Raw genomic sequence first — 56,286 nt, forward strand, 5'->3', positions numbered from 1 at the left:
GCTGGTCGGCCGCGTCGCCGCGGCCACCGAGGCGGTCATCAGCGGACCGCAGGCGTTCTCCATCGGCGCGGGTGCCCTGCTCGTCGGCTTCCTGGACTACCGGGTGCTGTTCGCGCTGGTCGGGGTGGCCACCATCGCCGCCGGCGGCTACCTGTGGCGGGGCCGGCACCTCAGCGCGCCGGCCGGTGCCCGCCCACCCACGCCGCCGACCCGCCCGAGGTTGCCCGCGCCCCGACGCCCGGCCGACGACGCCGACGAGCCGGTGGTCACCGGCATCCACCGGCCACCCCAGAACTGACGGATACCGGACACGACGAGCGGCCGCCCCGGGTGGGACGGCCGCTCGTCGCGGATGACACCGGCGGTCAGGCGGTGAGAGTCGCCAGGTGCTGCTTGACCTGGGTGATCGAGGGATTGGTGAGGGCGCTGCCGTCGGCGAAGCGCAACGTCGGCACCGTCTGGTTGCCGCCGTTGACACTCATCACGAACTCCGCGGCCTTCGGGTCCTGCTCGATGTCGACCACCTCGTACCCGATGCCCTCCCGGTCGAGCTGCGACTTCAGCCGGTGGCAGTAGCCGCACCAGGGGGTGGAATACATCGTCAGCATGGTCGGATCCTCCAACTCCTCCGGCCGCCGGCTTGCGGATCAAGCCGAGGCTGTTCGCTGCAACGTTCGGAGGAGCTGAGATGATTCCTGGTTGTGGTGGTTCACTCAGCGTCGGAACAGGTGCTCGCCGGGCTGGACCCGGAGCAGCGCGCCGCGGTGACCGCACCCGCCGGCCCGGTCTGCATCCTGGCCGGCGCCGGCACCGGCAAGACCCGCGCGATCACCACCCGGATCGCCCACCGGGCGCTTTCCGGTGAGATCTCCCCGCGGCACGTGCTCGCGGTCACCTTCACCGCCCGGGCCGCCGCCGAGATGCGGCACCGGATCTCGCTGCTCGGCGTGCGGGGCGTGCAGGCGCGCACCTTCCACGCGGCCGCGCTGCGCCAGGTCCGCTACTTCGCCCCCCGGCTGCTGGCCGGCCGGGCCATGCCCGAGCTGCTGGACAGCAAGGTGCGGCTGGTCACCCTCGCCGCCGCCCGGGTCGGCCTGCGCACCGACCGGGCCGCCGCCCGGGATCTGGCCGGTGAGATCGAGTGGGCCAAGTCGTCGCTGGTCGAGCCGGGGGACTACGTGGTGGCGGCGGCCCGGGCACTGCGGGACACGCCGCACGAGCCGGCGAAGGTGGCCGACGTGTTCACCGCGTACGAGCAGCTCAAGCGCTCCAACGGCGTGATCGACTTTGAGGACATGCTGCGTGCCGCGGTGTGGGGCATCGAGGAACACCCGGACGTCGCCGAGCAGGTCCGTGGCCAGTACCGGCACTTCGTGGTCGACGAGTACCAGGACGTCAACCCGCTCCAGCAGCGGCTGCTGGACGCCTGGCTGGCCGGCCGCAACGACCTCACCGTGGTCGGCGACGCCAGCCAGACGATCTACTCGTTCACCGGGGCGACCTCGTCGTACCTGGTCGACTTCCCGCGCCGGCACCGCAACGCCACCGTGGTCCGGCTGGTCCGCGACTACCGCTCCACCCCGCAGGTGGTCGGGCTGGCCAACGCGGTGATCTCCCAGGCCCGGGGCACCGAGGCGCGGCTGCGGCTGGAGCTGAGCGGTCAACGCCCCCCGGGACCGGTACCGGACCTGCGGATCTTCACCGACGAGCCGGCCGAGGCGAACGCGGTGGCCGCCCGCTGCCGGTCGCTCATCGACGCGGGCACACCGGCGAAGGAGATCGCCGTGCTGTTCCGCACCAACGCGCAGTCCGAGGCGTACGAGAAGGCGCTCACCGAGACCGCCGTGCCGTACGTGGTGCAGGGCGCGGAGCGCTTCTTCGAGCGGACCGAGGTGCGTCAGGCGATGATCGCCCTGCGCTCCGCCACCCGCTCGATCCCCGGGGAGACGCCGCTACCGGCCGCCGTCGTCGAGGCGCTCACCGCGGTCGGGTGGGCACCCGACGCGCCCCCGGCCGGCGGCGCCGCCCGCGAGCGCTGGGAGGCACTCGCCGCGCTGGTCCAGCTCGCCGAGGAGTACGCGGCCACCCCCGAGGTCGTGCCGATCGGGGAGGCCGCCTCGGTGGAGCGCCCGGTCACCCTGACCGACTTCACCGAGGAGCTGGCCAACCGTGCCGCCCAGCAGCACGTGCCGACCGTGGACGGGGTGACGCTGGCCTCCCTGCACTCGGCCAAGGGGCTGGAGTGGGACGCGGTCTTCCTGGTCGGCCTCGCCGAGGGCACCCTGCCCACCACGTACGCCAAGACCGTCGAGCAGGTCGAGGAGGAACGACGGCTGCTCTACGTCGGGATCACCCGGGCCCGGCAGTGGCTCTGGCTGTCGTACGCCTCGGCGCGCTCGCCGGGCGGGCGGGCCCGGCGGCCGTCGCGGTTCCTGCCCCAGCTGGACCGCTCGGGCGGGACCGAACGGGCGGCCGGCGGCACCGGTCCGGCCCGCCGCCCGGAGCGTCGACGGACCCAGATCGTGTCCTGCCGGATCTGCGGCGCCACCCTGCTCGCCGGTCCCGACCGCAAGCTGGGCCGCTGCCCCACCTGCCCGTCCGACATCGACGATGAGCTGCACGAACGACTGCGGGAGTGGCGGCAGCGGGTGGCCGGCGCGCAGAAGGTCCCGGCGTACGTGGTCTTCACCGACGCCACGTTGACCGCGCTGGCCGAGCGGCGTCCCGGCCGGCCGGAGGAGCTGATCGCCATCGCCGGCATCGGCCCCCGCAAGTTGGGCCTGTACGGGGAGTCGGTGTTGGCGCTCGTGGGGGGCGCGGGGGTGGACGACGTCTGCCCGGAGAAAACTTTCGAAATCCAGTCGTAAATTCGTTTGCCCTCGCCCCGGCGCGAGGAATAGCCTCAGGACACACCACGCGAGCGGCGCCATTCCGGCTGCTCACGGGGGTTGGTCCAGTCGATTTTCGAGGAACGTGAGGGAGGTGGCACCCGTGAAGATCTTCACCTATGAGCGTCTGGCGGCGATGCCGTCTGTCCACGCTCCGTTGTCGGCTGTCCGGGTGGCCCTTGCGGCCGCACGACCGTCGGTTCCGCAGGTGCACCAGGTTCAGGCCGAGCTGACCCTGGCCGTCGCGCCCACCGGAGTTGATGGGACCAGTGGCATCACGGGCATGGGCATCGATGGCGCCAAGAAGCGCACGAATGTCCGCGGCGTTCCACCTCGAGGTAGACCGGTCTGACTCTCAGACACCGGCTCACCTCGAGGCCGCGGAACCCGCTACCGGGATCCGCGGCCTCAGTTTTTTGCCCCGCCGAAGTTACGTCGGAATGCGATCCACGAGATCGAAGTGAGAGAGAGGTGACCGGGAGATGAGTCTGGCGTTGGCCCCCCTCGATGTGAGCGTCGAGATGGAGGCGAACCTGCCCTGCCGGAAGTTCGACCCCGACCTGTGGTTCTCTGACTCGCCCGCCCAGCTCGAGCTGGCCAAGTCGCTCTGCGGGGACTGCCCGCTGCGCGTCGAGTGCCTGGCCGGGGCGGTGGAGCGAGCGGAGCCGTGGGGCGTCTGGGGCGGCGAGATCTTCGAGCGTGGCGCGGTCGTCCCGCGCAAGCGGCCCCGTGGCCGTCCGCGCAAGGAGGACGTCGCCCGTGACGCCGAGCTCCGGGTCGAGGCCGAGGCGCGCCTGGCGGCCAGTGGGCTGTCCGAGGTGCGTGGCGCGGTCCGGCTGGCAGCCTGACATGTTCCCGATCCGTACCAGCTACGCCGGTGTCACGCCGGCAGCGAGTGAGAAGACGATGTTCAACGTCCCGACTGGAGCCTTCGAGATGCAACTACTCCACGAAGCGTTGTCCCGGGCTCGAATGCGCCGGCCTCAGGCCGGTCGTACCACCACGAGCACTGAGGCAACCCGATCCGCCCGTACCGTCGCCATGAACAGCCGTAACCAGTCGGCGCGCGACCTGGGCGTTCTCTAGTACCAACCCCACTCAGAAGGGCGGGTGCCGACCGGCACCCGCCCTTCGCGACGTTCTCAGCCCGGTGTGCTCACGCCACGGGAGCGAAGCCGGGGAGCCAGCGTTCCAGGATGCTCCGGTACGGGGCCTTCGCCTCCAACTGGCAGAGCACCCCGATCGATCCGAGTGTCACCCGGTGGATGAGCAGGTACGACGGCGGCAGGTTGAGCTGCCGGCTCAGCTGGTAGGTGGGGGACCGGGGGCTGGCCAGTCGCGCCGCCTCGCCGCGCAGCCACGCCCGGGTGAAGCGAAACCCGTCGGTGGCGATGGGCTCCAGCATCGGCCGGATGAAGTCGAGCACACCCTCGGCGTCGATATCGTCGGCGGCGCCGATGAAGCCCTCGGACCGCAGCCCCTCCACCACCCCGGCGGCGTCGTTGCGCAGGGCCAACGCGGCGATACGACCGATCGGCTCCGGCGTGCCCTCCGGCATCCGCGCCACCGCGCCGAAGTCGATCACCCCGAGCCGGCCGTCGGCCAGCAGCCGGAAATTGCCCGGATGCGGGTCGGCGTGCAGCAGCCCGGCCCGCTGCGGCGCCGAGAGGTGCAGGGTGGCCATCAGCCGGCCGGCCTCGTCCCGCTGCTCCTCGGTGCCCTCCCGGATGATGTCCGCCAGCGGCGTGCCCGTCACCCACTCGGTCACCAGCACCCGGGGCGCCGCGTTGATCACCGCCGGGATGTAGATCTCCGGGTCGTCGGCGTACGCGGCGGCGAAGGTGCGCTGCGACTCGGCCTCCAGCTCGTAGTCCAACTCCTCGGTGATCCGTTCACGCAGCTCCACCAGGAGCGGCTTGACGTCCAGGCCGGGCTGGATGGCCCGGAACATCCCGCCCAGCCGGGAGAGCTGCTTGAGGTCGGCGAGCAGCGCGTCACCGGCGCCCGGATACTGGATCTTCACGGCCACGTCGCGGGCGTTCGGCGCACCCGAGGCGTCGTACCCCGGTTCCCGCCACCGGGCCCGGTGCACCTGGCCGATGCTGGCGGCGGCGGCCGGGGTGTCGTCGAACTCGACGAACCGGTCCCGCCAGTTCGGGCCGAGCTGCTCGGCCAGCACCTTGTGCACGCTGGCGGCCGGCAGCGGCGGCGCCGCCTCCTGGAGCTTGGTCAACGCCTGCCGGTAGGGGGCGGCGATCTCCTCCGGAAGGGCCGCCTCGAAGACCGACAGCGCCTGGCCGAACTTCATCGCACCGCCCTTGAGCTGGCCCAGGACGCTGAACAGCTGCTCGGCGGTGCGTTGCTGGATCTCCGCGGAGATCACGTCGGAGGCGAGCCCGGTGACACGCTTTCCCATGCCGAGGACGGTCCGGCCGGCGAAGCCGAGCGGCAGAGCGGCGAGCTTGGCGGTCCGGGACACGGCCCGGCGCGGGATGTCGGTCACCCGGTCATTGTTACCGACCGGAGGGCCCCGCTGCTGCCGTGCGGCCGGGCTGGTGCGTACGCCCGGCTCTCCGAGCACCCGCACGCCGGATGGGGTGGCCAGCCCCGGCGGCGGAACCGGCCGGCGCCGACGATCTCCAGCGCGGCACCGAGCGTCTCCGGACTGCCGCCGTCGAGCTGCGTCAGCGCCTCGACGAGCGCGTACCCGATCGCCGCGAGCAGCGTGCCGGTCGTACCGGCCGGGGTCGGCGCGGTGGCCGCGAGTTGGGCGGCGAGCCGTGGCCAGGCCGGGTCGCGGTCGGCCCGGTGCAGCTCGACGCAGTGCAGGCACGGCCCGGCGGGTGGCCGGACCAGCGGCCCGACGACCGGTACGCCCTCGCGCAGGGTGATCAGAAGGTGCGGCTGGCGGCGCTGGGCGAGACCGGCCGCGAGCAGCGCCGGAGGACGGTCGGTGCCCAACTGGATCACCAGGTCGACGCGGACGGCACGGCCCGGGTGGGTGCCGGTGCCCGGTGCGACCCGGTCGATCGCGGCCCGTACCGCCGGGGCCAGCGGATGGCCCAACTCGGCGGCCGTGATGCCGGTGCCGACCAGGTCGACGGCGCGTACCGGACCGGTGAGGTGGGGGATCACCTGCCCGACGCCGGACTGGGCCAGCGCCACGGCCAGCGGTGCACCGAGTGCGCCGGTGCCGGTGAGCAGCACCCGGGCGGTTCGTCGGCGACGCAGCACCTGCGCGGGGGTGCCGGGCAGCCGGGCCGCGGCCAGGGCCAGCGCGCCTGCCTCCGAGGCGAGCCGCGCCCGGAGCGGGCCGGCCAGCTCGCGGGGGAGCAGGCTGTGCGCGGGCACCAGCAGGCCCGCCGTGCGCAGGGCGGCGAGCAGGGTACGAGCATCGTCGGTGGTGACCCGCGCGGCGGGCGCGTACGCCAGCACCTGCCGTTCGCTACGGGTGCCGTCGAGCAGGTCGAGCAGGTAAGCGGCGCGAGGGTTGGCCAGCTCCAGCAGCACGGCAGGGCCGGGGCCGACGCCGAGTTGAAGGGTGTGGCGGTCGCGCCACAGCCGATTGAGGCCGGGCAGCAGGGTGGGCCGGGGCAGCACGGGACGACTCATAGTGACGAATCGTGACCGCTTCCCTGCTCTCGGTCGATCGTTGTCCACAGGTGGCCGGGCCGCTGTCCAGCGCTGTCCACAGGATTCGCCGAGTTATCCACAACCGGCGAGTAGGGGTGTCGGTCACCCGACAGTGGGTCGGCGCGGCGCGGCGCGGCGGGACGGCAACGGGGGCGGGGTGGCCGTCGGCCACCCCGCCCCCGTCCACCCGTACGGGTCAGACCTTGGCCTTGCCCAGGATGCGGTTCACTGTTGTACCGCATACCGGACACTTGCCCTTTGCCATGTTCATACCGGTCTTCGAGACCTCGACGTGCCCCTCGAAGTCCCGCTTCTCCTTGCACTTCACGCAGTAACCGTTGTAGGTCGTCTGGGCCTGGTCGGCCACGGTGCCCTCCTCGTCTCGTCCGCCGGTCAATACGGTCCCGGCGGGGTGCCCGGCGGCGGGCCACACGGGGCGCCGCTGGGTCTCACTCCACGGCCACCTTCGTGACCGCTGGTCCGCGGACCCTACCCAGGTCTGGGCAGTTCCATGTCAGCTGTGCATCGACACTGTGAGCAAGTCGACGTCGAGAGTGTGCATGGCGAAATAGGTCGGATAAGTCAGTTTGGCGGGGACACGCCGACCAAACCTCTCAGCCACCCGTGCGGGTGGCCTGTGCGGCGTCCGAAGCGGTGATCACTACGGTGGAGGCGGCGTACCCCGAGCTTGGTCTGCACGAAGGGTGACGAGAGGGCGCGGCGACGGCTCGGTCAAGAAATTTTCGGGACGCTGGGCGACCAATCGCCATTTTCTGGGCGCGTGTCGTGCGGTTGACTCTTGCGGACCCCTGGTCAGTACGCATTAGCTTTCTGACGTGACACGTAGCCGAGGCTGCGCGGGCCAGTGATGGCGGGGACGCGCAAGCCGGTCGTCGAGGTGCGGCGCAGTCAGCGCCGACGACGCACGGTGTCCGCGTACCGTGACGGCGAACGTGTCGTCGTCCTCATCCCGGACCAGTTCTCCCGCGCCGAGGAGAGCGAATGGGTCGACCGGATGCTGGCCCGGCTCGCCGCCCGGGAGGGCCGGCTGGCCCGCTCCGACGCCGAGCTGCTGGCCCGGGCCACCCGGCTCATCGACCTCTACCTCAGCGGGTACGGCGCTCGCGCGGTGCCGGCCAGCGTGCGGTGGGTCACCAACCAGAACGGCCGATGGGGCTCCTGCACGCCCGCCGACCGCAGCATCCGGATCTCCCACCGCGTGCAGGACATGCCCGACTGGGTGATCGACTACGTGTTGCTGCACGAGTTGGCGCACCTCATCGTGCCCAGTCACAACGCGCGGTTCTGGGCGCTGGTGGGTCGCTACCCCAAGGCGGAACGCGCCCGCGGGTACCTCGAAGGCGTGGCCGCCGCCTCCGGCGCCCCCGTCCCCACCTGACCCGCGCTGATCCCCCGTATCCCGGCGGCGCGGACACCCCGGTTCCGCCGAAACTGAGTGGATCATCCCGCCGGGCCGGCCCGGGCCGGGCTGGGCTGGGCCGGGCTGGGCCGGGTCGGGCTGGGTCGGGCTGGGGCTGGCTGGGCTCGGCCGGGGCGGGTTCCGGGCGAGGTGGGGCGCTAGGGTCGGGGACATGTCGCGGCGGGTGGTGGTGGCGTTGCTTGGGCCGGTCCAGTGGTCGCCGCCCGGCGTCGATCGGGCGGACTGGCGGTCGGCGCTCGCCGAGGACGTCGTCGACCTGATCGCCACCCTCAACGAGGTGGAGGTCGCCGTCGCGGTGACCCCGGCCGACCGCGCGCTGGCGGACGCCCTGGTCTGGCCCGGCACCACGGTGTACGAGGTGTCCGAGCCGACGCCGAACGCGGTGTTCGCCGTGCTGGACGGCTACGACCAGGCGGCGGTACTCGCTGGTGACGTGCCCGATCTGCCTGCGCTGACCGTCGGCAAGCTGCTGCGCCCGCTCACCACCCGACCGGTCGCGGTGGCTCCGGTGGAGGGTGGCGGACCGGGTCTGCTCGGGGTGGCCGTACGGCTGCCCGTGCCGGGATGGCTACCCCCGCTGGATCTGGACACCGCGACGCCGGCCGACGCGCGCTCCGGTGCACCCCGGCCCATGGACGTGGTGGTCACCGCCGGGTGGCGACGGATGCGCGGCCCGGCCGACCTGGCCACCCTGGACCCGGCCTTCGAGGGCTGGGAGGCCACTCGGGCCCTGCTCTCCGGCTCGGGCCGGCCCGCCTGACCCGCTGTCGGCGCGGCGCGCCCACCGCCGGCGGATCCGCTGTCGGCGCGGCGCGCCCACTATCGGCGGATCCGCTGTCGGCGCGGCGCGCCCACCATCGGGTGACGCGCTATCGGCGAGGCGACCGCCGGACGGGGTCCGCCACCGGCCCGCCCATCGTCCGGCGGACCCGCTACCAGCGGGGGCGACCGTCAGACGGCCCGCTACCGGTGCGCCACGGGCCGGCGGACCCGACGCCGGGCTGCCGGGTGCCCGCCATCGAGCGGTGAGGCTGGGGAGGCGGGTGCACCGATGAGCGTGATGCCTGTGGGTCATATTGATGACTCACAGGCATCACGCTCACACCCGTCATTGCCCGCCTTCGGGCATCCGGGCCGGCCACCGAACGGCCAAGCGTCAGGGCCAAGCGTCAGGGCCAAGCGTCAGGGCCAAGCGTCAGGGCCGGGCGTCAGGGCCGGGCGTCAGGGCCGGGCGTCAGGGCCGGGCGTCAGGGCTTGGCGTCGCCGTCGTCGTCGGTCTCGTCGGACTGGCCGGGAGCCTTCTCCTCCGCGCCACCGGGGGCGGTGAAGTCGAAGCTGTCCAGCTCACTCAGGTCCATGTCGTTCATCGCGAAGGCGACCGGGTCGGCGAAGTCGTCGTCCGACGGGAGCAGGTCGGGGTGCCCCCAGACGGCGTCGCGGCCCTCGATGCCCCGGTGCGTGGTGAGCGCGGCCCAGAGTGCCGCGGCCTCGCGCAGCCGGCGCGGGCGCAGCTCCAGACCGACCAGCGCGGCGAAGGTCTGCTCGGCGGGACCACCGGCGGCCCGGCGGCGGCGGAACGCCTCGCCCAGCCGGACGACGTTGGGGAGCCGTTCGCTGGCGGCGCTGTCCACGACGTGGCACACCCAGCCCTCGACCAGGGCCAACGCGGTCTCCAGGCGGGCCAGGGAGGCCTTCTGCGCCGGGGTGTCCTCCGGGGTGAAGATGCCTTCCAGGGCGATCGCCTGCATCGACTCCGGGTCGGTCGGGTCGACCCGGCCCATCGCCTCCTCGATCGCCTCCCGGTTGACCCGGATGCCCGAGGCGTACATCTCGACGGCGCTGAGCACGTGCCCGCGCAGCCACGGGACGTGCTGGAACAGCCGCTGGTGGGCGGCCTCACGCAGGGCCACGTAGAGGCGTACCTCATCCTCGGGGAGTTCCAGGCCCTCGCCGTACGCCCGGATGTTGGCTGGGATCAGCGCGGCCGTGCCGGCCGGGCCGAGCGGCAGCCCGATGTCGCCGGCGGAGAGCACCTCCGCGGCGAGCGAGCCGAGGGCCTGACCCAGTTGGCCGCCGAAGAGCGCCCCGCCGAGGGTGGCAACCATCGACTGCATCGGGCCGAGCTGGGCGCGCGCCTCCGGTGGCACCAGGTCACCCATCGCGCCGACCATCCGGCTGGCCACCGGGTCGCAGAGCTTGCGCCACACGTCGAGCGTCTTGAAGATCCACTCGTTGCGGTTCCAGGCGACCGGGGTCTGAATGCCCGACGGCCACGCCGAGGCCGGCTCCAGCCACAGGTCGGCAAGGCGTAGCGCCTCCTCCACCGCGTGACGCTCGTACGGTGACACCGCCGGGTCGCCGGCGGCCGCGAGCTGGCTGGCGGCCACCTGACGGGCCAGGTCCCAGTTGACCGGACCACTGCCCGGCGCGGACAGCAGGTGCTGCAACTGCGACATGAACTGCTGCATCTGCGCGGGATCGTTGGGGTCTGGTGGTTGCCCACCCGGGAGCGCGAAACCGAACGGAATATCAGGCACGACGTCTACGGTACGCGCGCCGCGCCCCAGGTCGCCGCTGCTGGCGTTGCGCTGAGGGCGAAGTCGTGTGGCGCATCCGGCGGGCGGCCGTCGACCGGTCGGTACGCTCTGCCGCATGAGACGTCGTGGCCTGACGGTCCTGCTCGGTGCCCTGTTCACCGCCCTGCTGAGCATCGGGGTGCTCCGGGTGCCGATCCCGTACGTGGTGCTCGGCCCGGGCCCGACGGTGAACACCCTCGGCACGGCCGACGGCAAGGAAGTCATCAAGGTCGCCGGGCGGGAGACGTCCACCTCCGCGGGCCAGCTCCGGTTGACGACCGTGGGGGTGCAACCGACGGTACGGCTCCGGTCGGCCATCGCCGGTTGGTTCTCCGACGACGAGGCGGTGGTGCCGCGCGAGCTGGTCTACCCGCCGGGTGAGTCGACGGAGCAGGTCGAGCAGCGCAACGCCGAGGACTTCAAGGTGTCGCAGACCAGCGCCGAGACGGCCGCGCTACGCGAGCTGGGTTTCCCGGTGCAGGTGGTGGTGAAGACCGTCGCCGCGGACGGCCCGTCCGCCGGGGCGCTCAAGGTCGGCGACGTGGTCACCTCGGTCGACGGTCGACCGGTGCCGGTGGCCGCTAAGGTCACCGAGCTGGTCCGGGCCAAGCCGGCCGGTACGGCGTTGACCATCGGCTACACCCGCGACGGCGTGCCGGCGACGGCGACGGTGACCAGCCGGGAGCAGGACGGCCGGCCGCGGATCGGCGTCGAGATCGACCAGCAGCAGCCGCACCCGTTCACGCTCGACATCGAGTTGGAGGACATCGGTGGGCCGAGCGCCGGCCTGATGTTCGCCCTGGGCATCGTCGACAAGCTGACCCCGGCGGACCTCACCGGCGGAAAGGTCATCGCCGGCACCGGCACCATCGACGACGAGGGCTCGGTCGGCCCGATCGGCGGGATCGCCCAGAAGCTGGTCGGCGCGAAGCGCGCCGGTGCCAAGGTCTTCCTCGTCCCGGCGGACAACTGCGCCGAGGCGGTCCGCAATCCGCAGCCCGATCTGCCGCTGCTGCGGGTGGGTTCGTTGGACGAGGCGTTGACCGCTCTGGAGACCCTTCGTGCTGGAGGCCAGCCGACCCGCTGCTGACGGTGTGACCGTGCCCCGACACGTTCAGGAACACCCCGTACTCTGGGTGCCTGATCGGAGCCGATCACATCGAGCGTGCGGAGCCAACAGTGGTAATGCGTAGCAGCAGCCCCCTGCCGAGGATGAGCCGGCGCGGACGCGTCACCATCGCTGTCCTGGTCGCGGTGTTCGTGCTCTTCACCCTGCTCGGCTGGGGTGTCCAGGCATGGACGGACTGGCTCTGGTTCGACGAGGTCCGCTACACCGAGGTCTTCACCGGTGTGCTGCTCACCCGCCTGTTGCTCTTCCTGGTCATCGGTTTCGGCATGGCGGTGATCGTCGGCGGCAACCTGTGGTTGGCGTACCGGCTGCGTCCGCGGCTGCGCCCGCACTCGGTGGAGCAGGCGACCCTGGAGCGTTACCGGATGGCGCTCACGCCGCGCCTCGGCACCTGGATCGCGCTGGCCTCCGCCGTGATCGGACTGTTCGCCGGCCTCTCCGCCCAGAGCCGGTGGAGCCAGTGGCTGCTGTTCCGCAACGGCGGCGACTTCGGGATCAAGGACCCGGAGTTCGGGGTTGACCTCGGTTTCTACGTCTTCCAGCTGCCGTTCTGGCGCTACCTGCTCGGGGTCGGTTTCACCGCGGTGGTGCTGGCCGTGATCGGCGCGCTGGCGGTGCACTACCTGTTCGGTGGCGTCCGCCTGCAGGGTGTCGGGGACCGGATGAGCAACGCCGCCCGCGGCCACCTGAGCAGCCTGGTCGCGGTCTTCGTGCTGCTCAAGGCCGTCGCGTACGTACTGGACCGGCGGGCCATGCTGCTGGAGTACAACGAGGGCGCCAAGCTGTACGGCGCCGGCTACGCCGACGTCAACGCGTTGCTGCCGGCGAAGGAGATCCTGGCGTACATCTCGATCGTGGTGGCGATCGCGATCATCGTGTTCTCCAACGCCTGGATGCGGAACCTGGTCTGGCCGGGTATCTCGCTGGCCCTGCTCGGCGTGTCCGCGGTGGCGATCGGCGGCATCTATCCCTGGGCGGTGCAGACCTTCGAGGTCAAGCCGAGCGCCAAGGACAAGGAGGCGCCGTACATCCAGCGCAGCATCGACGCGACGCGGGCGGCGTTCGGGCTGGCGGCCACCGAGACCACCCCGTACGCGGCGAACAACTACACCCCACCGGCGAACCTGGCCACCGACACCTCGGTGGTGTCGAACGTCCGCCTGCTCGACCCGCAGCTGGTCAGCGAGACGTACACCCAGCTCCAGCAGGTCCGGGGCTTCTACGACTTCGGCCCCAAGCTGGACATCGACAGGTACGGGGTGAACGGCAAGACCTCCGACTACGTGGTCGGCGTCCGGGAAATCAACTACGGCGAGCTGACCGACCAGCAGAACACCTGGATCAACCGGCACACCGTCTACACCCACGGATACGGCCTGGTGGCCGCCCCGGCGAACCAGGTGGTCTGCGGCGGACAGCCGTTCTTCGTCTCCGGCTTCCTGGGGGAGCGGACCCAGGAGGCGTGCTCCTCGCAGACGGAGCAGATCCCGGCCAAGCAGCCGCGGATCTACTACGGCGAGCGGATGGCGGCCGACGACTACGCGATCGTCGGGCAGTCCGACCCGAACAAGAAGGCCGAGTTCGACCGGCCGGTCGGCGAGGGTGGCGGCGAGTCCTACACCTACACCGGCGAGGGCGGCGTGAAGATCGGCTCGTTCACGCGCAGGCTGCTGTACGCCATCAAGGAGCAGGAGTCGAACTTCTTGCTCTCCGAGGCGGTCAACAAGGACTCCAAGCTGCTGTACGTGCGCAACCCGCGGGACCGGGTGGAGAAGGTCGCGCCGTTCCTCACCCTGGACGGCGACCCGTACCCGGCGGTGGTCGACGGCCGCGTGCAGTGGATCGTCGACGGCTACACGACGGCCGCCACCTACCCGTACGCCGAGCGGGTCAACCTGCAGACCGAGACCACCGACGAGCTGACCAACCGGGGTACCTTTCAGCTGGCCCGGGAGAACGTCAACTACATGCGCAACTCGGTGAAGGCCACCGTCGACGCGTACGACGGCACCGTGACGCTCTACGAGTACGACGACACCGACCCGGTGCTCAAGGCGTGGAACAAGGCGTTCGGCGGCGACCTGATCCAGCCGAAGGCCGAGATCCCGGTCGAGCTGACCGAGCACCTGCGCTACCCGGCGGACATGTTCAAGGTGCAGCGCAACCTGCTCACGAAGTTCCACGTGACAAACCCTGGCGACTTCTACTCCGCCCAGGACTTCTGGCAGGTGCCCAACGTGCCGGACGCACCGGACAGCGGCCAGAAGCAGCCCCCGTACTACCTGTTCACGCAGTTCCCCGGGCAGGAGGGCCCGCGGTTCCAGCTCACCTCCGCGGTCACCCCGAACGGCCGGCAGAACCTGGCCGCTCTGATCTCCGGGTCGTACGTCGACGGGAAGCCCCGGCTGGAGGTGCTGGAGCTGCCGGACCAGACCCGGATCTCCGGCCCGGTGCAGGTGCACCAGCAGATGACCAACAACGCGAACATCCGTCAGCAGTTGACCCTGCTCTCCAGCAACCAGGCGCAGGTGCAGTACGGCAACCTGCTCTCGCTGCCCTTCGCCGACGGCATGCTCTACGTCGAGCCGGTCTACGTGAAGAGCAACCAGCAGGACGCGTACCCGCTGTTGCAGAAGGTGCTGCTCTCGTACGGTGACGGCGGCTCGTTCGTGGCGCTCGCCGACAACATCAACGACGGCATCAAGCAGTTGGTCGAGCAGGGTAAGAAGGCCGGGCAGGGCACCTCGCCGCCCCCGACCACCGGGGGTAACCCGACCAGCCCGACGCCGGCGCCGACGGGTACGCCGTCGCCGACGCCGAGCACCAGCAACCCGCCGCCGACGGGCGCGCTGGCCGCCGCCGCGGACCGGGTGCAGGCCGCCATCACCGAGGTCCGCGCCGCGCAGACGTCCGGTGACTTCGAGCGGTACGGTCGCGCGTTGAAGGCACTGGACGAGGCGCTGACCGCGTTCCAGCAGGCGCAGCAGGCCGCCGGTGCGCCCAGCGGCGGCCCGACGCCGAGCGTCAGCCCGAGCGCGGGCGGCTGACCCGGCCACCGGCACCATCCCTTGGAGCCCCCGTCGTCGGACCACATCCGGTCCGGACGACGGGGGCTCCGCCGTTGCCACCTGTCGTCTCTCCGACAGGGGTCGACAGGCCCGCAACCTGCGGCAACGCTCCGCCGTCCTCACTGCAACGGGGCGCTGACGAGGGGGGACGGTCGTGCGGGACGCGCACAGCTTCGACGACTTCTACCGCAGCACCGCCCGGCGGATGCTGCGGTACGGCTATGCGGTCACCGGCGACCACACCGAGGCGCAGGATCTCGTGCAGGAGGCGTACGCCCGGGCCTGGCGGCAGTGGGGGCGGCTGTCGGCGCATCCGGCGCCGGAGGCGTGGCTGCGGCTGGTGGTGGCCCGGCTGGCGACCGACCGCTGGCGGCGTCTGCACCGCTGGCGGTCGACGCTGAGTCGCACCGGCCCGCCGCCGGACACTCCGCCGCCGAGTGAGGACGGGGTGCTCCTGGTCCGCGCGCTCCGCCAACTGCCGGCCACCCAGCGGCAGGCGTTGGCGCTGCACTACCTCTTCGACATGTCGGTGGAGGAGATCGCCCGGGAGACCGACGTCCCGGTCGGCACCGTGAAGTCCTGGCTGTCCCGGGGTCGCACCCGGCTGGCCGCGCTGTTGCCCGACCTTCGTACCGCGACGCTGGAGGTGAACGATGCCAGTTGAACTCTCCGATCTGTACCGGTCGCTCAGCACTGTCGCCGACGACCAGGATCCGACGCATCCCGAGCTGGTCCGCCGGTATGCCGACCGTCGGGCGCGGGTCCGGGCCGCCGGCACCGGGCTCACGGTGGCGTTGCTGCTCGGCGGGGTCGCCGTCGGCGGTCGGTTGGTGTTGGCGGCGGACGGCACGCCGCCGTTGCCGCCTCCCGCCGACACGCCCGGCCCGACGGCGACCGGGTCGGTCACCCCTCCGTCCCCGACTCCGTCCGCGACGTCGTCCTCCGCCACGTCGACGCCGTCGTCCGTGACGCCGACACGGACCACGCCGAGCGGTACGCCGCCGGCGCCGACCACGGGGGCGGCGACACCCCGGCCGCCTACCTCCATCCCGGACCGGGCGTTCTTCGTGCTGGCCGCCGCGAACCGGACCGGCATGGAGTCTCAGGGGGAAGGGGCCATGTTGCCGATCCTCTGCGGGGCGCGGCATGCCAGCGACTCCGCCGTAGTGCAGCGCCGTGGCCGGTACCTCGCGTACAAGCTGGCCGGCACTCCGGCGGGGAACGTCCCGGACGGCAGCTACCGGCACACCATCACCATCTACCGGCCGGGTCGTGCGGACGACGCGCTGCGCGAGTTGCGGCAGGCCGTCCGCGACTGCCCCGACCAGAGGTTGCCCGACGACACCAGGACGTGGCGTCAACGGCTGTTGACCTCGGGGGCGTACGGGGACGAGTCGGTGCTGTTCGAGATGCGGGCCCCGTACCCGGAGGGGATGGGTGACCCGGGCGCGGAGGAGGTCCGGCTGGTCCGGGCGGTCCGGATCGGCGACGTGGTGACGGTGCTGTGGGAGCAGGGCTGGGAGCACACGGCTGCCGTTCGGTCCCAGGTCGACGCCGACAGCCGTCGGGCGGTGGCGGCGATTGAGAACTGGCTCGACTGACAGCGGAATCGGAGTCGTTTTGCGGTGCCCCGGGTCGGTGCGCTACGGTTAGCGAGCCGACGCGGGGTGGAGCAGCTCGGTAGCTCGCTGGGCTCATAACCCAGAGGTCGCAGGTTCAAATCCTGTCCCCGCTACGAAAAGATCGAGAGCCCGTTTCCGGTTCGCCGGAGGCGGGCTCTCGCCGTTTATGGCCGTCGGCGATCGGCGCCAGCTCGCTGGCGTGCCGCAGGACGGCGTCGCGTCCGGTCATCGCGCCAGGTCCACCCGAACGTGCCTGCTCGGTCGAGCCGTGCGTGACCGAGCGCGTCCGCTTCGTCGTCTCGCAGCCGTGCGAGCCCGGACGTGCTCTGGTCTCGATCGGCCGTGGCTCGCTGCTCGGCGCCGTCGCTCTGGCGCTGGCCCTCGGCGAAGACTCATCCTGCCCGCGGCCGGCGCACCGGAGGGGCAGCCCGGCACGGAGCCGATCAGAGGACCGGCAGTCACCGGGTCGGCAGGGCCGTGACCCCACTGATCATCGCCGAACGGGATGGGTTAGACTTAACCAGTCGACGCGGGGTGGAGCAGCTCGGTAGCTCGCTGGGCTCATAACCCAGAGGTCGCAGGTTCAAATCCTGTCCCCGCTACCACGGAAAGCGCACGCCAAGGCCCGGCCCCCAGATCGTGGGGGTCGGGTTTTCTGGTTCCCGCCCAGGTCGTCACACCGCGGGGGGCCGGTGCCGACCGGGCACCGGCCCCCCGCGGATGTCACCTGAGGCCGAAGGCCCGCATGACGGTCTGCGTGACACCGCCGCCGTTGCGCTGCTTGGCGGTGACGCGGATGGACACGTAGTCGGCGCGGTGCGGCGCGTTCAGGGACGCCGTCCAGGTGCCCTTGCGTTCCTTCAGGTCCTGCCGCTGCCAGGTGCGCCCGTCGTCGTAGGAGACCTCGAGGCCGAGTGCGGAGACCCCGTCCCGGGCGGCGGTGCTGCCCACCACCACCGGCGTGATGGCGAGGTCGGTCCGGCGCGTAGCGCGGCCTGCCAGGTCCAGATCCGTCCCGTAGTCCAACTGGACCAGTGGGATGGCCTGCACGTCCTCGGCCGCACCGGAGAGGAAGTTCCACTCGGTGCGCCCGCTGCTGGAGTACGGGCTGTAGTCCGGGTTGGTCTCCGTCTCGACGACCAGCCGGTACGGCAGCTTCTGCGGTGACAACTCGCTGGCGTTGAACTTCGGCCACCCCTCCAACTGAACCAGCTGCTTGTCGCCCTGGTACAACGTGATCCGCTGGAGCATGCCGCTGCCGCCGCTGTGCGCGGCGCCCGCATCACCGAACCCCTGGATGTAGGCGCTCAGGTAGCCCTCGCTGCGGAATGGGATCTCGTTGGTGAGCAGACGTGGCCGCGTGATGGGCCCGAACCAGCGGTCCTTCTGGACGCTACCCGGCCGGTAGGTGATCTCGTCCGTGTGCGATCGCGTCCAGCCGTCGACGTAGGCGTCCTGCTTCCACCTGATGCCGTCACCGGCGGAGACCCAGTCGGTACGCGGCCCCGGGGTGACCGGATCGAACGGGAACGAGCGGGCGGCGGACCACTCGTACGGCGGGAAGTCCATCCGCGTCTCGGCGGACCGCTTGCCCGGCGGCGGGGTGAACTGGAGGTCGATCCGGGCGAGGCTGCGGGGGTCGGTCCTGGCCGACGGGTCACTGGGCACCCCGCCACGGTGGTAGTCGACCAGGTCGTACAGGTATTTCGGCGAGGGGTGGGCGGTGACGGTGAGTCGTACCCCCTTCCGGCCGGCGGCGGTGATCGTCGTGATCAGGGTTTCGCCCTCGCCCTTGACCAGCGAGGCGACCGGGACCGGCCCGGCGGTCGTGCCGTCGGCGCTTCCGTACCAGCCGCTGGCGCGGCCTTCGCCGTCGTTGACCACGAGGAGCATCGCCGCGCCGGCGGCCTGCGCCGCCGCCACCTGGTCCGCGGGGGTCACGGCGTCGCTGTCGCGTACGACCACGGCCCTGCCGCGGGCGGACACGCCGGTGTAGTCGGCCTTCGAGCCGGTGCCGGCGAAGACGGCGTCCAGGCGCGAGGTGCCGTCGGGCAGCGGTCGGGAGCCGGGTTGCACGAGGGGGTCGCCGACCCGGTGGCCGTTGTGGATGATCTCCAGCGGCGTCTGTGCGGCGCGGATCCGGGTGGTGAAGACGAAGCTGCCCTTCGTCACCTTGTCCCTGGTCGGCAGTGCCCACAGGCTGTCGTAGGTGGTGCCCGGCCAGAACGTCTCGCGCAGGGCGCTTCCGTCGCTGGGCGTCGGCTCGCTGGACGTGAACGAGCGGTAGACGTCGATGCGGCTGTTGGTGACGGCGGTCGGCTGGGTGGTCGCGACCGTGACCTGGCGGGCCTTCGAGGCGTCGAGGTCGACGACCCGGTTGGTCGTCAGGTCCACCTCGGGGGCGGTCAGCATCGCGAGCCCGAGGGAGTGGGCGCCGTGCAGACCCTTTACGTCGGTGGCGGCGACGACCGTGTAGGAGCCGGGGTCCCAGCGGCTGGTGAGCTTCCCGTCCCGTACCCACATGAAGGTGGAGATCCCGTCGGCGCTGACGATCTCCACCTCGCCGCTCGCGGGCTGTCCGGCGCGGTCCTTGAGGTTGATGGTCAGGTCGTACTTCTTGGATTCCACGGCGACCCCGACGGCCGTGTGCACCTCACCGGCCGGGTGGCGGGCGGTGACCTGGGCGGAGTAGCGGCCGGCGGCGAGCCCTTTCGGGTCCACCACCACGTCGACCGTCGACGTGCCGTGCGCCGGCACCGTGACCTGGGCGGCGCTCGCCGTGAACGTCGTGGCGGGGGAGTCGCCGCGATCGACGGAGAGATCGAGCGTGAGGGGGCTGCCCGTGGTGTTGGTGTAGCTGATCTTCCGGGTGATCCGCTGCGGCTGGATGCCGGGCGACCAGCCGACGAGGCCGGCGTCCACCGACCCGGTCGCGATGATCTGGTCCTGGTGGTAGGCGGCGGCCACGTTCAGCCGACCGCTGCCGGCCCGGTAGGCGTTGTAGTCGGGCGTGCGAACGCTGGTGCCCATCAGGGCGTCCTTGATCTGCTGCGCGCTCCACTGCGGGTGCTTCTGGGCCAGCAGGGCGGCGGCCCCGGTGACGTGCGGCGCCGCCATGGAGGTGCCGCTGTCCAGCTGGTAGAAGCCCTCACCCCAGGTGAGGTGCTGCGAGCGGGCCGCGAGCACGTCCACGCCGGGTGCGGTCATGTCGGGCTTCAGGGCGTCGTCGGCCATCCGCGGGCCGGCGCTGGAGAAGTCGGCCAGGTGGTCGGAGCCGTCGACCGCGCCGATGGTGAGCGCGGCGTCCGCGGTTCCCGGCGCTCCGAGGGTGTACGGGTCGGGTCCGCTGTTGCCGGCGGAGACGACGAAGAGCGCGCCCGTCTCGGCGGTCAACTGGTTCAGGGACTGGCTCAGCGGATCGTCCTGGGTGTGCCAGGCGCTGACCCCCAGGCTCATGTTGATCACCTTGGCGTGTTCGGTCCGCGCCGCCCACTCCATGCCGGCGATGATCCCCGAGATCGACCCGCTTCCGTTGCTGTCGAGGACCTTGCCGATCACCAGGCTGGCGTCGGGGGCGACCCCTCGTTCCTTGCCGCCGGAGGCGGCGCCGGTGCCGGCGACGGTGGAGGCGGTGTGGGTGCCGTGTCCGTTGCGGTCGATGATGTCCTCGCCGGGGATGAAGCTGCGCGACGCCACCACCCGGTTCGCGAGGTCCGGGTGGGTCGTGTCCACTCCGGTGTCCAGCACGGCGACGCGGACGCCGCTGCCGGTGCCTCCGGCGGCCCAGGCGGCGGGGGCGCCGACCTGCGCCGTGGTGTCGGCGAGGGCGGCCTTCGCCCGGCCGTCGAGCCACACCGTGTCGACGCCGGCGGTAAAGGAGGGCGTGGCCGTGCCGGCGCTCCGGCCGCTCGACGGCGGAGCCGCCTGCGCCGCACCGCCGGTGAGGGCCGACCAGAAGTCGGCGGCCTGCGCCCGACGCGCACGGATCGCCTGGCCGCCGATCGAGGGCAGGTCCAGAGTGGTCTCCGCGCCGGGCAGCGCGGCGCTGGTCCGGAGGGCCGCCGAACCCGTCGTACGGGTGACGATCAGGGGGAGTGCGCCGGTCCGCGCGTCGTCGAAGCCCTGGGCGACGAGTTGGGTGACGTCGAAGAGCTGCCTGTCGAGTCGACCAGTCGCGAGGTACGGCATCGCCTCGTCCGGGTACACATAGGTGTCCCCACCCTCGGTGGTGACGCGGACGGCGCCGGTGGCGCCCGGCGCGCGCTCCACGTCCACGCCGGGCGGCGTCCCGTCGCGTCCCGGGGTCACCTCCACCTTGTCGCCGGTGATCAGCGTGACCGTGACCGGTGCGCGGTCGGCGGTGCCGGTCGTGGCCGGTGGTGCCGGCGGCGGTGGGGACGCGGAGGCACCCTGGGCCGTCGTGGGGGTGGCCAGAGCGGTGACGAGGGTGACGCCGACCGTTGCTGCCGCAGATTTTCGGGTGAGAGAGAGCCGCACAGTGCCTCCAGAGTTGAACCTGGAGGGATCCGATCACCTCGGGAGATTCATGTAAAGATCATCAACTTTGCCGGGAGGTTGCGGGATCGTTGCGTACCGGTGGGCTCACCTGGGGCCCCGGTCCCATGAATTCGGCGCGGACCCACGTGCCGAGGTTGCGCCCTTCGGCGAGGATGGGCGCATGTCTTCATTCGGTAGGTGGTGGGGCCGGCTCAGCGCGGTCCTCGGTACGGTCGTGCTGGCGGTGTTCGTGCCCGTCGCGGCCTGGGCGTCCACGGGCACCGGCGAGCTGGTGGTGGAGGCGGCCCGACGGCGGTCCCGCGGCGGCGGGTTCGGATTCCTCGGGCTGCTCTGCTGCCTGGTGGTGGTGGCGGTGATCGTCTTCCTGGTACTGCGACTGATGCGCAATCGTCGCGGCCCGCAGCGCTGACCGGGGGCGACGGGAGGTCACCAGCGGCCGGCCCTGGGCCGGCCGCCGGTGCTCACACCGCGAGGGCCGCGATGGCCTGCGACAGGAAGCGCGCGGTGGCCTCGCGGGTGCCGTCGCGCTTGACGCGGATGCGCTCGGCGGCGGTGACCAGCAGGGTACGAACCTTGGCGTGCCCCTTGGGCGGTGGCTCCGGTGCCGGACCGAGCAGGTCGGCGATGCTGGCGCCGAACGCGGCGGCGCGCCGCTGGGCCGGGTCGGTGATGCTGCCCTCGGCGTAGCGGCGGACGGGGAGGCTGGCGTTCAGCCCCCGCTCGTGGCCGAGGACGGTGCCGGCCTCGCCGTTCGTGGTCAGAAAGTTGATCACGTCGGTGACCGTGTCCAGGTGCCGGGTGCCCCGGAACGCCGCCCAGTACATCGATGCCCGCGCCCACTGGGCTCCCGGTGGGCCGGGGAAGCCGACCACACCCAACTCGGATTTGGTGAGTCGTTGCAGCTCCGGTAGCTGATGCGACCAGGCGAACGACGCGGCGGTCAGCCCCGTCACCACCGGTTGCCGGGCCGGCTCGCCGCTGTCGGCCTGCTCGACCAGCGCCGCGCCCGGCGTCGCCCGCTCGGCGCGGGCCCGCTGCCACAGCTCGAACCAGCTGATCAGCTCGTCCGCGCCGAAGCCCAGCTGCCGCCCCCGGTAGAACTCGCCGCCCTGCGAGCGCAGCCACAGCCACAGCGCCCGGTAGTCGCCGGACGCGTCCATGGTGCCGGCCACCCGGCCGTCGCTGGCCTCGGTGACCTGCTCCGCCCAGGAGATGTACTCCGCCCAGGTCATCCCGCCGCGCGGCTCCGGCACCCGCAACTCCCGCAGCAGGTCCCGGTTGAAGACCACGCCGGCGAGGGTCTGCCCGCTGGCGACCGCCATCGTCCGGCCGTCCACCATGCCGTAGCGGATCAGGCCCTCCGGCAGGCCGCGCAGGTCCAACCGGTGGTCGGTGACCCGGTCGGTGAGATCGAGGACGATCTGGCGTTGGGTGTACTCGGTCAGCATGGAGTCGTCGAGCTGGATCAGATCCGGCACGTTGCCACCGGCCGCCTGGGTGGCCAGCCGGTCGTAGTAGCCGTCGATGCCCTGCCAGGTGACCCGGAAGGTGACCTGTGGGTTGCGGTCCGAGTAGAGCCGGAGCGCCTTCTCGGTGAGCTCCGCCCGTTTCGCGTTGCCCCACCAGAAGACCGACAGCTCGACCGGCCCGCTCTGGCTGGAGGTGGTGGCGCCGTCGCTGCAACCGGCCAGCCCGCCGGACGCCAGCAGGGGAGCGCCGAGCATCGCGGTGAGCAGGCGGCGCCGGCCCGGGTCGGCGCCGAGGCGGTCGATCGGGGGTCGAGCAACGGGCACGGGGGTCTCCTGGCACCTGCGTGGGCAGCGGTCGGACCATTCACGCAGGCGGCGCAGGAAGGTGTCAACGTCCGTCCGGTCACCCCGCGTCGCCCCTCGGCGTGGGTAGTCGGATCAGCCTCTCCGGTGCCGCGTGGTGTACTAGGGCGCGTGGAACTTCTGCACTCGGGCAAGGTCCGGGACGTCTACGCCGACGGCGACGACCTGATCCTGGTCGCCTCGGATCGCATCTCGATCTACGACGTGGCCCTGCCGACGCCGATCCCGGACAAGGGTCGCCTGCTCACCGCGCTCTCGCTCTGGTGGTTCGAGCAGCTCGCCGACCTGGTGCCGAACCACGTCATCTCGTCCACCGACGTGCCCGCCGAGTTCGCCGGGCGGGCGATCCGCTGCCAGCGGCTCGACATGGTCCCGGTCGAGTGCGTCGCGCGCGGCTACCTCACCGGCGGCGGCCTGCGGGAGTACGAGCGCACCGGCACGGTCTCCGGTGTGTCGCTGCCCCGGGGGCTCGGCGAGGCGTCGATCCTGCCCGAACCGATCTTCACGCCGTCGAGCAAGGCGCCGATGGGGGAGCACGACGAACCCATCACGTACGACGACGTGGTGGCCAAGGTCGGCGAGGCCACCGCCGAGCGGCTTCGGCAGATCACCCTCGACATCTACCGGCGCGGCGCGGAGCTGGCCGCCGACCGGGGCATCCTGATCGCCGACACCAAGATCGAGCTGGGCTGGGCGCCGGACGGCACCCTGGTCCTCGCCGACGAGCTGCTCACCTCCGACTCGTCGCGGTTCTGGCCGGCCGAGTCGTACCAGCCGGGTCGGGTGCAGTTCTCCTACGACAAGCAGTACGTGCGCGACTGGGCCACCGGCACCGGCTGGGACAAGCAGGCCCCGGCGCCGGACGTACCCGCCGAAGTCGTCGAGGCGACCCGCGCCCGCTACGTCGAGGTCTACGAGAAGCTCACCGGCAACCGCTGGAGCTGAACCACGCGGATCTCAGAACCGGTCCGGCCGACTGTTGCCCGTACGCGCGGCCCGCACCCGGTCCCGCGCCCACCGCAGCGCGTCGCACCCGTCGGATCGGCAGCGCCCACACCCGCCGTCGACGTGATGCTGGGTGATGATCCGCCTGGCCAACAACGGCACCCACTCGCTGCGGGGCAGCTCGCGCTCCAGCATCGCACCTCCAAGAAGGGCAGGTCCGGCCACCGACCCCTGGTCAGGCAGCCGGACCGCTTCCCCGAGGGCCGAGCTGGCGCGGTGCCACCGGCCCGGAAAGAGCCTCCCTGTCATACTCGACAGTGTCAAGTCTGACAGCTGCCACATGTGACACTGACAGGTGCGCATAGCGTCCGATCCATGGTCCGCAGGCTGTACGGCAGCGCCGAGCTACAGGAACGTCTCCAGGTGTCCCGCGCTCGCGTCGTGCAGATCACCAGTCGACCGGACTTCCCGGAGCCGTTCGATCGGCTGGCCGGGGGAGCGGTGTGGCTGGTCACGGACGTAGAGGCGTGGATTTCTGAGCACCGGCCGCACCAGGCGCGGGACGCCGAGTCGGACGAGGAGAGCTAACGCTTCCAGAACTGGCGCGGGGCGTAGCCGTCGCGGCGTAGCCAGTGCTCGGTGTAGACGATCCGATCCGCCTCCACCACCACGAGCGGCCCGTCGGGCGGGTCGTCCAGACTGCGTGACCGCTCGACGTGGTCGGACTGCCAGCGCACCGCCGGCCAGTAGTGGGCGAAGTCCTCATCCTGTGAATCGAGGACCCGGGCCCGGCCGAAGAGCTGTGCGCCTCGGCTGCTGGCCTGGCCGACCAGCGGGGCGAAGACGCCGATCGACACCCGGGGGTCGGCGGCGATGTTGCGCATCTTCGGCGAGTTCGCCGCCGCGGTGAACAGCAGCGCGAAGTCGAGGTGGAAATACCGCACGGGGGTGGCCAACGGGCCGTCCGGGCCGGTGGTGGCCAGTACGCACATGTTCTGCGAGGACAGCAGGTTGAGGATCCGCTCCTGCAACCTCGGACGGTCGAGGCGTTCCCGGGGGCTGGGGCCGCCCAGCCACGGGTTGGTCACCGGCACGGCTCACTCCACCCAGTCGAGGGTGCGCTGCACGGCCTTGCGCCACTGGTGCAGCTCCTGCTCGCGCAGCTCCGGGGCCATGGCCGGCTCCCACTGCGCGTCGGAGCGCCACTGCGCCCGCAGGGTGGCCAGGTCGGGCCAGAAGCCGACCGCGAGACCGGCCGCGTACGCCGCGCCGAGGCAGGTGGTCTCGGTGATCCGGGAGCGGACCACCGGCACGTCGAGCACGTCGGCGAGGAACTGCATGAGCAGCCCGTTGGCGGTCATCCCACCGTCCACCCGGAGTCGGCGCAGCGCCACGTCGGAGTCGGCGTTCATCGCGTCGACCACCTCGCGGGTCTGCCACGCCGACGCCTCCAGCGCCGCCCGCGCCAGGTGCCCCTTGGTGATGTAGCCGGTCAGGCCGGCGATCACGCCGCGCGCGTCGCTGCGCCAGTGTGGAGCGAACAGCCCGGAGAACGCCGGCACGACGTAGCAGCCGCCGTTGTCGTCCACGGTGCCTGCCAGATCCTCCACCTCCGCGGCCGACGAGATCAGCCCGAGGTTGTCCCGCAGCCACTGCACCAGCGAGCCGGTGACCGCGATGGCGCCCTCCAGGGCGTACGCCGGGGGTTGGCCCTCGATCCGGTAGGCGACCGTGGTGAGCAGGCCGTGTGTCGACGGGACCGGGCTGGCTCCGGTGTTGAGCAGCAGGAAACTGCCGGTGCCGTAGGTGCACTTCGCCTCGCCCGGCTGGAAGCAGGTCTGCCCGAACAGAGCGGCCTGCTGGTCGCCGAGGGCGCTGGCCACCGGCACCCCGGCGAGCACGCCGCTGCCCGTGCCGTACACCTCGGCGGAGCAGCGGATCTCCGGCAGCATCGCCGCCGGCACGCCCATCGCGTCCAGCAGATCCGGATCCCAGTTCAGGGTGGTGAGGTCCATCAGCATGGTCCGGCTGGCGTTGGTCACGTCGGTCACGTGCTCGCCGGTCAGGTTCCAGATCAGCCAGCTGTCCATGGTGCCGAACAGCACCTCGCCGCGTTCGGCGCGCTCGCGCAGGCCGTCGACCTCGTCGAGCAGCCAGCGCAGCTTCGGCCCGGCGAAGTAGGTGGCCAGCGGCAGGCCGGTGCGGGTCCGGAACCGCTCCTCGCCGTACGCCGAAGCCAGCTCGCGCAGCAGCGGCCCGGTGCGGGTGTCCTGCCAGACGATGGCGTTGGCCACCGGGCGGCCGGTGGCCCGGTCCCACACGACGGTGGTCTCCCGCTGGTTGGTGATACCCACGGCGGCCAGCCCGGCTGTGTCGGTGCCGGCGGCCCGCAGCGCCTCGGAGACCACCTGCTGGACGTTGTCCCAGATCTCCTCGGCGTCGTGCTCCACCCAACCGGGTCTGGGGAAGATCTGCCGGTGCTCGCGCTGGGCCACGGCGACGATCTCCCCGGCGGAGTCGAAGACGATGCACCGTGACGAGGTGGTGCCCTGGTCGATGGCGGCGACGTACTGGGGGGTCACCGCAGCACCGTACCCAAACCGGCGGCGCGGAGCGACCGACGTCACGCGGGCCTCCGCGTCGCCTACGATGTGCGAACGTGCGCGACATCGCCGTTTTCAGTGGAACCGCCCATCCCGACCTCGCCGCCGAGATCTGCGCCCACCTGGGGGTGCCGCTGCATCCGGTGCGGGTCTCCCGGTTCGCCAACGACTGTCTGGAAGTGCAGCTGCAGGCCAACTGCCGGGAGCGGGACGTCTTCCTGATCCAGCCGCTGGTGCCGCCCGTCCAGGAGAACCTGGTCGAGCTGCTACTGATGATCGACGCGGCGCGGGGTGCCTCCGCCGGCCGGATCACGGTGGTGCTGCCGCACTACGCGTACGCCCGCTCGGACAAGAAGGACGCGCCGCGGATCTCGATCGGCGCCCGGCTCGTCGCCGACCTGCTCACCTCGGCCGGGGCGGACCGGGTGCTCGCGATGACCCTGCACTCGCCGCAGGTGCACGGCTTCTTCAGCGTCCCCGTGGACCACCTGCACGCCCTGCGGGAGCTGGCTAACCACTTCCGGCGCTACGACCTCAGCGACACCGTGGTGGTCTCGCCCGACCTGGGCAACGCCAAGGAGGCCGCCGCCTTCGCCCGGCTGCTCGGCACGCCGGTCGCGGCCGGTGCGAAGCAGCGGTTCAGCGACGACCTGGTCAAGATCAGCGCGGTGATCGGCGAGGTCGCCGACCGGGACGTCATCGTGCTGGACGACGAGATCGCCAAGGGCAGCACGGTCGTCGAGCTGATGGAGCACCTGCGCGGCCTGAAGGTCCGCTCGATCCGGTTGGCCTGCACGCACGGCCTGTTCTCCGGCGACGCGCTGCACCGGCTCAGCGATCAGGACGGCGTACTGGAGATCGTCTGCACCAACACGGTTCCCATCTCCGCCGCCAAGCGGGTGCCGAAACTCCAGGTGCTCTCGGTGGCTCCCGCCCTGGCCGAGGCGATGCGCCGGATCCACAACGGAGAGTCCGTCTCCGCCCTCTTCGCCTGACCCCGCGCCGCCCCGACCTCGCCCCGTCCCGCCCCGCGATCTTGCAGTTTCTGTCCCGGTGATGGGCGGGTTTGCGTCATTCGTCGGGACAGTTTGTGCACAGATCGGAGGGGTGGCGGGCCGGGGTGGGGGCGGCCCGGCGTGGGTTAGCGGGACGTGTGGTTGGTGAGGGCGCTGGTGACGCGGACGGTCGTGCCCGCGGCGCTGGTGGCGACCTCCATGTCGTCGGTCAGCTCACGGGCCAGCCAGAGGCCCCAGCCGCCGGCCGTGTCGGGTGCCGGGCGGCTGCGGTCGCCCAGCCGCTGCGGGCTGATCCCGTGCCCGTGGTCGGCGACCTCGCAGACCAGTGCCTCCGGCTCCTGCCAGAGCCGCAGCCAACCCCGCCCTCCGCCGTGCCGCACCGCGTTGGTGATCAGTTCGTTGATGGCCAGCACGAAGTCGTCCAACCGTTGGCCGGCCAGCCCGGAGGCGTGCGCGCAGGAGGTGACCGAGTGTCGAATCTCGGTCACCTGGGCCTGGTCGAAGGCCTCGGCGATCAGGAGGGATGGTTCGATGGGCACAACCGTACGCGGTGCGTGCGGATCTGCATTCGTCATGGCCCCGTCCCGACGGCGAATCTCGGAGTATTTCGCGGCATTTCCACCGTACGTCAGGGTTTCCCGAAGCGCACTCGCTGCCTACCGCGCGCGCGTCCCGGCTGTGGCATCCTGACCGCCATGTCGTCGCCGCCCGGTGGTTTCGAGGTGCCACTCTGGCGTGCCCTCGCGGTGTTCCGGTTCGCGTCGCTCGCGTACGTCTGCGCGCTCTCGGTGCGCGACGCCGACCGGTACGCCCACCCGTACGCCGCCGGCGCCCTGATCCTCGTCATGATCGCCTGGACCGTGGCGACCGCCGTCGGCTACGCCCGTCCGGCCTGGCGTCGCTGGCCGCTGCTGCTGGCCGACCTCGGGGTGGTGATGGCCATCGTGCTGTCCACGCCCTGGGTGGTCGGACGGGAGGCGCTCACCCAGGGCGTACCCACCCTGGGGGTGGCCTGGATGGCCGGCCCGGTGCTGGCCTGGGCCGTCTCCGGCGGCCGACGACGAGGCACGGTGGCCGCGCTGCTGGTCGCCGGCGCGGACCTGGCCACCCGCGAACGGGTCGGCCAGTCCTCGTTCACCGGGCTGATCCTGATGCTGCTCGCCGGTGTGGTGGTCGGGCACGTGGCCCGACTCGCGGTGGCCGCCGAGGAGCGGCTGCAACACGCGGTGGAGCTGGAGTCGGCCACCCGGGAGCGGGAGCGGCTGGCCCGGGACATCCACGACTCGGTGCTCCAGGTGCTGGCGCTGGTGCAGCGGCGTGGCGCGGACCTGCCCGGGGAGGCCGGCGAGCTGGCCCGGCTCGCCGGCGAACAGGAGGCCGCCCTGCGGGCACTGATCGCGGGCAACGCCCCGGCTCCCGGCGGGTCGGACGGCGACGCGGTGGACCTGCGGGGCCTGCTCGGCCGGTACGCGTCGTCGGCGGTGTCGCTCTCGGCCCCCGCCACGCCGGTGCCCCTGCCCCGACAGGTGGCCGGCGAGTTGGCGGCCGCGACCGGCGCGGCCCTGGACAACGTGGGGCGGCACGCCGGTGGACGGGCCTGGGTGCTCATCGAGGACGAGGGGACGACGGTGACCGTGTCGATCCGTGACGAGGGGCCGGGGATCCCGGACGGCCGGCTGGCCGAGGCCGCCGCGCAGGGCCGGCTCGGCGTGACCCAGTCGATCCGGGGCCGGGTCACCGACCTGGGCGGGACGGTCCGGATCATGTCGGTGCCGGAGGCCGGCACCGAGATCGAACTGACCGTACCGAGGACGCAGCGGTGACCCCGGTGCGCGTCATGGTGGTCGACGACCATCCGATGTGGCGCGAGGGTGTGGCCCGCGACCTGACCGAGGCCGGCTTCCTGGTGGTGGCGACCAGCGGCGAGGGGCGGCAGGCGATCCGGGTGGCCGCCGCCGCCCGACCCGACGTGGTCGTCCTCGACCTGCAACTACCGGACATCTCCGGGGTCGAGGTGATCCTCGGGCTGCGCGCGGCGCTGCCCGACGTACGGGTGCTCATGCTCAGCGCCAGCGGCGAACAGCAGAGCGTGCTGGACGCGGTCAAGGCGGGTGCCACCGGTTACCTGGTGAAGTCGACGGCGCCGGCCGAGTTCCTCGACGCGGTCCGTCGTACCGCGGCCGGTGACCCGGTCTTCACCCCCGGCCTCGCCGGGCTCGTCCTCGGGGAGTACCGCCGGCTGGCCGCCGGACCGGGGCCGGGGGCCGACCCGGGCGACGGCGGTGAGCCGGGTACGCCCCGGCTCACCGACCGGGAGACCGAGGTGCTGCGGCTGGTGGCGAAGGGGATGTCGTACAAGCAGATCGCCCAGCGGCTCGGGCTGTCGCACCGCACCGTGCAGAACCACGTGCAGAACACGCTGGGCAAACTGCACCTGCACAACCGGGTCGAGCTGACCCGGTACGCCATCGAACGCGGCCTGGACGACTGACCCCGATCAGACCGAGCGCGGCGGTTCCGTCTCGTGGATCGCCAGCTCCTCGGCGGTCGCACCGCCACCGGCCGAACCGGCGTCGTACGCCACCGAGTCGGTCTCCTGATCGGTGTGCGCCCCCTCGTCCGGCTCGACCAGCCGACCGACCGTCGCGTCGGCCACCGTGCCGAGCTGGCCGTGGTCGTACAGCGACACCGGCGAGTTCGGGTCCGAGGTCGGCCCCGGGTCCATCACGTCGGCGTCCAGCTGGGCCTCCGCCGCGGCCTCCAGGTTGTCCGCCTCGAAGGCGATCTTCGGGTCGATCGTCCCGGACAGCGGGTCGTCCGCCGGGCGTTCGTAGACCTCCCGGTCCAGCTTGTAGTCCAACGACTCGCCGTCGAGCTGCTCCTCGGCGGTGGTCCCGAAGCGGTCCACCGCGACCGGCGTCCGGTCACCCGGCAGCTGGGCCGGGTCCGGGCCGTCCGCCTCGCGCCCGGTGAGGACGTCGTCGTTGGCGGTCGAGTCGTCATCGGCGGTGTCGGGAAAACCCTGGGCCTCGGTGTCGGACACGGGGGTCGGGTACTCGTTGTCGCGCATGTCTGATCACTACCCGCTGCCCTCCCGCCGTAACCGGGCCACCGCCAGCCGAACCGGGCATCGGGGTGGGAAAGCCCCGTCAGCCGACCTCGTCGTCGGGGTGCAGCACACACCAGACGACCTTGCCGTCCGGTACGGCGCTGCTGCCCCACCGGCGGGTCACCGTGTCGATCAGCAGCAGCCCCCGGCCGCCCACCCGGTCCGGCGGGGACAGCCCCGCGAACGTCGGCCGCCGCGAGGAGTGGTCCCGGACCGCCAGGTGCAGGGTGTTGTCCTCGTGCGGGGCCAGCCGCACCGTCATCGGGGTGTGGGCATGCGCCACCACGTTGTTGACCATCTCGGTGACCGCGATGCACGCCGGGTCGGCGAGCGTCGGCACACCCCAGCGCTCGCACCCGGTGGTGACCAGCTCGCGGGCCTCCCGTGCGGCGCCCACCGTCGGGGTCAGCTCGGCGGTGAGCACCGCCGCCAACGGAGTCTCGGCGACCGCCGCCAACGCGCCGTCCAGGGTCGACCAGGCCGGCACGCCCGCCACCGCGGCGCCCACCGGGTCGGGGCCGGTGACCCTCGGGTCGCAGAGCAGCAGATCCGCGGCCGGCCAGTCGGCGACCTCCCGGCGCACCTCGGCGAAGACGCCCCGCACGGCCGGGTCGGCGAACCGCAGCCCGGTCACGTCGACGACCACCGGACCGGGACGGTCACTGAGCCGCGCGAGCAGCGCGTCGCGGACCGTGTCCGCCGCGCCGGCATCGAGCACGCCGGTCAGCCGGACCACCGCCGACGACTCGTCGATCTCCACGAGGCACCGCACACCGGTCGACATGATCGCCCCATTGTGCGCGCCGGTGACGAGCGGCGCATCTGGTCGGTCGATGGCCGACATCAGCGGGCCAACCGGGAACGCCGGTTGATCGCCGCCATCGTGCCGACCGCGGTGCCCGCGGCGGCGAGACCGAACGCGGCCGTCATCCGCACCAACTGCCGACGCCGACCGTGCCAGCCGCCGTCACGGCGCGCCTCGGCGTCGGCGTCGAACACGTTGCCGCTGCTCTCCACCCGCGCGCCCGGACCGAACTGGGTGCGGTGGGCGTACCAGCCGAGGGTGCGCTCGACAAGCGCCGGCGCCAGTCGCCACTGCAGGCCGATGAGCCGGGCGGCGCCGCCCGCGTACGCCTCGCGGCGCGGCCGGCGCAGCACCCGGACAATGGTCTCGGCGACCACCTCCGGCGGGTAGACCGGCGGAGGTGGCGCCAGCTCCCGGCCGGTGTGGTTGGCCGCGTGCCGGAAGAACGGGGTGTCGATGGTGGCCGGCAGGATGGTGCAGACGGAGATCTGCCCCCGCCCGGTGACCCGCAGCTCCTGCCGGACCGTGTCGGCGAGCCCCCGGATGCCGTGCTTGGTGGCGTTGTACGCCGACTGGTACGGCATCGCCACCTCGGCCAGCACCGACGCGTTGTTGACCAGAACACCGCCGCCGGCCGCCCCCAGGTACGGCAGCGCGGCCTTGATGCCGTGCACCGCCCCGAGCAGGTTGACCTCCAGCACCCGGCGGAACTCGGCGACCGGAATCTCGTCGAACAGGCCCACCGCGCTCACCGCGGCGTTGTTCACCCAGGCGTCGATCCGCCCGAACTCGGCCGCTGCCCGGTCCGCCAGCTGCCGCACCGACTCCAGGTCCGTCACGTCGGTCGGTACCACCAGCGCCCGGCCACCGAGCGCCCGGCAGCGCTGTGCGACCTGCTCCAGGGCTGGCTCGCTGCGGGCGGCGAGCACGACGGCGACACCCCGGCGGGCCAGCGCGTACGCGGTGGCCGTACCGATCCCGCTGGAGGCACCGGTGATCACCACGGTCGAATCGTCGAGGCTGCGGCTCAGCGGCATTCCTCAGCGGTACCCCCGCACGGGCCTGCTCATACCAGTGAACGGTGGCAGATCATGGCGCGGGATCTCATGATTGTCGTAGCGCAAGCGTCGGCGGCACCTGCGGGGACTGTTCCCGATCTGTCAGGTTTCGACTCCGGGCCACCGGGTTAATGGGACGCTCGACCGGGAGGACCACCGCCGAGGGAAAAGATCGCAGGGAGGTGACCCATGCGCGTCGGCCTCGTCTGCGCGCACACCAGCTCGTACCGGCACGCCGACGGCCCGCCGGTCGGTACCCAACAGCACATCGCGCGGGTCGCCGCCGAGCTGGCCGGCCGAGGCCACGACGTCCGGATCTACGAGCGCCGGGACGACCCCGAGCTGCCGGTGACCCTGGACGTCGACGGCTATCACGTGCACCGGGTGTCCGCTGGGCCACCCGCCCCGCTGCCCACCGCCGAGCTGATCCCGCACGTCACCGAGTTCGGCCGCTGGCTCACCGACGAGTGGTCCGGCGCCTGGCGACCCGAGGTGGTGCACGGGCACTACTGGGTCGGCGGGCTGGCCGCCGCGCACGCCGTCCGGGAAACCGACATCCCGGTGGTGCAGACCTTCCACTCCCTCGGTGTCGAGCAACTGCGGCACCTGGGCGGCCGGTACGACGGGCCGGGGGAGCGGATCCCGCTGGAGCGGGCGCTGACCCGGGCGGTGGACATCGCGGTGGCCCAGAGCAACGACGAGGTGGACGAGCTGACCCGGATGGGTCTGCAACGCAGCTCGGTGGCGATGGTGCCGGCCGGGGTGGACACCGAACAGTTCCACCCCGACGGCGAGGCCGCGCCGCGCGAGCAGCGGTCCCGGATTCTCTCCGTCGGCGGGCTCGCCGCGGGCCACGGCCAGGATGACCTGATCCGGGCGATGCGGCTGGTCGGCGACGCCGAGCTGGTGATCGCCGGCGGGCCACCGGCCGAGGCGTTGGCCAACCACGCGGAGGCACGCCGGCTGCGGGAGCTGGCCGAGCAGGTCGGTGTGGCCGATCAGGTACGCCTGGTGGGCGCGGTGCCGCACGACCAGATGGCCACCTGGTACCGGTCGGCGGACGTGGTGGCCTGCACGCCGCACTACTCCTCGGCGGGGCGGGTCTCGCTGGAGGCGATGGCCTGCGGGGTGCCGGTGGTCGGTTACGCGATGGGCGGCCTGGCGGACGCCGTCGTCGACGAGGTCACCGGTCGGCTGGTGCCCCCGGGTGACGTCCGGACGCTCGGTGTCTCGCTGCGTCGGCTGCTCGCCGACAACGCCGGCCGCTTCGCCTACGGCCACGCCGCCGTGGACCGGGTCCGCAGCAGCTACACGTGGGACCGGACGGCGGGCGCGTTGGAACGCCTCTACGAGCGGGTGGTGAGCCGCCGCAAGCCGGTCGAGGCCTGAGCGGTCAGGCCGACCGGCCGGCGCCGACCATGGCCGGATCCCGGCGGCGCGGCACCGACCGGTGCTGCTGAGGTTGCGCGTACCGGGTCAGCCCGATCACCGCGGCCAGGGTGACCAGGAAACCCACCCCGGCCAGCCATTCACGCCCCGGCCAGATCTTGTCGTTGAGCAGCAGCAGGCCGACGATCGCCGCCGGCACCGCGCCGGCCGCGTCCATCGCGGCGACCGCGGCGGTCGTCGAGCCGCGCTGCATGGCGAGGCCGAGCAGCAGCTGGCCGACGATCGAGTGGGCGATCAGCAGGTAGAACAGCGGGTCGGCGAGGAACGCCTCGGCGGACGGAGCGGAGGCCAGCGGACGGGCCGCGACGGCGGCCGACGAGAAGGCCAGCCCGGCCAGCGAGCCGAGAGCCACCGACCCGGGCGCGCCGTGCAACCGGACGGCGAAGACACCGACCACCGCGATGGCGGCCAGGGCCACCAGCAGGGCCACCGAGCCGGCGGTGCCGAGCTGCTTCGACGGCGCCGGACGGGCGGCCAGCACCAGCGCGGTGATCCCGGCGAAGAGCAGGGCCAGCAGCGCCACCTCCGCCACCGGCAGCCGCCACTTCAGCACCACCACACCGAGGATGGCGGTCACCCCGAGCCCGGCCGCCACGCTGGCCTGCACCAGGAACAACGGCAGGTCCCGACGGGCCAGGAACGCGAGCACGAAACCGCCGATCTGGCAGCTCAACCCGACCAGGTACGTCCGGTGCCCGGCCAGCCGCAGCAGCAGGCCCGGATCGAAGGTGTGGTGCACGGTGGTGCGCGCCGCGGCCACCGACTGGAGCAGGTTGGCGAAGCCGTACGCGACAATCATCGCCGCGAGGAAGCACCAGCCGGAGGAGACCACCTGGCGAGGATAGAGGTTGCCGGGGGTCAGCGCTCGGCTGGCGGATGCAGCCGAGCGAGGATGTCGGCGTGCAGTGCACCGTTGGTGGCCACCACGCTGCTCTCGGTGCCCGGCTCGCCGGCCGGAGCCGGTCGACCACCCAGATCCGTGACCGTGCCACCCGCCTCCGTGATGATCGGCACCAGCGCCGCCACGTCCCACAGCGACAACTCCGGCTCGGCCATCACGTCCAGTGCGCCCTCGGCCAGCAGCATGTAACCGTAGAAGTCGCCGTACGCGCGGCTGCGCCAACTGGCCCGCATCAGATCGAGCATCGCGTCGAGCCGTCCGGCGCTCTCCCACCCGGTCAGCGACGAGTAGCAGACGCTGGCGTCGGCGATCCGCCGCACCGCCGAGACGCCGATCCGCTCGCCGGCGGCCGGGCCCGGCCCCGCGTACGCGCCCCCGCCCGCGCTCGCCCACCACCGCCGGCCCAGCGCCGGTGCGGACACCACACCGACCGCCGGCCGGTCGCCGTCGTACAACGCGATGAGGGTGGCCCACACCGGCACGCCCCGGACGAAGTTCTTGGTGCCGTCGATCGGGTCGATGATCCACCGGCGGCCGTCCGGGTCACCGGCCGTCCGCGCGCCGTACTCCTCGCCGAGCAGCCCGTCCGCCGGCCGGTGCTCGGCCAGCAGCGCGCGGATCTCCCGCTCCACGGCGGTGTCCGCGTCGGACACCGGGGTCAGGTCGGGCTTCGCCTCCACCCGCAGGTCGAGCGCCCGGAACCGGGCCGTGGCGATGGCGTCGGCCCGGTCGGCGAGCAGGTGGGCGAGAGCGAGGTCGTCGGCGTACCCGGTCATCCCGGCAACCTAGCCGACGCCCGCCGGGTCACTCGTCGGGCCCGCGCCGGTCACCCTCGCCAGGACCGCGCTGGTCGCTCTCGCCGCGCGCGTCACCCTCGCCGGCCCGGGAGGCGAGCAACCGGCGGTACGACGCCAGCCGGCGCGGATCGGCCTTGCCGGCGGCCACCCAGGCGTCCAGCCCGCAGTCGGCCTCGTCGGCCGTGTGCGGGCAGTTCGGTGGGCAGTTGACCGTGCCCTCGACCAGATCGGGGAAGCCGTGCAGCAGGCTGTCCGCGGAGACGTGCGCCAACCCGAAGCTGCGGATCCCCGGGGTGTCGATGATCCAGCCCGGGTCGGTGTCGACGCCCGGCACCGGTGGCAGCCGCAGGGCCACCGCGCTGGTGGAGGTGTGCCGACCACGGCCGATGGCGCTGACCACGCCGACCGCGCGCAGGGCGTCCGGTACGAGACGGTTGACCAGCGTCGACTTGCCCACCCCGGAGTGCCCCACCAGCACCGACACCTTGCCGCTCAGCAGCGCACGCAGCGCGTCCAGGTCGCTGTCGGGGCGGTTGAGCACGTACGGCAGCTCCAGCTCGGTGTAGTAGCCCAGCACCTCCTCCGGCCCGGCCAGATCGGCCTTGGTGAGGCAGAGCAGCGGCTCGACGTCCGCGTCGTACGCGGCCACCAGGCAGCGGTCGATGAACCCGGTGCGCGGTGGCGGGTCGGCCAACGCGCTGACGATCACCAGCTGGTCGGCGTTGGCCACCACCACCCGCTCCAGGCGACCCTCGGCGGTGGTCTCGTCGTCGTCGGCGGTGCGGCGCAGCACCGAACGGCGCTCGGCGATCCGGACGATGCGGGCGAGGGCGCCCTCCGCGCCGGACGTGTCCCCGACGAGGCTGACCCGGTCACCCACCACCACCGACTTGCGGCCCAGCTCGCGGGCCCGCATCGCGGTGATCGTGGGCAGCTCGGCCCCGACCACGCCGCGTTCGGCTCCGGCCAGCACGCACTGGTATCGCCCCCGGTCGACGGCGATGACGAAGCCGTCCACCGCGTCGGCGTGCTGGGGTCGGGTGCGCGTACGCGGACGCGACGACTTCCCGGGCCGGACCCGTACGTCGTCCTCGTCGTACTCCCGCCGTCTGGTCGCCAGGACCTGTCCTCTTCTCGCCTCAGCTCTTGCCGGTCACCATCGCTGACCATAGTGCCGGGAACTCGGGCATGGTCTTGGAGGTACACCCCACGTCGTCCACCTCGATGCCGGGCACGGCGAGCCCGGCCACCGCGGCGGCGTGCGCCATCCGGTGGTCGTGGTACGTGCGGAAGGTCCCGCCGCGCAGCGGGCGGGGCCGGATCTCCAGCCCGTCCGGTGTCTCGGTGATGTCCGCTCCGAGGCCGCCGAACTCCCGTGCGAGCGCGGCGAGCCGGTCGGTCTCGTGGCCACGGATGTGCCCGACGCCGGTGAAGACCGACGGCGAGTCGGCCAGCATGGCCAGCGCGGTCAGCACGAGGGTCAGCTCGCCGACGTCGGACAGGTCGGCGGTCAGCCCGTGCACCACGCCGGTGCCCCGGACGGTCAGCCCGTTGGTGGAGAGGGTGACCTCGCCGCCCATCCGCTGCAGCAGCGAGCGGAGCTGTTCGACCGGCTGCGCACTGCTGTGCGGCCAGCCCTGCAGGGTCACCTCGCCGCCGGTGACCAGGGCGGCGGCGAAGAACGGCACGGCGCCGGAGAGGTCTGGCTCGATCTCCCAGCCGCGCCCGGTGAGCGGGCCGGGCTCGACGGTCCACACGTCGGGCGTGGAGTCGTCGACCGCCGCGCCGGCGGCCCGCAGCATCTGCACGGTCATCCGCAGGTGCGGCGCGGAGGGCACCGGCGGGCCGACGTGGCGCACCACGACGCCCCGGTCGAAGCGCGGCGCGGCCAGCAGCAGCCCGGAGACCAGCTGGCTGGAGGCGGACGCGTCGATGACCACCTCGCCCCCGGTGACCCGGCCGGTGCCGCGCACGGCCAGCGGAAGGCTGCCGGTGCCGGTGACGTCGATCCGCACGCCCAGCGAGCGCAGCGCGCCGACCAGCGGGCCGAGCGGCCGGGTGCGGACGTACGGGTCGCCGTCGAAGGTGACCTGCCCGTCGGCCAGGCCCGCCACCGGCGGCACGAACCGCATCACGGTGCCGGCCAGCCCGACGTCGACGTGCGCGGGACCGACCAGCGGGTGCGGCCGGACCAGCCAGCGCTCGTCGTCGCTGATCGAGACGTGCGCGCCCATCGCGCGCAGGCCGGCGGCCATCAACTCGGTGTCGCGGGCGCGCAGCGGCCGGGCCAGCGTCGACGGGCCGGCGGCCAGCGCGCTGAGCACCAGGGCGCGGGCGGTCATCGACTTGGAACCGGGCAGGCGCAGTGTCGCCGCCACCGGGTCGGACGCGGTCGGTGCGCTCCACGGCTGCGGTGGCCGGGTCGCGGTCAGGTTCCCCACGGTTACATTCTGCCGTGTCGGCCGGTGCACGGCGTCGGTCGGTGCTCGTACTCCCGGTTGGCGGGACAGCCGACGGGGCCCTCGGCGGGTTAGCGTGGGCACCATGTGCGGCAGGTACGCGACGACCCGGAGCTCCGGCGAGCTGAGCGCGCTGTTCGAGTCGTCCGACGACACCGACGGCCAGGTGCGGCCGGATCACAACGTCGCGCCCACCGATCCGGTGCCGCTGGTGCGGCTCACCCCGGAGGGGCACCGCAGCCTCTGCGTGGGCCGCTGGGGGTTTCTGCCGCACTGGTCCCGCTCGGCGGCGGGGGCGGCCCGGATGATCAACGCGCGGGCCGAGACGGTGGCCACCAGCCGGGCGTACGCGCGGGCGTTCGCGCGCCGCCGCTGCCTGGTCCCGGCCGACGGCTGGTACGAGTGGGTCCGGCTGCCCGACGGCGGCCGGCAGGCGTATTTCATGACCCCCGCCGACGGGTCGGTGCTCGCGCTGGCCGGCATCTGGTCGGTCTGGGAGTCCGGCACCGAGACCCGGCTCACCTTCAGCGTGCTGACGACGGCGGCGCTCGGCGAGTTGGCCGAGGTGCACGACCGGATGCCGGTGCTGCTGCCGTCGCAGCGGTGGTCCTCCTGGCTGGCGCCCACCGACGAGCCGGAGCACCTGCTCGCCACGCCGTCGCCGGACTGGCTGGCGGGTCTGGAGATCCGTCCGGTGGGCCCGGCGGTCGGCGACGTCCGCAACGACGGTCCGCACCTGACTGCCCGCGTGCCGATGGAGCCGGCACCGCAGGAGTTGACCCTGTTCTGACGACCACGCATCGTCGGGCACCGATTTGCCAGGGTTGCGCGTGATTCGTCTCCTGGCCGTTCAGCCATGTTCTCGGCAGCCCCTTGTCCCGGCGTCCATAAGTGCGATAGAACACAGCGCCGGTAGTGGGTGTCGATTCGCACGGGGCGGACGACATCCATCGATCTTGCCGGTCCCACGGGGGAGGTGGGTGGATGACACGGGCACGTATGCCCCGCCCGCACGAGGTGGCCGCGGCGCAGCGAGATCCGAGACTGCTGCGGGCCTTGCGGGAAAGGCGGCAGGACGACGCATGGCGCACCAGAGGCACCTGCCAGAGCGTTGATCCGGAGACATTCTTTCCGGCGCCGAACGAGCCGGCGGACGCCGCCGTCGCACTGTGCCGCACATGCGACGTGCAGGGGTCCTGCCTGGCCTGGGCGCTGGAGGTCGGTGACTGCCACGGCGTATGGGGCGCGACCACGCCGCGCGAGCGCAGAGCGATGCTCGTCGCCTGGCGCGGCGAGGTCGAACCGGATCCAGCCGCCGCCGACGAGGCGGGCCCGCCGGTACGGGACCGCCTGCTCACCCTGGTCCCGCTGAGCTGAGCATCGGCCCGGTCGCCGCTCGGCCCGCGGCGGGGCGGCGCAGAATGGGCCGGTGCCGCTCAGCGACCAGATAGACACCCCGCGCGGTCCAGCGCGGATCGACACCGACCTGCCGGCCCGGCCGTACGCCGCGCTGCTGGTGCTCGGGCACGGCGCGGGCGGCAGCGTGGACGCGCCCGACCTGCTCGCGGTGCGCGACGCGGCGGTCTCGGCCGGCCTCGCGGTGATCCGGGTGACCCAGCCCTACCGGGTCGCTGGCCGACGCGCGCCGGCCCCCGCCGGTCACCTCGACGAGGCCTGGACGGCGGTGCTCGCCGCGGTGCGCGACCGACACCCCGGCACGGGGACGCTGGTGGTCGGCGGTCGCTCCAGTGGCGCGCGGGTGGCCTGCCGGACGGCGCACGCGGTGGGCGCGGCCGGTGTGGTCGCGCTGGCGTTCCCGCTGCACCCACCCGGTCGCCCGGAACGCTCCCGGGCCGCCGAACTGGACACCGGCCTGCCGACGCTGGTGGTCAACGGCGACCGCGACCCCTTCGGAGTGCCGCAGCCGGGGCCGGCCGTGCACGTGGTGACCCGTCCGGGGGAGACGCACGACCTACGGCGGGATCCGGCCGGCACGGCGGGCGTGGTGCGGGACTGGCTGCGAACCCGGGGCTGGACGGCCGACTGAATCGGCGTTCCTCGTTGCGGCGGGCCGGGGGAACCGTGTCCGCTGCCGGGCGCGGTTCGTTGCATCCGATGGTGCCGCCGGACCAGTTCCGGACGGGCGGTGCCAACCCTCCCAGGCCCTTCCTGGTCCCAGCGCCGGCCGCCCGTCGGGGCCGGGACCAGGAACGGGAGAGGCGGCCGGAATGCCCCACCCGTCATCTCGCGTTACTACCCCCGGACGACTTTTCTGCGAGGGGGGTGACCGGTGCCGACCGAGACACGGATCCGGGAACGGGACGAAAGGGATGCCCAGCAGCTGAAGCGGCTGTTGGACGCTCCGGAGTGGCCCGCGACGGTGGAACCGGGCGGGCTGGACGCGGTGAGCACGGGCACACCGGCCGGAAGTGAATCTGTGGCCAGGTCCGTGCGCGTATCCTCGGCGGGAAAGCATCCGACGCGAGGGGATGTGCGGTTGACCACCGAGAAGACGGACGAGCGCAGGGCCCGTTTCGAGCGGGACGCGATGCCATTCGTCGATCAGCTCTACGCTGCTGGGCTGCGGATGACACGCAACCCGGCGGATGCCGAGGATCTGGTCCAGGAGACCTACCTGAAGGCGTACGCCGCCTTCCACCAGTTCGAGCAGGGCACCAACCTGAAGGCCTGGCTGTACCGGATCCTGACCAACACCTACATCAACAGCTACCGCAAGCGGCAGCGCCAGCCCATCCAGGCGCCCACCGAGGAGATCACCGACTGGCAGCTCGCCGAGGCCGAGTCGCACACCTCCAGCGGTCTGCGTTCGGCCGAGACCGAGGCGCTCGACCGGCTGCCGGACAGCGACGTCAAGGAGGCCCTCCAGCAGTTGCCGGAGGAGTTCCGCCTGGCCGTCTACCTGACTGACGTCGAGGGCTTCTCGTACAAGGAGGTCGCCGACATCATGGGCACGCCGATCGGCACCGTGATGTCGCGTCTGCACCGCGGCCGTCGTAATCTGCGAAAGCTGCTCGAGCGCTACGCCTCGGAGCGGGGCTTCAGTGCGGCCCGCTCGTCGAAGGGCTCGACTGCTGCCGCTGCCGGCCGGGAGGTGTGACGTGAGCTGTGGGGAGCCGCACGAGACGGACTGCCGCGAGGTGCTCGCGGAGGTTTACCTCTACCTGGATCTGGAGTGCGCCGACGAGCGGCGCACGCTGATCCGGCACCACCTCGACGAGTGCGGGCCCTGCCTGCGCGAGTACGGCCTCGAGCAGGAGGTCCGTGCGCTGGTCGCCCGTTGCTGCGGCAACGAGACCGCGCCGAACGAGCTGCGCGAGCGGTTGCGGGTCAAGCTCACCGAGCTGGTGGTCTTCGAGACCAGTGAATCCCGCGAGCTGGCCGACTGAGCGTCGGCACATCTGACGGACGAAGCCGGTGGCCCGGGTCGATGTCGACCCGGGCCACCGGTGTACCCGGTGTCCGCCGGGCTCGGGCTGATCGGTGACGGGCCGTGGCCCGCCGCGCCGACTCAGGAGTTGGGACGCTTGCCGTGGTTCGCGGCGCTCTTCTTACGGGCCTTCTTCTTGCGGGACTTCTTCGCCATGCTGACCTCCTCGTGATGGGTCGGATCCCTCGTGCGCACAACCTCGGCGCCCGTGCACCCTCCGGCCGCCCGGCGTCGGGTCCGACCCGCTGATGGTAGTGCGGTCGACACGCGCCGCCTTCCCCAGGGCGGGCGCGGCAACCGGGCCGCACCGCTCCGCGCCCGCCGTCCGCTGCCGCATGATTGGATACGTCGGCAGGCACATCGCGAAAAGGGAGGGCCTGGACATGGCCGAGGAGATCCGCGCCGAGATGGTGGCGAACGTCTGGAAGGTCGTCGCGTCGACCGGTGACACCGTGTCCGAGGGCGACACCCTGGTGATCCTCGAGTCGATGAAGATGGAGATCCCGGTCGTCGCCGAGTCCGACGGTGTGATCGAGCAGCTCGTCGTCAACGAGGGTGACGTCGTGCAGGACGGTGACCTGATCGCGGTGATCGGTTGACCGGCGTGCTGGTCCGGCGCGCCGAGCCGGGCGACTTTGCGGCGGTGGCCCGGCTGACCGTGGCCGCGTACGAGGCCGACGGTCAGCTCAAGGGCGAGCACGGGTACGCCGTGGTGCTGGCCGACGTGTCGATTCGCGCTGCCAGTGGCGAGGTGCTGGTCGCGGTGGACGAGGCGACCGGCGCGGTGCTCGGCTCGGTCACCTTCGTGCTGCCGGGCACGCCGTTCGCCGAGTTGTCCGGGCCGGGCGAGGCGGAGTTCCGGATGCTCGCGGTGGACCCGGCCGCGCAGGGGCGTGGTGTCGGCGCGGCACTGGCCCGGGCCTGCGTGGACCGCGCGGTCGAGCTGGGCTGCACGGCCGTGGTGATCTGCGTCCGGGCCGGGATGGCCGCCTCGGCGCACCGGCTCTACGAGCGGCTCGGATTCGTCCGGTTGCCCGAGAAGGACTGGTCGCCGGAGGAGGGTGTGGACCTGCTCGGCCTGCGGCTGGAGCTGCCCCGCGGCTGAGCCGCCGGTCGGTCAGCCCTGCGGGCTGCCCGAGCTGGCCGGTGTGGCGCTGACGTCGGGCTCGGCGTCCTCGCCCGGCTCGGCGTCCTCGCCCGGCTCGGCGTCCTCGCCCGGCTCGGAGCCGATGGCGGCCAGCAACTCGTCGGCCACCTCCAGGGCGAGCCGGCGGCGTTCGTCGTCGCTGATGTCCGGCGCGCGGACGGCGAACCAGCTGGTGTGTACGGCGAACAGCGACAGCGCGGCGCGCAGTTGGGCGGCGGGGGAGTCGTCGCCCCGGCAGAGCGCGTTGGCGAGCTGCATCATCCGGCCGCGCATCTGCTGGCCGGAGGCGAGGCTCTTGAGCACCGTCTGGTTCTGCTCGAAGAAACGCATCACCGTGGGCAGGTCACCGGCGAACATGGTGTCGGCGTACCGGGAGATCAGCTCACGTCGGGTGGTCAGGGTCGCGGGCTGCGACTCGGCCCACGCGGTGAGCGCGTCCATCTTCTCCAGCCGGTCCTCGACGAAGCTGGCGACGATGTCGTCCTTGCTCTTGAAGTGGTAGTAGAGGGCGGCCTTGGTGACGTTGAGGCGCTCAGCGATCTCCCGCAGCGAGGTCTTCTCGTACCCCTGCTCGGTGAAGAGCTCGAGCGCGACGGCCTTGATCCGCTCCCGCGTCCCGCCTGTGCTCTCCCTCACCCACGCCCTCCAATTGGTTTGACTGTCACTTGCTACCCAACTTACCGTGCGGCTAGTAAGGTGACTAGCCGGGCGGCAAGTAAGTACGGCATTCCTCGGGGGGAGCTTACCCATGACTCAGGCAACCCAGGCCGGCGCACGACCCAACGTACGGGTCGTGCTGTTCGGGCTGATGATCGCGATGATGCTCGCGATGCTCGACAACATGATCGTCAGCACCGCGCTACCGCGGATCGTCGGCGAGTTCGGCGGCCTCGACCACTTCACCTGGGTGGTCACCGCGTACGTCCTGGGCACCACCGTCTCCACCCCGATCTGGGGCAAGCTCGGTGACCTCTACGGCCGCAAGTCGGTCTTCCTCACCTCGGTCGTCATCTTCCTCATCGGCTCCGCCCTCTGCGGCATGGCCGGCTCGGGGATGTTCGGCGGCCCGCAGGACGGCATGGTCCAGCTCATCGGCTTCCGGGCCGTGCAGGGCCTGGGCGCCGGCGGCCTCATGGTGGGCGTGATGGCGATCATCGGCGACCTGGTCCCGCCCCGCGAGCGTGGGCGCTACCAGGGCATGATCGCCGGCATCATGGCCATCGCCATGGTCGCTGGCCCGCTGGTCGGTGGCTTCATCACCGATCACCTGTCCTGGCGCTGGGCGTTCTACGTGAACCTGCCGCTGGGCGGAGTGGCGCTGCTCGTGCTGATCACCACGATGCACCTGCCGAAGTACCGCACCGAGCACCGGATCGACTGGCTCGGCGCCGGGCTGCTCTCGGTCGGCATCACCGCGATCGTGCTGATCACCACCTGGGGCGGCAGCCAGTACGCCTGGGCCTCCGCGCAGATACTCGGCCTGGCCGTGCTGGCGGTGCTCGCGTTGGTGGCGTTCGGTCTGGTCGAACGCCGGGTTCCGGAGCCGATCCTGCCGCTGGGGCTCTTCGCCAACCGCAACTTCGCGCTGATCTCGGTGATCGGCTTCCTGCTCGGCTTCGCGATGTTCGGCGCGATGAACTTCCTGCCGCTCTACCAGCAGACCGTGCAGGGGGCGTCGGCCACCAACAGCGGTCTGCTGCTGCTGCCATTGATGTTCGGCATGCTGGTCGTCTCGCTGGTCATCGGGCGGGCGATCACCAAGAACGGCAAGTACCGGGCGTACCCGATCATCGGTGGCGTGGTGATGACCGCGGGCATGGCGCTGCTGACCATGCTCGACACCGGCACCAGCAAGGTGGAGTCCTCGCTCTACATGGTCGTGCTCGGTGTCGGCATGGGCTTCCTCATGCAGACCTCGATGCTGATCGCGCAGAACAGCGTGGAGCAGAAGGACCTGGGCGCGGCCAGCGGCGCGGCCACCTTCTTCCGGTCGATCGGCGGTTCGTTCGGCATCTCGCTGTTCGGCGCGATCTTCGCCAACCGGCTGGCCGACTCCGCCGCGGGCGACGCCTTCGGTGGCAAGGCCGGGGCCGAAATGGACCTGGAGATGCTCAAGCAGCTGCCCGCCCAGGCGCGGGAGTTGGTGCTCGGCGGTCTCGCCGACGCCATCTCGCACGTCTTCCTCTGGGCGGTGCTGTTCACCATCGTGATCCCGGTGCTCGCCTGGTTCATCAAGGAGATCCCACTGCGCACCGCCAACGAGGCACCGGCGCAGGCCACCCCGGAGGAGGAGGCCGAGATCGCCCTCGGCAAGGCCCCCGTCGCCTGACCAGAAGCCCCCGCCAAGCGCCGCGTCGACCTCCGGGTCGGCGCGGGGCGGGGCGGGGGTTAGCGGCGATGGGTTAGGCGGTGCCAGAGGCGGCGTAGCGGGTTGCGGGGGCGGGGGAGGGTGTGGTGGGACTGGCGGTCGGCCAGTAGCTCGGTGGCCAGGGCCGCGGTGGTGGCGTCCAGGACCGGAGCGGCCAGCGCCACATGGGCCAGCGAGGCGGCGATCGGGACGGGCCTGGCGCGGGCCACGGCGGCGACGTCGGCCAGCCGCTCGGCCACCACGCGGGCCACGTCAGGCCGTACCTCCGGGTCCACCCACGCGGCGGTGACCAGGGCGAACAGCGCCGCCTCCGTCACCCAGTCCTCCACGCCCCAGACCAGGTCCAGCAGCACCCGGCGTCGCGTCGAGCCGTCCCACGGCTCGTCGGTGCGATGGTGCAGCAGTCCCAGGCAGGCCCACACCTGCACGCCGCGTACCCAGACCGACGGGTCGTGGGCGGCCAGCAGGCGGCCCACCGCGTTGGCCGGCGCCGCCGGTGGATGCACCAGCAGACCGAGCAGGTCCGGTACGTCGAGGCCGGCCAGGCCCACCGCCGCGTCGTAGGCGGCCGGAGGGTGCGGCCACGCCGGGTGGGCGACCTGCCCGATCCGCTCGACTGCCACCGCCGAGGGCTCCGGCAGCGCGGGCGTCGGGACGGCGTCCGCGTAGTCCCACAACCGTTGGGCGGACGCCCGGCGGGGCTCGCGCGGGTCCGGCTGTGCGGTGCCGGTGATCTCGATCCGCAGCCCCGGGGCCGTCGACGTGGCTGTCCGTACGGCGCTCGGCGGTGCCGCCGCCGCCAACCGGACCGCGCTGCCGACACCGTTGTCGTCATCGGCCACCGCCCGGCGCATCGCGTCGATCAGCGGGCCACCGGCCGGCGTGAGCTGCCCGAGCCAGGGGCGACCCCGACAGCACTGGGCCAGGTCGCCGTGCTCGTGGGTGTCGTCCGGGTGGTCACGGACGAAGTCGGCGAGTGCGACGAGGTGGGCCAGATCCCCGTCGCGCAGGTGCCGCAGTCGGTGGGCGGTGTGCACCGCGCAGTCGAACGACGGGTCCCGGGCCAGCGCCCGCTCGGTCCACTCCAACGCCTCGTCGAGCCGGCCGGTCTCGGCCAGGGTGCCGGCGATGTCGGCGTAGATGGCCAGGTCGTCGGGGTCCAGCGCGACGGCCCGGTTGAGGGCCGCGAGGGCGTCGCGGGTCCGGCCCGCACTGCGGTACGCGTACCCGAGCCAGACCTCGCCCATCTTCGACGACTCGGCGCGTACGCCGCGGGCGGCCCAGCGGATCGCCAGCGCGACCTCGCCGAGCCGCCGGGCCAGCGCGGACGCCGCGCCCAGCAGCAGGCCGTGGTCGGGGTGGACGGTGATCGCGTTGCGGGCCAGCGTGAGGTACGGCGCCAGTGCCGGTCGGCCGATCCGCGGCACCGGGTCGGGCAGCGCGGAGCAGACCTGCATGAGGATCCGGGCGATGTGCTCCGGGTCGAGCCGCTCGGCGAGTTCGGGTGCGGTCACCCAGGGCACACCGGCCCATTCGGTGCCCGGCGCGTACCCGGTCGCGGCGGCCAGCAGTTCGAGCCCTTCGGCGGGACGGCCGGTGGCGGCCAGCAGGTGGGCGCGGGCGACGACCGCGCCGACGAAGGTGTGGTGGTTGATCGGGAAGAGGTCGAGGCCGCCGCCACTGGCGGCGGCCAGTCGGGCCAGGGTCTCGTGCACCTCCGGCAGGGTGGGTGCCCGGGCCAGCGCGCCGGCGAGGTGGCCGGCGGCGTGGTGGAGGTCGCCCTCGTCCAGTGCCAGCCGAGCGAGGGCCAGTTCCTCCGTCGCGGAGAGTGCGGGGTCGTCCCTTCCCTCGGGCACGTCGTCCTCTCGTCGCAGCGGCACGGGGCTCAAGGGTAGTTGATGTTGGGATGGTTTGGTGATCAACTGCGCACTGCTGCTCGTTCGATTGCTCCCTTACCTTGAAAGGTGCAAGACTGAGCAGGAAACGCGCGGCAATCGCGCAAAGGGGGGAGTTTCCGTGACACGTGCAGGGGCCGGAATGGCCGCCGACATCGAGGAGCAGCCGGCCGGCTACGCGCGCCTGCTCTCCGTCGCCAACGCCGGGGAGATCGCCCGGGTGGCGGCGGCCGTGGCCGAGCGCCGGCCGCGGCACGTGGTCTTCACCGCACGCGGCACCTCCGATCACGCGGCCCTCTACGGGGCGTACCTGACCGAGATCCGCCTCGGCCTGCCCGCCGGGCTGGCCTCACCCAGCGTGGTCACCCTCTACGGCGGCTCACCCGACCTGTCCGACGCGCTGGTCGTCGGGGTCAGCCAGAGCGGCGGCTCACCCGACCTGGCCGAGGTGCTGCGTGCCGCGCGGGCCTCCGGCGCGCTGACCCTCGCGGTGACCAACGCCCCCGACTCGCCACTGGTCGAGACGGCCGAGCTGAGCATCGACATCGCCGCCGGGCACGAGCGGGCGGTGGCCGCCACCAAGACGTACACCGCAGAGCTGCTCGCCCTGCTGATGCTCATCGAGGGCGTCCGGGCCGGTGACGGCGTGCTCCCGGCGGCCGAACGGGAGGCGCTCGCCGCACTGCCCGAGCTGGCCGCCCGCACCCTGGCCGACGACACCCCGGCCCGACTCGCGCCGCGCTACCGCTTCGCCCAGCAGCTGGTGACCACCGGGCGCGGGTACGCCTACCCGACCGCCCGGGAGGCGGCGCTGAAGCTGATGGAGACCTCGTACCTGCCGGCGCTCTCCTTCTCCGGCGCCGACCTGCTGCACGGGCCGCTCGCGATGACCGACCCGGAGGTGCCGGTGCTCGCCGTGGTCGGCTCCGGCCCCGGTGGCCGGTCGATGGGGGAGGTGCTGCCCCGCCTCGGCGAACGCCGCGCCGACGTGGTGGTGGTGGGCTCCGCCGACGTGCCGGGCGCCACCCGGCTCGCCGTCCCCGAGGTCGACGAGCGGTACGCCCCACTGCTGGACATCCTGCCGTTGCAGCGCCTGGCGCTGGCGTTGGCGCTGACCCGGGGCGAGGATCCGGACGCACCGCGTGGGCTGAAGAAGGTCACCGCGACGAGGTGAGGCGCGGCGTGGCACCCTGGTCACCGTGTCCACGCTGCGCGACCTCGCCGAGGAGCACACCCATCTCCGTCCGGCCGACATCGACCACCTGCACCGGATCGCCGGCGACTGGCAGTTGCTCTCCGATCTGTCCTTCGCCGACCTGCTGCTCTGGGTGCCGGTCGACGCCGACGGCACGTTCCTCTGCGTCGCCCAGGTCCGCCCGACGACCGCGCCCACCGCGTACCAGGACGATCAGGTGGGTCGGATCGTCGGCGGGCCGGAGGTGGCCCACCTGGGGGTGGCGTACTCCCAGGGCCGGATCTGGCGGGAGGGCGACCCGGTCTGGTACGGCGACGTGCCGGCCCGGCACGAGGCGATCCCGGTCCGGCTGCGCAGCGCCGAGGGTGAGGCCGGCGAGGTGATCGCCGTGGTGGGGCGGGACACCAACCTCTCCACCGCGCGTACCCCCAGCCAGCTGGAACTCAACTACCTCACCACGGCCGACGACCTGGCCCAGATGATCGCGGACGGCACCTTCCCGCCGCCCCGGCACCCGGGTGAGACCACCTCGGCGCCCCGGGTCGGTGACGGCCTGGTGCGGCTGGACGCCGGCGGCAAGGTCACCTACGCGAGCCCGAACGCGCAGTCCGCGTACCGCCGGTTGGGCTACGCCTCCCACCTGGTGGGGGAGGACCTGGCGGCGTTGCACCGCCGGCTGGCCGGTGACCCGCTGGACGGCACCGAGGCGGCCAACGGCATCCTGGCCGCGTTGCGCGGAGAGGCGCCGCCCCGGCGGGAGATCGACGCTCGTGGCGCCACGATGCTCACCCGGGCGCTGCCGCTGATGCCCGCCGGGGTGCCGATCGGGGCGCTGGTGCTGGTCCGGGACATCACCGAGGTCCGCCGCCGTGATCGGGCGCTGATCACCAAGGACGCCACCATCCGGGAGATCCACCACCGGGTGAAGAACAACCTGCAGACGGTGGCCGCGCTGCTGCGGTTGCAGGCCCGCCGGGTGGCCATGCCGGAGGCCCGCGTCGCGCTGGAGGAGTCGGTCCGTCGGGTCGCCTCGATCGCCCTGGTGCACGAGACGCTCTCCATGTCCAGTGACGAGGCGGTCGAGTTCGACGGCATCGTCGACCGGGTGGCGAGCGCGGCGACCGAGGTCGCGGCGACCGAGGTGAGCGTCGGCATGCGCCGGCGGGGCACCTTCGGGGTGTTGCCGGCGGAGATCGCCACCTCGCTGGTGATGGTCCTCAACGAACTGCTGCTCAACGCCGTCGAACACGGCTTCCCGCCGGCGGACGAGGCGGACGAGGCGGACGAAACCCCCGTGCCGGCCGCGTCGGGCGTGGTGCCGGCCGCCGTCGCCGAGGTCGACCCCGCGGTGCGGCCGGAGGTGGTGGTCTCGGCGCACCGGTTCCGCAAGATGCTGCACGTCTCGGTGACCGACAACGGGCGCGGCCTGCCACCGGAATTCGACGCCGAGCGCGGCAGCCGACTCGGCCTGCAGATCGTCCGGGCCCTGGTCACCGGGGAACTGCGCGGCACCATCGAGTTGCGCGCGGGCGCCACCGGCGGCACCGAGGCGGTGCTGGTCGTACCGCTGGCCCGCAACGCCCACGAGGGCCGCTCCCAGGGCTGAGCCGCCCTCCGTCGGGCGGGTCGCCGTGGGCACGGATACCAGAGTGAGCGTGATGCCTGTCAGTCATCAAGATGACTCACAGGCATCACGCTCATCGAGGTGTGCCGCCCCGGAGGGCCCGCCGGCTGAGGTGGGCCGTGCCGGCTGAGCAGTCAGGTGAGCCGTGCCGGCTGAGCAGTCAGGCCGCCAGTCGACGCCACCGGCCCGCCGCGGTGACCGGTCGTCAGCGGCTGGTGAGCAGGGCGACGGTCAGGCCGGGCCGCTGCCAGACCTGCGCGACGGTGAAGTCCGACCGCAGCGCGTCGCCCTTGGCGCCGGACACGGCGGCCAGCGGCTCGGCGTGCCGCCCGGCGACGACCAGCCACACCCGCCGCGTGCCGGCCAGGCACTGCGCCGGTAGCGGACACTCGGCGGCCCACAGGTCGCCCCGGCGAGCCTCGTCCTCGGTGACCAGCACGTCGCGTGGTGGGTCGCCGAGGTGGTACTCGATACCGAGGTCGAGGAAGAGCCAGCTGCGCCGGGGCGAGTAGACCACCGCGTCGCCCGGTCGCTGACCGTCGGCGATCACCCGGGCGGCGCCCGCGTAGTCGACCGGGGCGTTGCGCGGCCACTCGTGGGTCCGTCGCAGCGCCGCCTGGTCGGGCAGGCCGAGGAGCCCGGCCAGGACCACCACGGCCAGCGCGGCCGGCGTGGCCGCCGCCGCCAGTGCCGCGCCGGCCAGCAGGCAGGCGAATGGCACCACGAAGACCAGGTAGCGGGGCACCCACAGCGGTACGACCGCGCCGGCGGCGAAGAGCAGCAGCACCGGCAGCAGCACCGCGCTCACCGGCAGCAGAGCGCGTCGCCCGAGCCGGGCCGCGCCGAGCACGGCGACCCCGACCAGCAGACCGCCCACCACACTGCTCTGGGCGACACCGCCGGGCAGCGCGCTCAGGTCGTCCGGCCGGGCCAGGTCGACCCAGTTCAACTGCTCGGACCGCTGCGCCCGCGCCGTGACCAGCAACGGACCCACCAGCAGCACGGCCGGCACCAGCGTGACCGGCCATCGCCACCACAGCTGCCGGTCCCGGCCGCCGGCGCTGCCGTCCGGGGCGATGCCGGCCCCGGCGGGTCCGCGCCGCCAGGCGACAAGGACAACCAGCGCGTGCGCGGCGAGCAGGGTGAGCGCGATCAGGTGGATGAGGCCGAGCGCGGCCACGGCGGCGGCGTACCCGGCCCACCGCGCCCAGCCCGGTCGACGCAGCGCGGCGACCAGCAGCAGGGTGGCCAGTACCGCGAGCATGGTGGCCAGGGCGTACGGGCGGGCCTCCTGCCCGTAACGGGAGGTGCCCGGCAGCACCGCGAACAGCAGCCCGGCGACGAGGCCGGTGCGCCGGTCGACCAGCCACGCACCGAGCACGGCGAGCAGCCCGGCGGCCACGGCCATCGCCACCACCGCCGGCACGCGCAGAGCCACCGTGGAATCGCCGACGACCGCGAGCCAGACGTGCATCAGCAGGTAGTACGGGCCGGTGGCGGCGTCGATGGTGCCGGCCAAACGGGCCAGGTCGTCGGGCGACCGGGTGGCCGCGCTCCAGGTCGCCAACTCGTCACGCCACAACTGGGCGGAGCCCAGCCCGGTCAGGGTCGCCGCCAGGGTCAGCAGCGCCGGAGGGAGCCAGACCGGGACGCGGGACCACCGCACCCCCGCCACCCCTTGCCGCTTTTCGGACATTGCGCCCACGTATCGAGCCTGCCACAGGCCCGCCCCGGAAGCTGGCCCGTGATGTGGGATCCGGCACGCAGTCATTGGCCGGGCACACTGCGGTGTGGCAGCATGGGGCCCATGACCGCCGCTGTCGTCCGCCGCTTCGTGGCACGTCGCCACGTCGACTACGGCCGCGTGCGCAGCGCGATCTGTCCGGCCTACTGACGACGCCCGACCAATCCGTCTCGGGCGCGCTCCGCGCCGGCTGTCTCAGACACCGTTGTCCCGCCCGCTTCGCCGGGCCGGCCGCCGCGCCCCGCGTACCCCGAGGCACAGCAGACAACGGAGGACGCCGCGATGGCGGTCAGCAGCATCCCGGCTCGTTCCGAGGACCCGACGGCCCGCCCGGCGCGGGCGGCGCGCCGGCCGCGGGGTGAGGGTCAGTGGGCGCTCGGCCACCGCGAACCGCTCAACCCCAACGAGCGGATCAAGAAGGACGACGACCCGCTCAACGTCCGGGCCCGGATCGAGACCATCTACGCGCACCGCGGCTTCGCCTCCATCGACCCGCAGGACCTGCGCGGTCGGTTCCGCTGGTGGGGCCTCTACACGCAGCGCAAGGCGGGCATCGACGGTGGCCGTACGGCCGTGCTGGAGCCGCACGAGCTGGAGGACGAGTTCTTCATGCTCCGGGTCCGCATCGACGGCGGGCAGCTCAGCCTGGCGCAGTTGCGGGTGATCGCGGACATCTCCCGGGAGTTCGCCCGGGACACCGCGGACATCACCGACCGGCAGAACATCCAGTACCACTGGATCCGCGTCGAGGACATGCCGGAGATCTGGCGTCGACTGGAGTCGGTCGGCCTGCAGACGACCGAGGCGTGCGGCGACTGCCCGCGGATCGTGCTGGGCAGCCCGGTCGCCGGGGTGGCCCGCGACGAGGTGCTCGACCCGACCCCGGCCATCGACGAGATCGTCGCCCGGTACGTCGGGGACAAGCAGTTCTCCAACCTGCCCCGCAAGTTCAAGACGTCGATCTCCTGGCAGGTGGACACCCCGTACGAGTCGAACGACATCTCCTTCCTCGGCGTCGACCACCCCGAGCACGGCCCCGGCTTCGACGTCTGGGTCGGCGGCGGCCTCTCCACCAACCCGATGCTCGCCCAGCGGCTCGGCGTCTGGGTGCCGCTGGCCGAGGTGCCGGACGTGTGGGCCGGCGTGGTCGGGATCTTCCGCGACTACGGCTACCGCCGGCTGCGCAACCGTGCCCGGCTGAAGTTCCTGGTGGCCGACTGGGGTGTGGAGCGCTTCCGCGAGGTCCTGGAGAAGGACTACCTCGGCCGTACGCTGCTCGACGGCCCGGCGCCGACCCTGCCGTCGAAGCCGGTCGACCACGTGGGCGTGCACGAGCAGGCCGACGGGCGGCACTACGTGGGTGCCGCGCCGGTGGTCGGGCGGGTCTCCGGTGGGCAGCTCGCCGAACTGGCCGACGTGGTCGAGGCGCACGGCAGCGACCGGGTGCGACTCACCCCGTACCAGAAGCTGCTGGTGCTCGACGTGCCGTCGGAGCGGACGGAGTCGCTGGTCGACGCGCTGCGCGGGATCGGCCTGGAGGCCCGGCCCTCGGCCTGGCGGCGCGGCACGATGGCGTGCACCGGCATCGAGTACTGCAAGCTCGCCATCGTCGAGACGAAGGCCCGCGGCGAGGAGTTGGTGGCCCGACTGGAGCAGCGGCTGCGGGACTTCGACGCGGACATCTCGATCCACATCAACGGCTGCCCGAACGCCTGCGCGCGCACGCAGGTGGCCGACATCGGGCTCAAGGGTCAGCTGGTGGTCGGCCCCGACGGCCGACAGGTGGAGGGCTTCCAGGTGCACCTCGGTGGCGGCCTGGGCATGGCGCAGGGGCAGACGGCCGGCTTCGGCCGCAAGCTGCGCGGCCTGAAGACCACCGCCGACGAGCTTCCGGAGTACGTGGAACGACTGGCCCGCCGTTACCTGGCCGGGCGGAGCGAGGGCGAGACGTTCGCCAACTGGGTGATCAGAGTCGACGAGGAGGCACTGCGGTGAGCAGCGAGAACCGAGCGGCACCTCTGTACTGCCCCTACTGCGGCGAGGAGGACCTGCGGCCGCACGAGGCGGGGCACGGCGCCTGGGAGTGCCACGCCTGCACCCGGGTCTTCGCGGTGAAGTTCACCGGCCTGCTAAGCCGGGCGGTGACCCGATGAGCCTGGTCTCCGCCGCCGGTCTGGGTCTGGTCGGCCCGGCTGGCCCGACGCCGGTCGACCCGTCCCGCCGCAATCCGGACGAGCTGCGGACGCTGGCCGAGGAGGCCGCCCGCGAGCTGGAGGGCGCTCCGGCGCTGGAGATCGCCCGGTGGGCGGCGCAGACCTTCGGTGACCGGTTCTGCGTCACCAGCTCGATGGCCGACGCGGTGCTGGCGCACCTGGTGTCCCGGGTGGCCCCGGGGGTGGACGTGGTCTTCCTCGACACCGGCCTGCACTTCCCCGAGACGTTGCGGGTGCGCGACGAGGTGGCCCGGACGCTCCCGGTGAATGTCCGGTCGATCCGGCCCCGACTCACCGTGGGGCAGCAGGACGGCCAGTACGGTCCCCGGCTGTTCAACAAGTCACCGGACGACTGCTGCCAGTTGCGCAAGGTGGAGCCGCTGGAGCGGGCGCTGTCCGGGTACGACGCCTGGGCCGCCGGCCTGCGTCGCGACGAGTCGCCGACCCGGGCCAACACGCCCGTGGTGACGTTCGACGCGCGGCGCGCCAAGGTCAAGGTCAACCCGATCGCGGCGTGGTCGCAGGGGGATGTGGACGCCTACATCGCCCGGTGGAACGTGCCGGTTAACGAGCTGTTCAAGCAGGGGTACGGCTCGATCGGCTGCTGGCCGTGCACCCGTCGGACGAAGGCCGGCGAGGACGCGCGGGCCGGCCGGTGGGCCATGTTCGAGAAGACCGAGTGCGGGCTGCACGTCTGACCTCCCCGGTGCCGACCCCGACCGGCCCGGACGTGGCCGGCGGGGCGGATCCGGTGGTGCTGGTGGCGCACGGCAGCCGGGATCCGCGGGCTGCCGAGGCGACCCGCGCGCTGGCCCGGGCCGTGTCGGCGGCCCGGCCCGGCGTCGCGGTGTGCGCGAGTTGGCTGGACCACACCGAGCCGGGGCCGACCGAGGTGCTGCGCGCCCTGGCGGCGGCCGGTCACCGGAGCGCGGTGCTGGTGCCGTTGCTGCTGACCGCCGCGTACCACCGTCGGGTGGACATTCCGGCGGCCGTCGCCGCCGCGACGCGGTCCGGGCCACCGCTGGTGGTACGGGTGACCGACGTGCTCGGCCCGGCGGACGGGACGGTGGCTCCGGCGCTGCTGGCGGGGCTGCGCCGCCGGCTCGGTGAGGTGTGCCCGGGCCGCTTCGACGCGCTGGTGCTGGCCGCGGCGGGCACCCGGGACGCGCGGGCGCGTGGCTCGGTGGGCCGGGTGGCGGATGCCCTCGGTGCGGAGTTCGGGGTGCCCTGCCGGGTGTCGTACGCCTCGGCGGCCCCACCGCGGACCGGTGTGGCGGTGTCCCGGTTGCGGGCGGCCGGTGGCCGCCGGGTGGCGGTGGCCGGGTACTTCCTGGCACCGGGCCTGTTCCACGACGCGGTGGCCGAGGAGGCGCGGGCGGCCGGAGCGGTGGCGGTGTCCGGCCCGTTGACCGATGCGCCGGAGGTGGCCGAGTTGGTGCTGCGCCGGGTCGATGAACGGTCCGGAAGCCGCGCGGTGTGACCGGCGGGACAACCCGGCCCTGGACAGCGGAACGCCCCGGTGGGCGGACCCACCGGGGCGTACAGCTGTGTCGTTGGGATCAGGCGGAGTGAGCGCGCAGCACCCGGAGGCCGCCGCGCCGCTTCACAGCGCGCCGTTCCTCTTCGCTCATCCCGCCCCAGACGCCGGCGTCCTGACCCGACTCGAGCGCCCACTGCAGGCACTGGTCGGTCACGGAGCAGCGCCTGCAGACGGCCTTGGCCTGTTCGACCTGCAGGAGAGCCGGTCCGGACGTCCCGATAGGGAAGAACAGCTCCGGGTCCTCGTCGCGGCAGACAGCATGGTGACGCCAGTCCATGGCGGCAACACTCCTCATTCTGGATGGGTGGCAATTATTGCTTGTCGTGCTTTTCCTATATGCATCCGCAGTGCCGACGGTGACAGTTCGCGTCCGTCCATTCGGCAGTGCGTGAGCAGGCAGTTAGCTCCGGGGACCTGCTGGAACAGCTCAACCTGTCGAGCATATCCAGGCAATGTCCCGGTAACTCAAGTTCGCTTGTGAATACTTTCACGAACATTCGCGATGTCAAGGGTGACGCTCGGAAAAACTCCGGGCGGTGAGCAAGCCCACAACCCATTCGCCCGGGTTTCGGTGCCTTCCCGGTTACCCGCCGTGCCACAGTCGAGGATCAATATAGTACAGTCCGCGTGACATTGCTGACATTTCCGGCACCTGCCCCTCGGTGTGGCGGCGACCGCGCCGATGCGGTGTGGCGCCGCGTCGACCTAGGGCAGTACCCGAGACCTAGCAGATTACTCTGAGTGCGGCGGGAACGGATGTGAATCTGACTTTTTCCCGCTCGCCAAGATAGTCGCCGTCCAGCTGGAACGCCTGCGGACGGGCAGAGAGCAGGGTGAACTCCGCCGTGTCATGGAGTCGTAACACCTGACGACCTCGAGGATCGGGACGGCGGGACAGGAACTGCGTCACTGTCCGTGTTGTGCTAGCCACCCGCAGCTGACGTAACGCCAGCACATCCAGCCCGAGGTCGAACGACGCCTCCGGGTTCGGGTTGACCTCCCGGTCGCCCAGATAGGTCCAGGGCGCCGTGTTCTGGATGATCACGGTGGCCAGCTCGTCCTCCACCGGCTCGCCCGGACGCTCCAGGCTGATCGCCGGGTGCCGCCGATCGGAGGCGAGGAAGTACTGATTCATGATCGAGCGGAAGTAGAGCGACGGCGTGGAAACCCGCCCCTTGCGCCGGGCCTGCTCCACCCGGTGGATCACGGCGGCGTCCAGACCGAACCCCGCGCAGAACGTGAAGTAGCGGTCGTCCGCACGGC

54 protein-coding genes and 2 tRNA genes (2 of these 56 cut by a window edge) are annotated in these 56,286 nt (G+C 72.4%); 33 read left to right on the plus strand and 23 right to left on the minus strand.

The genetic code is table 11. The features are described from left to right. A protein-coding gene (locus tag O7620_RS30275; protein WP_278126540.1) for an MFS transporter crosses the window boundary here: on the plus strand, window positions 1-298 show its 3' portion. The gene continues 1,055 nt to the left of window position 1, outside the view; the window shows 298 of its 1,353 coding nt (coding positions 1,056-1,353); its start codon lies off the left edge, out of view; the stop codon is at window positions 296-298. Between the two features lie 67 nt (window positions 299-365). On the opposite strand, the gene O7620_RS30280 is transcribed toward O7620_RS30275, so the two are convergent. After that, entirely contained in the window at window positions 366-608 is a 243-nt protein-coding gene (locus O7620_RS30280) for a mycoredoxin (protein WP_151492942.1), read from the minus strand. A 93-nt stretch (window positions 609-701) separates the two neighbouring features. Between O7620_RS30280 and O7620_RS30285 the strand changes: the two genes are divergently transcribed. From O7620_RS30285 to O7620_RS30295, 3 genes are all read left to right on the plus strand, one after another. Then, the gene (locus tag O7620_RS30285; RefSeq protein ID WP_278126542.1) at window positions 702-2,867 is read left to right on the plus strand and encodes an ATP-dependent DNA helicase UvrD2; all 2,166 of its coding nucleotides are present in this window, start codon (window positions 702-704) and stop codon (window positions 2,865-2,867) included. A 124-nt stretch (window positions 2,868-2,991) separates the two neighbouring features. Further along, a complete protein-coding gene (locus tag O7620_RS30290; protein ID WP_151492940.1) occupies window positions 2,992-3,240 on the plus strand; it encodes a hypothetical protein in 249 nt (82 codons plus the stop codon). A gap of 130 nt (window positions 3,241-3,370) precedes the next feature. Next, the gene (locus O7620_RS30295) at window positions 3,371-3,736 is read left to right on the plus strand and encodes a WhiB family transcriptional regulator (protein WP_121674877.1); all 366 of its coding nucleotides are present in this window, start codon (window positions 3,371-3,373) and stop codon (window positions 3,734-3,736) included. A 308-nt stretch (window positions 3,737-4,044) separates the two neighbouring features. Here O7620_RS30295 and O7620_RS30300 read toward each other — a convergent pair whose 3' ends face one another. The 3 genes from O7620_RS30300 to O7620_RS30310 form a co-directional block, all read right to left on the minus strand. After that, window positions 4,045-5,391 (minus strand): AarF/ABC1/UbiB kinase family protein, encoded by a 1,347-nt coding sequence (locus tag O7620_RS30300; protein ID WP_151492938.1) that lies wholly within the window; start codon window positions 5,389-5,391, stop codon window positions 4,045-4,047. Further along, window positions 5,388-6,500, minus strand: coding sequence for a TOMM precursor leader peptide-binding protein (locus O7620_RS30305; protein WP_278126545.1), 1,113 nt, complete (start codon window positions 6,498-6,500; stop codon window positions 5,388-5,390). The genes O7620_RS30300 and O7620_RS30305 overlap by 4 nt, the downstream gene beginning before the upstream one ends. A 217-nt stretch (window positions 6,501-6,717) precedes the next feature. After that, window positions 6,718-6,888, minus strand: a complete 171-nt coding sequence (locus O7620_RS30310) for a DUF5679 domain-containing protein (protein WP_167457767.1) — start codon at window positions 6,886-6,888, stop codon at window positions 6,718-6,720. A gap of 501 nt (window positions 6,889-7,389) precedes the next feature. Here O7620_RS30310 and O7620_RS30315 point away from each other — a divergent pair. Both O7620_RS30315 and O7620_RS30320 read left to right on the plus strand, forming a co-directional pair. After that, window positions 7,390-7,920, plus strand: coding sequence for a M48 family metallopeptidase (locus tag O7620_RS30315; RefSeq protein WP_278126548.1), 531 nt, complete (start codon window positions 7,390-7,392; stop codon window positions 7,918-7,920). Window positions 7,921-8,113: 193 nt separating this feature from the next. Then, window positions 8,114-8,722 carry a hypothetical protein gene (locus tag O7620_RS30320; protein ID WP_278126550.1) on the plus strand — a complete coding sequence of 203 codons (609 nt, stop codon included), beginning with the start codon at window positions 8,114-8,116 and terminating at the stop codon, window positions 8,720-8,722. A 487-nt stretch (window positions 8,723-9,209) separates the two neighbouring features. On the opposite strand, the gene O7620_RS30325 is transcribed toward O7620_RS30320, so the two are convergent. Continuing rightward, entirely contained in the window at window positions 9,210-10,499 is a 1,290-nt protein-coding gene (locus tag O7620_RS30325; RefSeq protein ID WP_151492467.1) for a zinc-dependent metalloprotease, read from the minus strand. Between the two features lie 115 nt (window positions 10,500-10,614). On the opposite strand from O7620_RS30325, the gene O7620_RS30330 reads away from it, so the two are divergent. The 6 genes from O7620_RS30330 (at window position 10,615) to O7620_RS30355 (ending at window position 16,962) form a co-directional block, all read left to right on the plus strand. Then, a complete protein-coding gene (locus tag O7620_RS30330; protein ID WP_192580459.1) occupies window positions 10,615-11,628 on the plus strand; it encodes a PDZ domain-containing protein in 1,014 nt (337 codons plus the stop codon). 95 nt (window positions 11,629-11,723) lie between these two features. After that, the gene (locus O7620_RS30335; protein WP_278126553.1) at window positions 11,724-14,714 is read left to right on the plus strand and encodes a UPF0182 family protein; all 2,991 of its coding nucleotides are present in this window, start codon (window positions 11,724-11,726) and stop codon (window positions 14,712-14,714) included. A gap of 175 nt (window positions 14,715-14,889) precedes the next feature. Then, on the plus strand, window positions 14,890-15,399 hold the full coding sequence (locus O7620_RS30340; RefSeq protein ID WP_151492468.1) for a SigE family RNA polymerase sigma factor: 510 nt from the start codon (window positions 14,890-14,892) through the stop codon (window positions 15,397-15,399). Further along, complete coding sequence (locus O7620_RS30345) at window positions 15,389-16,336, plus strand: hypothetical protein (RefSeq protein ID WP_151492469.1); 948 nt, start codon at window positions 15,389-15,391, stop codon at window positions 16,334-16,336. The genes O7620_RS30340 and O7620_RS30345 overlap by 11 nt, the downstream gene beginning before the upstream one ends. A 60-nt stretch (window positions 16,337-16,396) precedes the next feature. Then, window positions 16,397-16,470: transfer RNA gene (locus O7620_RS30350), tRNA-Met, on the plus strand. A 415-nt stretch (window positions 16,471-16,885) separates the two neighbouring features. Then, window positions 16,886-16,962, plus strand: a tRNA-Met gene (locus O7620_RS30355). A gap of 118 nt (window positions 16,963-17,080) precedes the next feature. Here O7620_RS30355 and O7620_RS30360 read toward each other — a convergent pair. Further along, complete coding sequence (locus O7620_RS30360; RefSeq protein WP_278126557.1) at window positions 17,081-20,854, minus strand: S8 family serine peptidase; 3,774 nt, start codon at window positions 20,852-20,854, stop codon at window positions 17,081-17,083. 181 nt (window positions 20,855-21,035) lie between these two features. Here O7620_RS30360 and O7620_RS30365 point away from each other — a divergent pair, with 181 nt between their 5' ends. Beyond that, entirely contained in the window at window positions 21,036-21,284 is a 249-nt protein-coding gene (locus O7620_RS30365; RefSeq protein WP_278126559.1) for a hypothetical protein, read from the plus strand. Window positions 21,285-21,336: 52 nt separating this feature from the next. Here O7620_RS30365 and O7620_RS30370 read toward each other — a convergent pair whose 3' ends face one another. Beyond that, complete coding sequence (locus tag O7620_RS30370) at window positions 21,337-22,668, minus strand: extracellular solute-binding protein (RefSeq protein ID WP_278126561.1); 1,332 nt, start codon at window positions 22,666-22,668, stop codon at window positions 21,337-21,339. 150 nt (window positions 22,669-22,818) lie between these two features. Here O7620_RS30370 and O7620_RS30375 point away from each other — a divergent pair, with 150 nt between their 5' ends. Then, a complete protein-coding gene (locus O7620_RS30375; protein ID WP_151490005.1) occupies window positions 22,819-23,652 on the plus strand; it encodes a phosphoribosylaminoimidazolesuccinocarboxamide synthase in 834 nt (277 codons plus the stop codon). A 12-nt stretch (window positions 23,653-23,664) separates the two neighbouring features. On the opposite strand, the gene O7620_RS30380 is transcribed toward O7620_RS30375, so the two are convergent. Further along, complete coding sequence (locus O7620_RS30380; protein WP_151490004.1) at window positions 23,665-23,847, minus strand: hypothetical protein; 183 nt, start codon at window positions 23,845-23,847, stop codon at window positions 23,665-23,667. 180 nt (window positions 23,848-24,027) lie between these two features. Here O7620_RS30380 and O7620_RS30385 point away from each other — a divergent pair, with 180 nt between their 5' ends. After that, the gene (locus O7620_RS30385; RefSeq protein WP_151490003.1) at window positions 24,028-24,240 is read left to right on the plus strand and encodes a DNA-binding protein; all 213 of its coding nucleotides are present in this window, start codon (window positions 24,028-24,030) and stop codon (window positions 24,238-24,240) included. Here the strand turns inward: O7620_RS30385 and O7620_RS30390 are convergent. Together O7620_RS30390 and glpK are read right to left on the minus strand one after the other, a co-directional pair. Next, window positions 24,237-24,746 carry a pyridoxamine 5'-phosphate oxidase family protein gene (locus tag O7620_RS30390; RefSeq protein ID WP_151490002.1) on the minus strand — a complete coding sequence of 170 codons (510 nt, stop codon included), beginning with the start codon at window positions 24,744-24,746 and terminating at the stop codon, window positions 24,237-24,239. The two genes, O7620_RS30385 and O7620_RS30390, sit on opposite strands and share 4 nt — an antisense overlap. 3 nt (window positions 24,747-24,749) lie before the next feature. Beyond that, window positions 24,750-26,234, minus strand: a complete 1,485-nt coding sequence (gene glpK / locus O7620_RS30395; protein ID WP_278126567.1) for a glycerol kinase GlpK — start codon at window positions 26,232-26,234, stop codon at window positions 24,750-24,752. A 77-nt stretch (window positions 26,235-26,311) separates the two neighbouring features. On the opposite strand from glpK, the gene O7620_RS30400 reads away from it, so the two are divergent. Next, the gene (locus tag O7620_RS30400; RefSeq protein ID WP_278126569.1) at window positions 26,312-27,250 is read left to right on the plus strand and encodes a ribose-phosphate pyrophosphokinase; all 939 of its coding nucleotides are present in this window, start codon (window positions 26,312-26,314) and stop codon (window positions 27,248-27,250) included. A 146-nt stretch (window positions 27,251-27,396) separates the two neighbouring features. On the opposite strand, the gene O7620_RS30405 is transcribed toward O7620_RS30400, so the two are convergent. Beyond that, window positions 27,397-27,846 (minus strand): ATP-binding protein, encoded by a 450-nt coding sequence (locus O7620_RS30405; RefSeq protein ID WP_278126571.1) that lies wholly within the window; start codon window positions 27,844-27,846, stop codon window positions 27,397-27,399. A gap of 120 nt (window positions 27,847-27,966) precedes the next feature. Here O7620_RS30405 and O7620_RS30410 point away from each other — a divergent pair, with 120 nt between their 5' ends. Further along, window positions 27,967-29,094: a DUF5931 domain-containing protein gene (locus tag O7620_RS30410; protein ID WP_278126573.1), complete on the plus strand. Its 1,128-nt coding sequence runs from the start codon at window positions 27,967-27,969 to the stop codon at window positions 29,092-29,094. Window positions 29,095-29,108: 14 nt separating this feature from the next. After that, window positions 29,109-29,762, plus strand: a complete 654-nt coding sequence (locus O7620_RS30415; RefSeq protein ID WP_278127216.1) for a response regulator transcription factor — start codon at window positions 29,109-29,111, stop codon at window positions 29,760-29,762. A 6-nt stretch (window positions 29,763-29,768) separates the two neighbouring features. Here O7620_RS30415 and O7620_RS30420 read toward each other — a convergent pair whose 3' ends face one another. The 3 genes from O7620_RS30420 to O7620_RS30430 form a co-directional block, all read right to left on the minus strand. Beyond that, window positions 29,769-30,341, minus strand: a complete 573-nt coding sequence (locus O7620_RS30420; protein ID WP_278126575.1) for a DUF5709 domain-containing protein — start codon at window positions 30,339-30,341, stop codon at window positions 29,769-29,771. A gap of 79 nt (window positions 30,342-30,420) precedes the next feature. Beyond that, window positions 30,421-31,164 carry an ATP-binding protein gene (locus tag O7620_RS30425; protein ID WP_278126577.1) on the minus strand — a complete coding sequence of 248 codons (744 nt, stop codon included), beginning with the start codon at window positions 31,162-31,164 and terminating at the stop codon, window positions 30,421-30,423. 59 nt (window positions 31,165-31,223) lie between these two features. After that, a complete protein-coding gene (locus O7620_RS30430; protein ID WP_278126579.1) occupies window positions 31,224-32,222 on the minus strand; it encodes an SDR family oxidoreductase in 999 nt (332 codons plus the stop codon). A gap of 210 nt (window positions 32,223-32,432) precedes the next feature. Here O7620_RS30430 and O7620_RS30435 point away from each other — a divergent pair, with 210 nt between their 5' ends. Further along, window positions 32,433-33,632 carry a glycosyltransferase gene (locus O7620_RS30435; RefSeq protein WP_278126581.1) on the plus strand — a complete coding sequence of 400 codons (1,200 nt, stop codon included), beginning with the start codon at window positions 32,433-32,435 and terminating at the stop codon, window positions 33,630-33,632. Between the two features lie 4 nt (window positions 33,633-33,636). Here the strand turns inward: O7620_RS30435 and O7620_RS30440 are convergent, their stop codons facing one another. The 4 genes from O7620_RS30440 to aroA form a co-directional block, all read right to left on the minus strand. After that, on the minus strand, window positions 33,637-34,491 hold the full coding sequence (locus O7620_RS30440) for a hypothetical protein (RefSeq protein ID WP_278127217.1): 855 nt from the start codon (window positions 34,489-34,491) through the stop codon (window positions 33,637-33,639). A gap of 59 nt (window positions 34,492-34,550) precedes the next feature. Beyond that, window positions 34,551-35,369, minus strand: coding sequence for a histidinol-phosphatase (gene hisN / locus O7620_RS30445; RefSeq protein WP_278126582.1), 819 nt, complete (start codon window positions 35,367-35,369; stop codon window positions 34,551-34,553). 28 nt (window positions 35,370-35,397) lie between these two features. After that, a complete protein-coding gene (gene rsgA, locus O7620_RS30450; RefSeq protein WP_278126583.1) occupies window positions 35,398-36,408 on the minus strand; it encodes a ribosome small subunit-dependent GTPase A in 1,011 nt (336 codons plus the stop codon). A 121-nt stretch (window positions 36,409-36,529) separates the two neighbouring features. Further along, a complete protein-coding gene (aroA, locus tag O7620_RS30455) occupies window positions 36,530-37,831 on the minus strand; it encodes a 3-phosphoshikimate 1-carboxyvinyltransferase (protein WP_278126584.1) in 1,302 nt (433 codons plus the stop codon). 103 nt (window positions 37,832-37,934) lie between these two features. On the opposite strand from aroA, the gene O7620_RS30460 reads away from it, so the two are divergent. From O7620_RS30460 to O7620_RS30490, 7 genes are all read left to right on the plus strand, one after another. Then, a complete protein-coding gene (locus O7620_RS30460; protein ID WP_278126585.1) occupies window positions 37,935-38,639 on the plus strand; it encodes an SOS response-associated peptidase in 705 nt (234 codons plus the stop codon). Between the two features lie 194 nt (window positions 38,640-38,833). Further along, on the plus strand, window positions 38,834-39,226 hold the full coding sequence (locus O7620_RS30465) for a WhiB family transcriptional regulator (RefSeq protein ID WP_151489988.1): 393 nt from the start codon (window positions 38,834-38,836) through the stop codon (window positions 39,224-39,226). Window positions 39,227-39,278: 52 nt separating this feature from the next. After that, window positions 39,279-39,896, plus strand: coding sequence for an alpha/beta family hydrolase (locus O7620_RS30470; protein WP_278126586.1), 618 nt, complete (start codon window positions 39,279-39,281; stop codon window positions 39,894-39,896). Window positions 39,897-40,139: 243 nt separating this feature from the next. After that, window positions 40,140-40,967: a sigma-70 family RNA polymerase sigma factor gene (locus tag O7620_RS30475; protein ID WP_278126587.1), complete on the plus strand. Its 828-nt coding sequence runs from the start codon at window positions 40,140-40,142 to the stop codon at window positions 40,965-40,967. Window position 40,968: 1 nt separating this feature from the next. Beyond that, window positions 40,969-41,256, plus strand: a complete 288-nt coding sequence (rsrA, locus tag O7620_RS30480; protein WP_151489985.1) for a mycothiol system anti-sigma-R factor — start codon at window positions 40,969-40,971, stop codon at window positions 41,254-41,256. Window positions 41,257-41,674: 418 nt separating this feature from the next. Further along, complete coding sequence (locus O7620_RS30485) at window positions 41,675-41,896, plus strand: biotin/lipoyl-binding carrier protein (RefSeq protein ID WP_192580271.1); 222 nt, start codon at window positions 41,675-41,677, stop codon at window positions 41,894-41,896. Then, on the plus strand, window positions 41,893-42,402 hold the full coding sequence (locus O7620_RS30490; protein WP_151489983.1) for a GNAT family N-acetyltransferase: 510 nt from the start codon (window positions 41,893-41,895) through the stop codon (window positions 42,400-42,402). Before O7620_RS30485 ends, O7620_RS30490 begins: the two co-directional genes overlap by 4 nt. Window positions 42,403-42,414: 12 nt before the next feature. Here O7620_RS30490 and O7620_RS30495 read toward each other — a convergent pair whose 3' ends face one another. Continuing rightward, window positions 42,415-43,080, minus strand: coding sequence for a TetR/AcrR family transcriptional regulator (locus tag O7620_RS30495; RefSeq protein WP_278126589.1), 666 nt, complete (start codon window positions 43,078-43,080; stop codon window positions 42,415-42,417). Window positions 43,081-43,192: 112 nt separating this feature from the next. Between O7620_RS30495 and O7620_RS30500 the strand changes: the two genes are divergently transcribed. Beyond that, window positions 43,193-44,773, plus strand: coding sequence for an MDR family MFS transporter (locus O7620_RS30500; protein WP_278126590.1), 1,581 nt, complete (start codon window positions 43,193-43,195; stop codon window positions 44,771-44,773). Window positions 44,774-44,832: 59 nt separating this feature from the next. Here O7620_RS30500 and O7620_RS30505 read toward each other — a convergent pair whose 3' ends face one another. After that, on the minus strand, window positions 44,833-46,668 hold the full coding sequence (locus O7620_RS30505; RefSeq protein ID WP_278127218.1) for a tetratricopeptide repeat protein: 1,836 nt from the start codon (window positions 46,666-46,668) through the stop codon (window positions 44,833-44,835). A gap of 181 nt (window positions 46,669-46,849) precedes the next feature. Between O7620_RS30505 and O7620_RS30510 the strand changes: the two genes are divergently transcribed. Both O7620_RS30510 and O7620_RS30515 read left to right on the plus strand, forming a co-directional pair. Further along, a complete protein-coding gene (locus O7620_RS30510; RefSeq protein WP_151491584.1) occupies window positions 46,850-47,881 on the plus strand; it encodes an SIS domain-containing protein in 1,032 nt (343 codons plus the stop codon). 25 nt (window positions 47,882-47,906) lie between these two features. Further along, complete coding sequence (locus O7620_RS30515; RefSeq protein WP_151491571.1) at window positions 47,907-49,508, plus strand: PAS domain-containing sensor histidine kinase; 1,602 nt, start codon at window positions 47,907-47,909, stop codon at window positions 49,506-49,508. Between the two features lie 223 nt (window positions 49,509-49,731). On the opposite strand, the gene O7620_RS30520 is transcribed toward O7620_RS30515, so the two are convergent. Beyond that, on the minus strand, window positions 49,732-51,192 hold the full coding sequence (locus tag O7620_RS30520; protein ID WP_278126591.1) for a glycosyltransferase family 39 protein: 1,461 nt from the start codon (window positions 51,190-51,192) through the stop codon (window positions 49,732-49,734). Window positions 51,193-51,552: 360 nt separating this feature from the next. Here O7620_RS30520 and O7620_RS30525 point away from each other — a divergent pair, with 360 nt between their 5' ends. The 4 genes from O7620_RS30525 to O7620_RS30540 are packed head-to-tail and all read left to right on the plus strand — an operon-like array spanning window position 51,553 to window position 54,963. Continuing rightward, entirely contained in the window at window positions 51,553-53,265 is a 1,713-nt protein-coding gene (locus O7620_RS30525; protein WP_278126592.1) for a nitrite/sulfite reductase, read from the plus strand. After that, complete coding sequence (locus O7620_RS30530; protein WP_192580389.1) at window positions 53,262-53,423, plus strand: hypothetical protein; 162 nt, start codon at window positions 53,262-53,264, stop codon at window positions 53,421-53,423. Before O7620_RS30525 ends, O7620_RS30530 begins: the two co-directional genes overlap by 4 nt. Next, the gene (locus tag O7620_RS30535; RefSeq protein WP_151491573.1) at window positions 53,420-54,181 is read left to right on the plus strand and encodes a phosphoadenylyl-sulfate reductase; all 762 of its coding nucleotides are present in this window, start codon (window positions 53,420-53,422) and stop codon (window positions 54,179-54,181) included. Before O7620_RS30530 ends, O7620_RS30535 begins: the two co-directional genes overlap by 4 nt. A gap of 8 nt (window positions 54,182-54,189) precedes the next feature. Further along, window positions 54,190-54,963, plus strand: a complete 774-nt coding sequence (locus O7620_RS30540; RefSeq protein ID WP_278127220.1) for a CbiX/SirB N-terminal domain-containing protein — start codon at window positions 54,190-54,192, stop codon at window positions 54,961-54,963. Window positions 54,964-55,042: 79 nt separating this feature from the next. Here the strand turns inward: O7620_RS30540 and O7620_RS30545 are convergent, their stop codons facing one another. Together O7620_RS30545 and O7620_RS30550 are read right to left on the minus strand one after the other, a co-directional pair. Next, entirely contained in the window at window positions 55,043-55,300 is a 258-nt protein-coding gene (locus tag O7620_RS30545; protein ID WP_007072794.1) for a WhiB family transcriptional regulator, read from the minus strand. A gap of 447 nt (window positions 55,301-55,747) precedes the next feature. Further along, window positions 55,748-56,286: the 3' portion of a diacylglycerol kinase family protein gene (locus O7620_RS30550; RefSeq protein WP_278126593.1), read on the minus strand. Its footprint extends 412 nt past the window's final position; 539 of the gene's 951 nt are visible here — the last part of the coding sequence; the start codon falls outside the window, past its right edge; its stop codon occupies window positions 55,748-55,750.

Origin of the sequence: Micromonospora sp. WMMD710 (assembly GCF_029626045.1) — a bacterium.
GTDB lineage: Bacteria > Actinomycetota > Actinomycetes > Mycobacteriales > Micromonosporaceae > Micromonospora.

Bases quoted from the DNA above. Each gene is read 5' to 3' on its own strand.
- O7620_RS30440 (WP_278127217.1), bottom strand. From the start codon at position 34,491: ATGATTGTCGCGTACGGCTTCGCCAACCTGCTCCAGTCGGTGGCCGCG.
- O7620_RS30425 (WP_278126577.1), bottom strand. From the start codon at position 31,164: ATGTCGACCGGTGTGCGGTGCCTCGTGGAGATCGACGAGTCGTCGGCG.
- O7620_RS30320 (WP_278126550.1), top strand. From the start codon at position 8,114: ATGTCGCGGCGGGTGGTGGTGGCGTTGCTTGGGCCGGTCCAGTGGTCG.
- O7620_RS30460 (WP_278126585.1), top strand. From the start codon at position 37,935: ATGTGCGGCAGGTACGCGACGACCCGGAGCTCCGGCGAGCTGAGCGCG.
- O7620_RS30410 (WP_278126573.1), top strand. From the start codon at position 27,967: ATGTCGTCGCCGCCCGGTGGTTTCGAGGTGCCACTCTGGCGTGCCCTC.
- O7620_RS30295 (WP_121674877.1), top strand. From the start codon at position 3,371: ATGAGTCTGGCGTTGGCCCCCCTCGATGTGAGCGTCGAGATGGAGGCG.
- O7620_RS30500 (WP_278126590.1), top strand. From the start codon at position 43,193: ATGACTCAGGCAACCCAGGCCGGCGCACGACCCAACGTACGGGTCGTG.
- O7620_RS30415 (WP_278127216.1), top strand. From the start codon at position 29,109: ATGGTGGTCGACGACCATCCGATGTGGCGCGAGGGTGTGGCCCGCGAC.
- O7620_RS30335 (WP_278126553.1), top strand. From the start codon at position 11,724: ATGCGTAGCAGCAGCCCCCTGCCGAGGATGAGCCGGCGCGGACGCGTC.
- O7620_RS30405 (WP_278126571.1), bottom strand. From the start codon at position 27,846: ATGACGAATGCAGATCCGCACGCACCGCGTACGGTTGTGCCCATCGAA.
- O7620_RS30380 (WP_151490004.1), bottom strand. From the start codon at position 23,847: ATGCTGGAGCGCGAGCTGCCCCGCAGCGAGTGGGTGCCGTTGTTGGCC.
- O7620_RS30525 (WP_278126592.1), top strand. From the start codon at position 51,553: ATGGCGGTCAGCAGCATCCCGGCTCGTTCCGAGGACCCGACGGCCCGC.
- O7620_RS30510 (WP_151491584.1), top strand. From the start codon at position 46,850: ATGGCCGCCGACATCGAGGAGCAGCCGGCCGGCTACGCGCGCCTGCTC.
- O7620_RS30385 (WP_151490003.1), top strand. From the start codon at position 24,028: ATGGTCCGCAGGCTGTACGGCAGCGCCGAGCTACAGGAACGTCTCCAG.
- hisN (WP_278126582.1), bottom strand. From the start codon at position 35,369: ATGACCGGGTACGCCGACGACCTCGCTCTCGCCCACCTGCTCGCCGAC.
- O7620_RS30545 (WP_007072794.1), bottom strand. From the start codon at position 55,300: ATGGACTGGCGTCACCATGCTGTCTGCCGCGACGAGGACCCGGAGCTG.
- O7620_RS30315 (WP_278126548.1), top strand. From the start codon at position 7,390: ATGGCGGGGACGCGCAAGCCGGTCGTCGAGGTGCGGCGCAGTCAGCGC.
- O7620_RS30535 (WP_151491573.1), top strand. From the start codon at position 53,420: ATGAGCCTGGTCTCCGCCGCCGGTCTGGGTCTGGTCGGCCCGGCTGGC.
- O7620_RS30330 (WP_192580459.1), top strand. From the start codon at position 10,615: ATGAGACGTCGTGGCCTGACGGTCCTGCTCGGTGCCCTGTTCACCGCC.
- O7620_RS30420 (WP_278126575.1), bottom strand. From the start codon at position 30,341: ATGCGCGACAACGAGTACCCGACCCCCGTGTCCGACACCGAGGCCCAG.
- O7620_RS30465 (WP_151489988.1), top strand. From the start codon at position 38,834: ATGACACGGGCACGTATGCCCCGCCCGCACGAGGTGGCCGCGGCGCAG.
- O7620_RS30305 (WP_278126545.1), bottom strand. From the start codon at position 6,500: ATGAGTCGTCCCGTGCTGCCCCGGCCCACCCTGCTGCCCGGCCTCAAT.
- O7620_RS30435 (WP_278126581.1), top strand. From the start codon at position 32,433: ATGCGCGTCGGCCTCGTCTGCGCGCACACCAGCTCGTACCGGCACGCC.
- O7620_RS30345 (WP_151492469.1), top strand. From the start codon at position 15,389: ATGCCAGTTGAACTCTCCGATCTGTACCGGTCGCTCAGCACTGTCGCC.
- O7620_RS30280 (WP_151492942.1), bottom strand. From the start codon at position 608: ATGCTGACGATGTATTCCACCCCCTGGTGCGGCTACTGCCACCGGCTG.
- O7620_RS30430 (WP_278126579.1), bottom strand. From the start codon at position 32,222: ATGCCGCTGAGCCGCAGCCTCGACGATTCGACCGTGGTGATCACCGGT.
- O7620_RS30365 (WP_278126559.1), top strand. From the start codon at position 21,036: ATGTCTTCATTCGGTAGGTGGTGGGGCCGGCTCAGCGCGGTCCTCGGT.